The sequence below is a fragment of the Rhodoferax sp. genome (assembly GCF_025354435.1).
Classification (GTDB): domain Bacteria; phylum Pseudomonadota; class Gammaproteobacteria; order Burkholderiales; family Burkholderiaceae_C; genus Rhodoferax_B.
Map to the genome: position 1 here is coordinate 1 of NZ_JANXMU010000032.1, position 55,708 is coordinate 55,708.

Below are 55,708 nucleotides of genomic sequence, written 5' to 3' on the forward strand. Positions count from 1 at the left end.
TTGCGGTGCTGGGCGAATCCCGCTTCTTGGTCGGCGGCCAGGGCCAGGGTGTGTTGCTTCATCTTTGTCGCCTTGTGAGGGATGACAATACCAATGCAAGTCACGCGCCAGGTCGGGACTTATTCAGCGTTGCCTTAAAACGGTACCGGCCGTTGTGGATAAGTTGGAGGCGCTGTAGATGCCAGGTAAAAGCGTGGTGTCGGTGATCATCGTGGTCGACAAGGGGGTACCCAAGCCGAAGGCTTCCAGATAGGCTTGGGCCTGGATCGTCTGTTGCGCGTCATTGGCTTCGGCCTTTTGCAAACCCTCCCGCCATATTGCGTCCAGTGGCGATGATTGCAAAGCACTGGTGGAGCGTGCAGAGCCGCCGTTGTTGCTGATTGTGAGAAGACCAGCCGATGCCACGTTGCGGGCGACCCTGGAATGCGCCCCCACCGTGGTAGCACCACCAGAACGGATGGAGCCACCCACTGTGGCGGAGTCGCCCGTGGTGGTTACGCCGTTGGCCACAATGTTGCCCACCACCCTGGAATGATCGCCAATCATTGCGGCTTCACTGGATGTCAGGTTGCGCCCGACGACTGCTCCGGCACCAGCCGTGGTGACCCCGCCGGACTTGACGTACCCGCCCACCGTAGCCCCGCCTCCGCCCGTGTTGGACGCGTTGACCGACGACATATTTCCAGAGACGTGGGAACTGGCACCAGTGGTGGCCACGTCCCCAGACGAAATATTGCCCCAGACCGCACTGTTGGCACCCATGCTGGTGTAGGTGTGTGCAAAAACCGCCAATTTCGCCAGATCAGACCCCAGCACGGGATCCACTACAGGATCGGCCCATACCTGTGTTGGCGCATACGCAAGCACGAGCAGCCAGTAGAGCATTGGCTTAATATTTTTTATATTCTTATATATTCCAGTTACATATTTTAACAAAAAACTAACCAATAAATCACACGAAAATACAATATCAAAAACCAAGTTTTACTTTATATAAATTTACAAAAAAATATTTATATATTTTTAACAGGGTGCTTTTTCAAAATAAATACTTTTTCTACCGCTTTCTGATTAGACGCTTTAAATTAAAAACATGTTTGTTTGTGTAACTGAAAAACAAATTCAAATAGCCAATAACCGCGATTGCGTCACACATAAGTCGATATCGATCGGGAAAATTCACTCGGCCAGAGGGTTGGAGCCCGAGGCCTTGCTGCGGACCTGGCTGCGCAGCCCAAGCTGGACCTGCGGGCAACACCAAAATCAATCCAAACACACACTGGAATGGAAGTGATGAAGAAGCAAGGCAAAGTGCAACGCTGGGATGCCACGCGCGGCTTTGGATTCATCCGCCGCCCCGAGACCGTGGTGGCGCATTGCGCAGACGTGCGGGGAGGGTTCTTTTGGCTGCAGCCCAAACGCTACTGAATATGTAGCTACCAACGAAGCTTCTGCCTGAGCAACAGGGCCAAATAATACCAAAAATGTACGCATGTCCCTGCGCACCATGCGCCCTCCCTATCTGCGGGACAATCTCTAGCTATGACTATTGCCGTTGAGACCCCCACCGAACTCGATCTGGGCCTGGCCTGGCGCAACCGCTTTGCCACCTTGGGCAGCACCTTCTACACCCACCTCCAACCCACGCCCCTGCCCGCCCCCTACTGGGTGGGCCACAGCCTGGCGGTGGCGCGGGAGCTGGGGCTGGACCCGGCCTGGCTGACGTCCGATGCAGGCGCACAGGCATTCACCGGCAACATGTCCATCCATGGCGCCCAAACCCTGGCCAGCGTCTACAGTGGCCACCAGTTTGGCCAATGGGCTGGGCAACTGGGCGATGGGCGGGCGATTTTGCTGGGCGAAGTGGTGGCGCCCAACGGCCAGGGGCTCGAGGTGCAATTCAAAGGCGCGGGCCGTACGCCCTACTCCCGCATGGGCGACGGCCGTGCGGTGTTGCGCTCCAGCATCCGCGAATTCCTGTGCAGCGAGGCCATGCACGGCCTGGACATTCCGACATCGCGGGCGCTGTGCATCACCGGGTCGGACGCGCCCATCCGCCGCGAAACGGTAGAGACCGCCGCCGTGGTGACCCGCGTGGCCCCCAGCTTCATCCGCTTTGGGCACTTTGAGCACTTCGCAGCGCGCAACCAGATCGAGCCGCTGCGGCAACTGGCTGACTTTGTGATCGACACCTACTACCCCGCCTGTCGGGATGCCAGCAACCCGTATGCCGCCCTGCTGCAAGCCGTGACCGAGCGCACCGCCGAGTTGATCGCCCAGTGGCAGGCCGTGGGCTTTTGCCACGGGGTGATGAACACCGACAACATGAGCATCCTGGGCCTGACACTGGATTACGGTCCGTTCCAGTTTCTAGACGGCTTTGATCCTGGCCACATCTGCAACCACAGCGACGACCGCGGCCGCTACGCCTATGACCAGCAGCCCAACATCGGCAACTGGAACCTGTTTTGCCTGGGCCAGGCGCTACTGCCGCTGATCGGTGCACAAGAGCCCGCCCTGGCCGCACTGGAAACCTACAAGACCGCCTTCCCCGCCGCCCTGGCCCGCCGTATGCGCGCCAAGCTAGGCCTCGTCGACGCGCAGCCGGGCGACCAGGCGCTGGCCGACGGCATCCTGGCCCTGGTGGCGCAGGAGCATGTGGACTTCACGATTTTCTGGCGCGCTTTGAGCCACTGGGTCGCCCAAACGCCTGGTAAGTCACCCAATGCCGTGCGCGACCTGTGGGTAGACCGCGATGCCGCCGACGCGTGGCTACTACAATATTCAGAGCGGCTTGCGCAGGTAGACCGTACGCTAGCGGCCGATTTGATGCTTAAAACCAACCCGAAGTTCGTCCTGCGCAACCACCTGGGCGAAGAAGCCATCCGCCTGGCGAACCAAAAGGACTATTCCGGAGTCCACACCTTGTTGGCACTGCTGGAAACCCCATGTGATGAACATCCGGGGCATGAACACTATGCCGACTTCCCGCCCGACTGGGCTTCTTCTATTGCGATCAGCTGCTCATCATGACCCACAAAATTGAAAAAACCGACGCTGAATGGAAAGCCCTGTTGGCCGAGAAAGGCGCGGAACCCGCCGCCTTCCAGGTCACCCGCCATGCAGCCACCGAACGCCCCCACACTGGCAAATACGACCAGAATTGGGTCGCGGGTGAATACCGCTGCATCTGCTGCGGTGCCAAGCTGTTTGACTCCAGCACCAAGTTCGACGCAGGCTGCGGCTGGCCCAGCTTTTCGCAAGAAGCCGAGCCCGGCGCGATCGAAGAAATCACCGATGTCAGCCACGGCATGCGTCGGGTGGAAACCGTGTGTGCCGACTGCGGCGCGCACCTGGGCCACGTGTTCGACGACGGCCCCTCGCCCACCGGGCTGCGATACTGCATGAATTCCGCATCGTTGGACTTCAAACCCCAGTAACCCTTCCCGTCCATGAAAATCCTGCTCGACTTTTTACCCATCCTGCTGTTTGTCGCCGCGTACAAATTCACCACCATCTACATCGCCACCGGCGTGCTGATGGTGGCCACGGTGCTGCAAATGGCCGTGACCTACGCCATCGACAAAAAGCTCACCGCCATGCACAAGATGACCTTGGGCATGGTGCTGGGCTTTGGCGCGCTGACGCTGGTGCTGCAGGACGAAACCTTCATCAAATGGAAGCCCACCGTGCTCTACATCGCCATGGCGCTGGCCATGTGCGTGGCCATGTGGGTGATGAAAAAGAACTACCTTAAACTCATGCTGGGCAGCCAGTTGGACCTGCCTGACCCGGTATGGGTGCGCCTGAACGTGGCCTGGATGCTGTACTGCCTGTTCATGGCGGCGGTGAATGGCTATGTGGCCGCCTACTACACCACCGACCAGTGGATCAACTTCAAGATCTGGGGCTACGTGTTTCCGCTGGTCTTCATGGGCGGGCAAGGCTGGTACATCTCGCGCTACCTGGGGCCGGATGAACCCGAAGTCGCGACTGTCGAGGCGGCCGAAACCGACAAGACCGTATGAACATTACCGCCGACAACTTGGCGCTGCGCCTGCGTGAAAAGCTGGGCCCCACCCAGCTCGAAGTGCTGGACGAAAGCGCCGACCACGCCGGGCACGCGGGCTCCAACGGCAGCGCGTTTGGCACGCATTTTCGGGTCCGAATCGCTTCACCTTTGTTTACGGGCAAGCCCCGCGTGGCGCGCCATCGCCTTGTGTATGATGCGCTGCAAGAATTCATTGACCAGGGCGTTCACGCCATCGCGATTGAAGTCCTCTAGCCTTTCTCAGAGCTGCCCATTCCGGCAGTTCCCAACCCCCTCCTAGGAAAAGTATGAAAAAAACACTGTTATCCACCATGGTCACTGCTGCTTTGCTGGGTAGCCTGGCTCTGTCGGCTTCCGCACAAAACATCGCCATCGTGAATGGCAAGGCCGTGCCCAAGGCCCGCATGGACGCACTGGTGCAGCAAGTCACCCAGTCCGGCCAGCAAATTACGCCCGACATCGAAGGCAAGATCAAAGAAGAAATCGTCGCCCGCGAAATCTTCATGCAAGAAGCGCAAAAGCGCGGCCTGGATGCCAGCGACGGCTTTAAGTCGCAAATGGAATTGGCCCGCCAGACCCTGCTGATCCGCGAACTGTTTGAAGACTACAAGAAGGCCAACCCCGTGACCGACGAGGAAATGAAGGCCGAGTACGACAAGTTCGTGGCGGCCAACGGCGGCAAGGAATACAAAGCCAGCCACATCCTGGTGGCCACCGAAGCCGAAGCCAAGGCGATCATCGCCCAGCTGAAAAAAGGCGGCAACTTTGCAGCCATTGCCAAGAAGTCCAGCACCGACAAGGGCTCTGGCTCCAAAGGTGGCGACCTGGAATGGGCCAACCCCAGCAGCTACGTGAAGGAATTCACCGAAGCGCTGATTCTGCTGAAAAAGGGCCAGACCACCGACACCCCAGTGAAGAGCCAGTTCGGCTACCACATCATCCGCCTGGACGACGAGCGCCAAGCCCAGTTGCCCAAGTTTGAAGAAGTGAAGCCCGAAATCGCCAAGCAAATGCAGCAACAAAAACTGGTCACGTTCCAACAAGACCTGCGCGCAGCAGCGAAAGTGGAATAAGCCTCTATGCACCCCAAAAAGCGGCTTCGGCCGCTTTTTTTACGCCTTGATCCAGGTGAAGGCAGAGACCAGGCCGATCAGCACAGGCTGGTGCAGCATGTAGTACGGCAAGCTCCAGCGGCCTAGCCAAGACAAGAAGTGCGGTGCCCTGCCTTGCAGCCACCGCGGATGATTCTGGAGCAACCAAAAGCCCGCAGCCATGCCCCACCACAGCACACCCAGCCAGGGGAAGATGGGTACGTAATCTTCGGTGATGGGCTTCTGGGTGATCCAGCCCAGCCAGTTGACGGAATTTTGGTTAAAAAATGTGGCGCTAGTGCTTATATCAATTGCGTAGGCAGCTATGAATTTAGAAGCAATGGCCAGTGCACCCATGGGCCACAGCCACCGACCGCAGCGGGCCGTGAGCCGGGCAATCAGCAGCATTGCGGCGATGCCGTGCAGCACGCCGAAGTAAATCCAGCTGTTCGGGAACATGATGGCCGATCCGGCCGACACCAGCAACGCGCACCCCGCTACCTGCGCCCAGCGCCGCCAAAAGCGCCGCCAGCCCACGGCGTGCTGGGCGGCCACCGCCTGGCCCAGCCCGGCGCAAAACAGGAACAGGCTGACGATGGCCACCCGCTGCCAAGTCCAGAACGGATCGGCGTATAAGTTTTGCCGCCATAGACCCGCGTGGGCCAGGTCGAAGCTGAAGTGGAAGGCCGTCATCCACACCACGGCCAGCCCACGCAGGCCGTCGATGCGGTCGAACCGGGCCTTCAAAGCTGTCATTAGCCTTGCGCCGAGACCCGGTCCGCCTTGCTTTGCAGCTTGTTCAGCGCGCTCAGGTAAGCCTTGGCAGAGGCGACCACGATGTCGGGATCGGAGCCGGTACCGTTGACCACCCGGCCACTGTTTTGCAGCCGCACCGTGACTTCGCCCTGGCTCTCGGTCGAGCCGCTGATGGCGTTGACCGAGTACAGCACCATCTCGGCACCGCTTTGCACATGCATTTCAATGGCTTTGAGGGACGCATCCACCGGGCCGTTGCCGTCGGATTCGCCTTTGACCTCTTTGCCGTTGACGGTAAACACCACGCTCGCCTGTGGACGCTCGCCGGTTTCACTGTGCTGCGACAGCGAAACAAAGCCGTACTGCTCGTTGTCGTGGGCCACGCTCTCGTCGCTGACCAGGGCCAGGATGTCTTCGTCAAAAATCTCGCTTTTGCGGTCGGCCAGCTCCTTGAAGCGGGCGAAGGCGGCGTTGATGTCGGATTCGCTTTCCATGCTCACGCCCAGATCTAACAGGCGCTGCTTGAAAGCGTTGCGACCACTCAGCTTGCCCAGCACGATCTTGTTGTGGCTCCAGCCCACGTCTTCGGCGCGCATGATTTCGTAGGTGTCGCGGGCCTTGAGCACGCCATCCTGGTGGATGCCAGAGGCGTGGGCAAACGCGTTCGCACCCACCACCGCCTTGTTCGGCTGCACCACAAAGCCAGTGGTCTGGCTGACCATGCGGCTGGTGGCCAGAATGTGTTTGGTGTCGATGCCGATGTCCAGCCCGAAGTAGTCGCGCCGGGTTTTGACGGCCATGACGACCTCTTCCAGCGAGCAATTGCCCGCCCGTTCGCCCAAGCCGTTGATGGTGCATTCCACCTGGCGCGCGCCGCCTATCTTCACGCCAGCCAGCGAATTGGCCACGGCCATGCCGAGGTCGTTGTGGCAATGCACGGACCAGATGGCTTTGTCGCTGTTGGGCACGCGTTCGCGCAGGGTCTTAATGAAGTTGCCGTACAGCTCGGGAATGGCGTAGCCCACGGTGTCAGGCACGTTGATGGTGGTGGCCCCCTCGTTAATCACCGCCTCGATGACGCGGCACAGAAAGTCCACATCGCTACGGTAGCCATCTTCGGGGCTGAACTCCACATCCGCCACCAGGTTACGGGCAAAACGCACCGACTGCTTGGCCTGCTCGAACACCTGGTCGGGTGTCATGCGCAGCTTTTTCTCCATGTGCAGCGCCGAGGTGGCGATGAAGGTGTGGATGCGGGCGTTGGCTGCGTCTTTCAGCGCCTCAGCGGCACGGGAAATATCGCGGTCGTTGGCGCGCGACAGGCCACAGACGGTCGCATCCTTGATGGCGCGGGCAATCGCCTGCACGCATTCAAAGTCCCCCACCGAGCTGGCCGGAAACCCTGCCTCGATCACGTCCACCTTGAGGCGCTCCAGCTGGCGGGCGATGCGCAGCTTTTCGTCGCGGGTCATGCTGGCGCCGGGCGACTGCTCGCCGTCACGCAAGGTGGTGTCAAAAATGATGAGTTTGTCGGTCATGGGGTGCTGCTCCAGTGGGGATTTTTCTTAGGCGGATGCCGATGCGGTCAGTTGCGTATTTTCGCGCTGAATCGCATGGTTTTTGGCACGTTGCAAGCCGCTGAGGATGGCTTTCAACGAGGCAGACACGATGTTGGCGTCCATGCCCACGCCAAATACCGTGTGCTGCTCGTCAATGCGCAATTCCAGATAGGCCACGGCCTGGGCATTGGCACCGGCACCCAGCGCGTGCTCGTGGTAGTCCAGCACGCGTACCTGGGTGGCGGACGTGACGTTCCAGTTGTTCACGAAAGCATCGATGGGACCGACACCCTGCCCGCCCACCGGCACTTCCGGCGTGGCGATGCTGGACGTGCCGTATTCGCGCTCAAACAAGGCCCATAAATCCTGTGCGGTGAGCTCTTTGCCCGCGCCGTCCATCACGGCCTGCACGATCTGGCTGAACTCGATCTGCAAACGGCGCGGCAATTCCAGGCCGTATTCGCTCTCCAGCAAATAGGCGATGCCGCCCTTGCCCGACTGGCTATTGACGCGGATCACGGCTTCGTAGCTGCGGCCCAAATCCTTGGGGTCGATGGGCAAATACGGAATATCCCAGGCCGATCCTTCTTGGCGGGCCGAGAACGCCTTGCGGATGGCATCCTGGTGCGAACCCGAGAACGAGGTATAGACCAGATCGCCCGCATACGGGTGGCGCGGGTGCACCGGCAACTGGTTGCAATGCTCCACGGTGCGGCGGATTTCGTCGATTTGCGAGAAGTCCAGGCCGGGCGACACACCCTGGGTGTACAGGTTTAAGGCTACATTGACCAGGTCCAGGTTGCCGGTGCGCTCGCCGTTGCCAAACAAACAGCCTTCGATGCGGTCGGCCCCGGCCATCAAGGCGAATTCGCCTGCCGCCGTGCCCGTGCCCCGGTCGTTATGCGGGTGTACCGACAACACAATGCTGTCGCGGCGCTCCAGGTGACGGTGCATCCACTCGATCATGTCGGCAAAGATGTTGGGCGTGGAATGCTCCACCGTAGACGGTAAATTGACGATGCATTTATGTGCTGGCGTGGGCTGCCACACGCCGGTGACCGCATCCACCACGCGCTTGGAAAACGCCAGCTCGGTGCCCGAAAACATCTCCGGCGAGTACTGGAAGGTCCAGCGGGTGCCGGGCTGCGCGGCGGCGATGTCGCAAAACATCTGCGCATGGCGCACCGCCAAATCCACAATGCCGTCTTCGTCCATGCCCAGCACCACCCGGCGCATCACTGGCGCGGTGGCGTTGTACATGTGGACGATGGCCTGCTTGGCACCCACCAGCGACTCGAAGGTGCGGCGGATCAAGGATTCGCGGGCCTGGGTGAGCGCCTGGATGGTCACGTCATCGGGGATCAGATTCTCGTCGATCAGGCGGCGCACAAAGTCGAATTCGATCTGCGATGCAGACGGGAAGCCGACTTCGATTTCCTTGAATCCAATGGCCACCAGCGTCTCAAACATACGCAGCTTGCGGGCCATGTCCATGGGCTCGATCAGCGCCTGGTTGCCGTCGCGCAGGTCGGTGCTGAGCCAAATGGGGGCCTGGGTCAGCACGGCATCGGGCCAGGTGCGGTCGATCAAGCGGATGGGGGCAAAAGCTGGGTACTTGCTGGCAGGTTGCTTCAACATGGTCGTTTCTCTCAAAGTTTTCAAAACCAGCAACCCAATGAAAAACGGCCCGTTGCTGGTGCATACGGGCCGTTGTGACTGGTGATGACGCTTTTTTTGCGTGCGCTACCGTCTCCGCCCGAAGGGGATCAGTAGTAGTGCTAGCGAGATAAAGTGCACAAGTGTGGATTTTAGCCTTGTTTTTACTTGTGCAGGCCGCGCTCGTCGGGCTCGTCCTTGGAAGTACTGATGACGCTGGTCTGCACACCCTTGAATTTGCGCCAGGCATACACGCCGTAGCCGCTAAACCCGTACACCACAAAGGCCGCAAACAGCACGATAGGCGGGTGGATGGTGATCACGGCCAGGCCCAGGGCGATCAGCACGATCACCACAAACGGCACGCTCTTTTTCATCTGGACGTCTTTGAAGCTATAGAACGGCGCATTGGTCACCATGCTCAAGCCCGCGTACAGCGCCAGCGCAAACATCACCCACGACACATCGGTGGGCGGTACCTCCAGGTCGTTCATGAGCCAGATGAATCCGGCAATCAGCGCGGCAGCGGCGGGAGACGGCAGGCCCTGGAAATAACGCTTGTCGACCACCGTGGTGTTGACATTGAAGCGCGCCAGCCGCAAAGCCGCGCAGGCGCAGTGCACAAATGCGGCGATCCAGCCCCAGCGACCCAGGCCTTTGAGGGTCCACATGTAGGCGATCAGCGCCGGGGCCGCGCCGAACGACACCATGTCGGACAGCGAATCCATCTGCTCGCCAAAGGCGCTCTGGGTGTTCGTCATGCGGGCCACGCGGCCGTCCAGGCTGTCGAGCACCATGGCGCAAAACACGCCGATGGCGGCCTGGTCGAAGCGCCCGTTCACCGCCATCACGATGGCGTAGAAACCGCCAAACAAGGCTGCCAGGGTGAACAGATTGGGCAGGATGTAGATGCCCTTGCGGCGCTTGCGCACCAGCACTTCAGGGTTGGAATTTAGGCGGGGGTCATTGCCGTGTTGCATGGCGGTTGCCTGTCAAAAATAGAAAATTGCGCGGTTTACGCTGGAGAAAATGGGCCTGAGCCCATGAAAGTGAGGCCGGTGTCAAGCAAGTAATGCACGCTGGCCCATGGGCACCAGCGGAATGCGGCCAAGTGTAAGCCAGTCAACCCGCCTTGCCACCCATTTGCGGCTCGTCGCGCGTGAGGCGGAAGGTGTGCACCATCTGCGTGAGTTTGCCCGCCTGGTCTTGCAGGCTGTCGGCGGCCGCCGCCCCCTCTTCCACCAACGCTGCGTTTTGCTGGGTCACGGCATCCAGTTGCTCCATTGAATAGCTCACCAGGCCGATGCGCTGGCTTTGCTCCTCGGTGGCCGCGGTGATCTCGCCCATGATGTCGGACACCCGCTGCACCGACTGCACCAGCTCCTGGATGGTTTGGCCCGCATGGCTGGCCAGGCTGTTGCCCACCTGCACCCGCTCCACGCTGCTACTGATCAAGGCCTTGATTTCACGCGCCGCCGTGGCCGAGCGCACGGCCAGATTGCGCACCTCGCTGGCCACCACCGCAAAGCCCCGCCCCTGCTCGCCCGCCCGTGCCGCTTCTACTGCGGCATTCAGCGCCAGGATGTTGGTCTGGAAGGCAATGCCGTCGATCACGCCGATGATGTCGGCGATCTTTTTCGAACTGGTGCTGATCTCATCCATGGTGCGCACCACCTGCAGCACCACCTCGCCGCCGCGCTTGGCCACTTCCGAGGCCGATGCGGCCAGGGTGTTGGCCTGGCGGGCCGAACCGGCGCTTTGGCTGACGGTGCCAGTCAGGTCCGACAGCGCGGTGGCCGCACCCTGCAGATTGGTGGCGGCCTGCTCGGTGCGCTGGCTCAGGTCCAGGTTGCCGGAAGCCACCTCGGCACTGGCGACCTGGATGGACTCTGCCGTCTGGCTGATCTCGCCCACTACGGAGCGCAACCGGTCTTGCATGGCGGCAATGGCTTCCAGCAGGCGGCCGGTTTCGTCGTGGATGCGCACCTCGACCTGCGATGTCAAATCGCCCCGCGCAATGCGCTCGGCCACCACCACCGCCCGGCCCAGGGGCTGGGTGATGCTGGCAGTGATGCGCCAGGCAATCAAGCCGCCCAGCCCCAGTGCCAGCAGTACCAGCAGGCCGCCGGTGAAGCGCGCGCGGCTTTGGGTCTGCTCGGCCAGGGCCGTGGTGTCCTTATTCAAGGTGTTTTGCAGCTCGATCAACTCGGCCAGCTTGGCGCGCCACAGGGTTTCGCCCGGGTCCACCCGGTTCATCAGGCCGATGGTGGCGGCCACGGTGTCGCCGTCGGTGGCCGATTGGATGGCATTGGCCAGCTCGGGCCGGGTGGTGCGGCCGATGTCGGTAATGTCCTGCAGCAGCTTGCGTTCGGCGGCGGTGGTGTCGGCGGCGGCGAACAGCGTGGTCAGCGCGGCTTCGCGCTCGCCGTACTGCACCAGGGTCTGCTGGAGCTGTTTGACCAGTTCAGCCGACCTTTTAGCGTCAATTTCATTCAGCATGGCCGCCGATCGGCTCTGGATACCCAGGGTGCTGACGCTTTCCAGCATGCTATTGACCAGCCGGGTCTTGGTGGCGTTGGTGCCGGTGATCTGGCGCATCTGATCGTGAACCGTTCCTGCCGATATCTGGCCTACGGCGGCAACGGCAATAACCAGTACCAGCATGCAGCCAAAACCCAGGCCCAGGCGGCTGGAGATAGACAAAGAGGTGGGTCGAGAGGGAGTTTGCATGGGGATTTTGCCCAGGGAGGCTAATTTGTATCAAAAAGTGACAAGCATAAGGGATGTAGGTAAACCCTGAAGAAATAGCGGTGCGAATGTGCGACACACATCTAGATACGAATAAATCGCATTACGAAGCTAGAATCGCCTGCTTTGCAAGCCGACACCCCGCAGGGGCCATGTAGCCAGCGTCTATTTATTTGCCCGCAATGTGTATAGCTGCGGGCCTAGCGCCTGGGCTTCACATGTTGGTTTCGTCTAGTATTTTCCTGAAGGCTCCCCGGCCTGCGGACCCCTGATGGTGTCCGCTGTCGCCCTGCGCCGTTGGTCCTGGGTCCACAAGTGGTCTAGCCTGGTGTGCACCGTGTTTATGCTGCTGCTGTGCCTGACCGGCCTGCCGCTGATTTTTCACCACGATATCGAGCATCTGCTGGGCACTGGTGTGGAAGCGCCCAGCCTACCTATCGACACTCCGCGCGCCAGCCTGGACACGGTGATGCAAACCGCCCAGGCGCGTTACCCGCAACTGGGCGGCATGTTTGCCTCGCAAGAGGCTGACGACGACCGCGTGTGGTTTGTCACCCTGTCCCGCACGCCCACGGCCGAAGAAGGCATGAAGCAGGTGGCGGTGGACGCACGCACCGGCCTGGCGCTGGCCGAGCCCAAGCTGGACGAAGGCTTCATGGTCATCATGTTCAAGCTGCACGTAGACCTGTTTGCCGGGTTGCCGGGCACGCTGTTTCTGGGCTTGATGGGCATTTTGCTGGTGGTGGCCATCGTCTCGGGCGTAGTGCTGTACGCGCCCTTCATGCGCAAGCTGGACTTTGGTACCGTGCGCCGCACCCGCAGCACCCGCACACGCTGGCTGGACCTGCACAACCTGCTGGGCATCGTGACCCTGGTGTGGGCGCTGGTAGTGGGCGCCACCGGCGTGATCAACACCTGGGCCGACCTGGTCATTAAATATTGGCAGAACGACCAGATGGCCCAGATGGTGGCCCCGTACAAGGGCAAGCCGCCGCTGGCGCGGTTGGGCTCGCTGCAAACCGCCGTAGCTGCGGCCCGCGCGCTGGAGCCGGACATGAAGATCAAGTTCATCGCCTTTCCGGGCACCAGCTTCTCCAGCCCGCACCACTACGCCATCTTCATGCGCGGCACCACGCCCTTGACGGCGCGCCTGTTCAAACCGGTACTAGTCGACGCGCAAACCGGCGTGGTCACCGACAGCCGCGCCCTGCCCTGGTACGTCACCGCCCTGCTGGTCTCGCAGCCGCTGCACTTTGGCGACTACGGCGGGCGGCCGATGCAGATTTTGTGGGCGCTGCTGGACGTGGCCACCATCGTGGTCCTGGGCAGTGGCCTGTACTTGTGGCTACAGCGCCGCCAGCCCAAAGCCGTCACGATTCCGGGCCGTACCGCATGAGCGACGGCTTCAAAAAACTGTGGCTCTGGCCCACCGTGATGGGCCTGCTGACCCTGAGCGGCCTGCTCAGCGCCCTGGTGTCTGACGGCTTGGGCGACTGGTGGTCGTGGCTAGGCCTGGGCCTGCCGGTGGCGGCCATGGGCTGGTACGCCCTGCCCTGGCAAAAATTTAAGTAAAAACAGCTTCTAGCGCATATAGCACCTGCGTTAGCAGCTATTTTTTTAATAGCAACTTTAAAACCGAAGGGAAAACCCATGGCACACCGCCGCAACTTCCAACGCGCCTCTATTAGCCCAGTTACCCCGATTGCCACTGCCGTACTGCTGGCCCTGGCCAGCGCCGTGCATGCGCAATCCAGCGCCAACACCGCAGGCACTTTGGCAGCCGTGCAGGTCAACGCCAGCGCCGATGCATCGGCTGAGGGTCTGAGCCCCGCCTACGCCGGCGGCCAGGTGGCACGCGGCGGGCGGGCCGGGATTCTGGGCACCAAAGACAATATGGACACGCCGTTTTCCATCACCAGCTACACCAACGCGCTGATCCAGGACCGCCAGGCCAAGAGCGTGGGCGATGTGCTGCAAAACGACCCCTCGGTGCGCATGGCGCGCGGCTTTGGCAACTTCCAAGAGGCGTATTTCATCCGCGGCTCCATCCTCACGTCGGACGACGTGGCCTACAACGGCATGTACAGCCTGCTACCGCGCCAGTACATCGCCACCGAGCTGTTTGAGCGCGTGGAAGTGCTGCGCGGTGCGTCGGTATTTTTGAACGGTGCCAACCCCAGCAGCGGCGGCGGCATTGGTGGTGCCATCAACCTGCTGCCCAAGCGTGCACCCAACGAGCCCCTGAACCGCATCACCCTGGGCACTGACAGCGGCGGCCAAACCTCGCTGTCCGCCGATATCGCCCGCCGGTTCGGCCCCGACCAGGCCACCGGCATCCGCCTGAACGTATCTACCCGCGGCGGTGGCTCGGCCGTCGATAGCGAAAAATCTGAACTCAACGTATTGGCCCTGGGCCTGGACTGGCGCAGCCGCGATGTGCGCCTGTCGGCCGATATCGGCTGGCAAGACAACCGCCTCAAACGCACCCAGCCCAACGTCACCCTGGTGGGCGTGAGCGCCGTGCCCAGCGCGCCGTCGGGCACCGTCAACACGGCCCAGCCTTGGTCGTATTCGAATGAAAAAGACACCTTCGGCACCGTCCGCGCCGAAGTCGACATCAACCCCAACCTCACCGCCTGGGCCGCCGCCGGGGCCCGCCGTGGCGACGAGGCCAACTCGCTGTCCAACCTGAACGTCACCAACTCCAGCACCGGCGCGGGCAACACCAGCCGCTTCGACAACACCTCCAAAGAAGACATCACCACCGCCGAAGCCGGCCTGCGCGGCAAGCTGCGTACCGGCGACATCGGCCACGAATGGGTGGTCTCGGCCCAGCACTACGCCAAAAAGCGCGCGAACTCGTACGCCTGGGACTTCTTCAACACCCAGGCCACCAACCTCTACAACCCGACTTACCTGGCCACGCAGCCCGCGTTCACCAGCGGCGCGTTTACCGGCGGCACACTGGGCTCGCCCACCGTCACAGCGCGCACCCGGCTGTCCAGCATCGCGGTGGCCGACACCATGGCTTTCCTGAACGACAAGCTGCTGCTCACGCTGGGCCTGCGCAACCAGACCCTGAAGTCCGAAGGCTTTGCCTATAGCACCGGTGTGCAGACCGACAGCTACAGCAAAAGCCATGTCAGCCCACTGGCCGCCGTGGTCTTCAAGCTGGACAAGCAGGTATCGCTGTACGCCAACACCATCGAGGGCCTGGTCAGCAATGCCGCGCCCACCGGCGGCTACAACCGCAGCGGCGCGTATGTCACCGTGGCCAACGGCGGGCAGCAGTTGTCACCCCAGGTGTCCAAGCAAAAAGAAATCGGCGTGAAATACGACGGCGGGCATTTTGGCGGTTCGCTGGCCCTGTTCACCGTCAACAAGCCGCACTACGTGATCAGCAACGCCAACAGCTACTCGGCCGAAGGCGAAGACTAGCACCGGGGCATGGAATTGAACACCCAGGGCGAGCTCACCAAAGGCCTGCGCCTGCTGGGTGGCCTGACCTGGCTGGATGCCAAGCAAAAAAGCGCCTACCTGGCCGCCGCCGACGGCAAGCGCGTGATCGGCGTGCCCAAGGTCCAGGCCACCCTGGGCACCGAATGGGACGTACCCGGCGTGCCCGGCCTGGCGCTGGACGGCCGCGTGGCCTACACCGGCTCCAGCTACGCCGATGCCACCAACACCCTGAAAGTCCCCGGCTGGACCCGCCTGGATGCCGGTGCCCGCTACCTGACCGAAGTGCAAGGCAAGCTGCTGACCCTGCGCCTGCGCGTGGACAACGTGGCCAACAAAAAGTACTGGGCTTCGTCCGGCGGCTACCCCGACAACGGCTACCTGATGGTGGGTGCGCCGCGCAGTTTCAATCTGAGTGCCAGTATTGATTTTTAAGGGTTAAATAGGCTTCCAGCGCATATGCGATATACGCTAGTAGCTATTATTTTAATAGTAACAAGGTTAGACGCCACGCGTCTCGCCCATGGACAGACCCCACTTCAGCCCACCTTGGGCAACGGCTCGCCGCGCACAAAGGCCACCACGGTGGACAATACCGGGGCCAGCCAGTCCAGGGGCCGGGCCAGGGCAGCTACGGTCGTCACATGGCCGATGTTGTCAAAAATGCGCACGTCCACCTCGGTGCCCGCAGCCCGCAGCCGGTTCGCCAGGCCGACGGTATTGCGCTGCTCATCTACCACCGTGTCATTGCGCGCGGCCAGCAGCAAGGTCCGGGGGGCTTTGGCGGAGGCGTAAAACAGGGGTTGGGAATTGGCCGGGGTCTGCGGCCAGCCGAAGGCGACCTGCACCTCGGGGTCGCCGATCGGTAAAAAGTCGTACGGCCCGGCCAGGCCAATCCAGCCCGCCAGGCGCTTGGGTGCCAGACCCAGAGGGAGCAGCCAGCGCGGGTCCAGGGCCAGCATGGCGGCGTTGTAGGCACCGGCGGAATGGCCCATCACCATCACGCGGGCCGGGTCGCCGCCCAGGCTGGCGGCATGCGAAAGAGTCCATTGCAGGGCCAGCGCGCAATCGCCCAGCAGACCGTCGTAGTGCACCTGTGGGCTCAGGCGGTAGTCGGCCACCACGGCAATGATGCCGTTGGCCGCCAGGGCTTCGCCTACAAAGCGGTAGTCGGCACGCTCACCGCGCGTCCAGTTGCCGCCGTAAAAAAACAGCACTACCGGCGCACCGCCAGGGAACATGCCGGTGGCGGGCTGGTACACGTCCAGCAGATGCCGTGGGTCGGGGCCGTAGGGCACGCCGGTGGGGCCGTGGTAGGTGTCGTGGGCTACCAGGCGGTCCAGTATCTGGGCACCAGAACAACCCGACACCAGCGCAGCGATGGCCGAGCCGATGCCCAAAAGACCCAGGCGACGGGAAACGGAATGAGAAGGATGAGAAGGCTGGAAAAAGATAGACATCCAGGTAGTACGCCGCGAATCGCCTTTTGGATTCACCGGCCCGCCGCCGTCCGCCGCTGGTGCCACAGCCGAAACACCAGATAGCCGGTCAGCAGCACATTGCTGGCCAGCACCAGGGCGGCGATGGCCGTGGGACGGTGCCACAAATGGCTGATTTCAAACGGGATGTACAAGCCGCCCGACACCGCCGCCAGCACCTCGCCCCAGGTTTTGTCAAACCACAGCCCGTAGGCTTCCACCAGCCGCACCGCTACGTAGCACACCCCCAGCAGCACCAGAGACTGCAGGTGCGCACCCGGCAACAAATCGGCGTAGTGCAGCAACAGGGACGGATAGCGCGCGTCCGGGTTCAGGCCGAAGCGGCCAATCAGCTCGATGGCCAGGTGCCGCACGTCGTGGTGCACCAGGTCCAGCAGGCCCAGCAAGGCAGCCAGGGCGGCAAAGCCCTTGAGGGCCTCAAAGGCCGCGATGGCGTGCAGGGCCTTACGGCCGCTGGGCTGGGCGGGCATCAGGCCAGGGCTTGTGCGAAGTCGGCCAGCAGGTCGGCGGCATCTTCCAGGCCCACCGACAGACGGATCAGGCCGTCGGCAATGCCCATTTGCGCGCGCACCTCGGCACCGGCTTCCCAGAAGATGGTGGGGGCCACGGGAATGATCAGCGTGCGGGTGTCGGCCAGGCCGGTGGCCTTGATGGGGATGTGCAGGCGGTTGATGAAGGCCAGGCAGGCATCGGCATCGGCCAGCTCAAATGACAGCAACCACGATCCGGCGCTGAAATGCGCCTTCGCCTGTGCGTGCTGCGGGTGCGATTCGAGCATCGGGTAATGCACCTTGACGACCGCCGGATGGGCTTCCAGAAACTGCGCCAATGCCATCGCGGTAGCGCTGCTATGCCCCACACGCAGAGCCAGGGTTTCGGCACCCAGAGCGATCTGGTGGGCGTGCTCGCTCATCAGGGACGCACCCATGTCGCGCAGGCCTTTTTTGCGGATTTGCTGCAGGCCCCATTGGCGCGGGTCGCCCTTGCGGTAGTTGGCAAAAATAGCGGGGTAGTTGCTCCAGTCGAACAGGCCGGTGTCGGTTACCGCGCCGCCCATCGCGCTGCCGTGGCCCGCAATGGTCTTGGTCAGCGCGTTGACCACCAGGCTGGCACCCACGCTCTTGGGCTTGAACAGCACCGGCGAGGTGATGGTGTTGTCGACCACGTAGACCAGACCGTGCGCTTTGCACACCGCATCAATACCCACAAAGTCGGGAATCTGCGTGCCGGGGTTGGCGATGGTTTCCACGAACACCATGCGGGTGTTGGGCTGCACGGCTGCGGCCACGGCGGCGGCGTCGGTGGCATCCACCGTAGTCACTTCGATACCCAGGCCGCGCAGCGTGCCGAAGATGCTGTTGGTGTTGCCAAACACGTAACGGCTGGCCACCAGGTGGTCGCCCGCACGCAGCAGGGTCAAAAAGATGCCGCAGATCGCGCCCATGCCGGTGGCAAAACAGATGCTGCCCAGGCCGTCTTCCATCTTGGTGATCTTGGCTTCCAGCGCCGCGGTGGTGGGCGTGCCTTGGCGGGCGTAGTTGTAGGCGCCTTTGAGCGTGCCCTGGAACACGCCGATCAAGTCTTCGACCTTGTCAAAACCGTACTGCACCGAGGTGTGCACGGGCATGTGCACCGCACCGTTCTCGACCCCAAAGGCCTTGTCGCCGTGCACGATGGTGGTGGTAAATCCTTGCGTAGCCATGCTCTTCCCTAAAGTGACTTTGGCCCCAATTAGAGCATCCCCTAGCCGGAAATCCGTCTGCAGGCGTGTGATCCACCGGATGCACAACAGGATGTTACGATTTAGTGCTACTTCCAACCTAAATCGGCTCGGCTCCCTTTCCTCTACCAACCTGAAACACTTCCATGCTGCAATCTATCGAAGCCCGTACTGGCACCGCCGTCGGCGCGCAATGGTCCGAATCCACCCAGGCCGACATTAACCAGACCGTGGCCGCCGCCGCTGCAGTGGCCGATGCCTTTGCCGCCACCTCGGCCGCCCAGCGCGCCAGCCTGCTGCGCGCCCTGTCCACCGCCCTGGAGGCCGAGCGTGCCACCCTGGTCGCCCTGGCCGACCGCGAAACCGGCCTGGGCCTGGGCCGTCTGAACGGCGAACTCGACCGCACCACCTTCCAACTGCGCGGCTTTGCCGATGTGCTGGATGCGGGCACGGTACATGCCTACGTGGACGACGCGGCCGTGGCCGGCCCGCCCCCCGCAGGCCGCCCGCACCTGGCCCGCATGCGCGTGCCGGTAGGTCCGGTGGCAATGTTCTCGGCCAGCAACTTCCCGTTTGCCTTCTCGGTGCTCGGCGGCGATACCGCTGCGGCGCTGGCCGCCGGTTGCCCGGTGGTCGTCAAAGGCCACCCCGCACACCCTGAACTGTCGCGCCAAACCGCCGCATTGGCACAACGCGTGGTGGCAGAACAGAACCTGCCCGCAGGCGTGTTCGGCTTTGTGCAAGGCGGCTCCATAGAAGTGGGCGTGCAACTGGTGCAGGCCCCGGCCATCGCCGCTGTAGCCTTTACCGGTTCGTTCAAAGGCGGCACCGCTCTGGCCAAGATCGCAGGCGACCGCCCCCGCCCCATCCCTTTCTACGGCGAACTCGGCTCGGTCAACCCGCTGGTGGTGCTGCCCGCCGCTGCCGCTAAAAACGGCACCGAACTAGCCGCCACGTTGGCCGGTTCCATCTGTGTCGGCGCAGGCCAGTTCTGCACCAGCCCCGGCATCATCCTGGTGCAAAAAGATGCCGCCTCCGATGCGTTCATCACCGCCTTTGCCGCGGCCCTGCAGGCCTTGCAGCCGCACGCCATGCTGTCATCCGCCATCCGCTCCACCTTCGACAAGGGCGTGGCCCGCTGGCGCGCCGACCCGGCCCTGACCCCGCTGGTAGCCGATGTGTCGGAAGCCGTCACGCCCCGCCCCTTCCTGGCCGAAGTGCAGGCCGCCGACTTCATCGCCAGCCACGCGCTGCACGAAGAAGTGTTTGGCTCCGCCGCCCTGGTGGTGCGCGTGGCATCCGTCGATGAAACCATTGCCGTGCTGCGCGCCATCGGCGGCACGCTGACCGTCACGCTGTGGGGTGCCGAGACCGAAGACGCGTCCACCCGCAACCTGGTCCGCGCCGCCACCCAGGTCGCCGGCCGCGTGCTGTTTGCGGGCGTGCCCACCGGCGTGGCCGTCACCGGCGCGCAGCACCACGGCGGCCCCTTCCCGGCCTCCACCCAGCCCTTCACCACCTCGGTGGGCTATGCGGCGGTAGACCGCTTCCTGCGCCCCGTAGCCTTGCAAGACGCACCCGCCTGGCTGGTGGAACGCAAGGGTGTGCCCTGCTGAGGATGTGACTCACCCCCAGGCTGCGGTGCTTTGCATCTTTCGCCACGCCCCCTCGTATCTGTTGGAAAAACAGATACGAGGGGGGGTAATACCAGCAGACTAGCAAAGCCAGTTCTGCGGTATCTCTGGAAGGGGTGTCGTTACCTTCAGCGGGTGTTTTTCAGGCGCTTGCCCCCCAAAGTCGTCCCAGCCGCTGGTAAATCAGCTTGCTATCTAATGTATAGCTTCTCGTGCTGATGAAATAAGCGCTAGCGGCCTAAAAAGCTTGTAAACGGAAGATGTAAACAAACTGCCTGTTGTTCCTACCCGGGGCAAGATATTTGCTGCCCCCGGCCTGCCGGGTGGCATCCATCGCCACGGGGAACGTCATGGCCGACATCTTCCTGAGCTACAACGAAAAAGACCGCCCACGGGTGCGCCAACTGGCGCAGGCCCTGGAGCGCGCGGGCTGGTCCGTCTGGTGGGACCGCCGCGTGCCTGCGGGCCTGACCTGGCGCAGCCTCTTGGAGCAGGAGCTGCAAAACATGCGCTGCATGCTGGTGCTGTGGTCGAATAACTCCGTCAAAAGCGAATGGGTCTGCGAAGAAGCCACCGAAGGGCGGCTGCTGGGGCGGCTCATCCCCGTGTTCCTGGAGCGCGTGCGCCCGCCCGCCGGGTTCCGTGAAGTGCAGGCCGCCGACCTGGTCGACTGGGACGGCACTAACGACACCATCGGCCTGCAGCAACTGCTGGACGACATTGCCCACAAACTGGGCGCACCGCCGGTAATACCGCAAGACCCAGCCGTCCCTGTGGAGCCACCACAACCACCCCATCCATCATCCGCCCCTTGGAAACCTTGGGTGGTGACCACGGCGCTGCTGCTGGTGGCCGTGGGCATCTACCTGGGCGTGGGCGCCGTCGCACGCCGCGAGGCAGTGGTGCCCCTGGCGACCCCACCGGCTACCAGCACCCCCAGTGCCGCGGTGATTGCCGAACCGCCTAGCCTCACGGCCTCTACAGCCCCAACGCCCGTGGTCATCGCCGCCACGCCCACCGTCAAGCTACCGCCTGTAACGCCCGCCACTCCAGCCAAACGTCCGCTGCCCGCCCGCTGTAACGCCATCCACGAGCGCCAGGGGCTGGGCGAGGCCCCGTCGGCGGCAGACCAGACCTTTCTGAACAAGGAGTGCTAGCCATGCAACGCCTCTCCCTTTTCGCCCTGGCCCTATTGGCCGCTTGCACGAACATGCCGCCACCCGGCCCCGCGACGGCTCCAGTGCCCGTGGCTGCCGCCCCTGCACCACCGCCCCCCACCCTCCCCTATGACGAGGCCGTCACCAGCGCCGCCACCGCACTGCTGAACAACGCCAAGCTGCCCGGCCCGCCGCGCTACACCGTGGTGATCGACCCGCTGGTGGACGGCATGACCGGGGCGCAGTCCAACGCCACCCGTTCCATGGGCCAGCGGCTGGAGGCCATGATCCGCGCGCAGTACCCGCAGTTCGACCTGCAGCCGTTTACCGCCGCCAATGTGGCGCGCAGCCCGCTGGTGCTGATAGGCACCTTCACCGGCGTGAACGCGGCGCGGCAAAGTGCGGGCGTGCGCGAGGCCTACCGCATCTGCTTTGCGCTGGCCGACCTGAAGACCGGCAAACTGGTCAGCAAGGGCCTGGCGTTTTCCAAACCCGAGGGCGTGGACAGCACCCCGCTGGCCAGCTTTCGCGACGCGCCCGCCTGGACCGAAGACCCTGCCACGCTGGGCTACATCCGCACCTGCCTGGGCACGCGGGCGGGCGACCCCATCAACGCCCTGTACACCGAGCGCATCGTCGCCGCCGCCCAGGTAGCCGAAGCCATGGAGGCCTACGACGCGGGCCGCTACCAGGAGGCGCTGGACTTGTACACCAGCGCCCAGCACACGGCGGCAGGCGATCAGTTCCGGGTCTACAACGGCATCTACCTGGCCCAGTGGAAGCTGGGGCGACGCGACCGGGCCGAGGCCGCCTTCGGCAAGATCGTGGACTTTGGCCTGGCGCAAAAACGCCTGGCGGTGAAGTTCTTGTTCCGCCCAGGGTCCACCGCTTTCGGTACAGACAACCGCCAGACCGAGGCCTACCCGCTGTGGCTCAAGTCCATCGCCACCCAAACTGCCACCAGCCCCGCCTGCCTGGAAATCACCGGCCACACCAGCGCCACCGGTCCCGAACCGCTGAACGAGCGCCTGTCGCAACTGCGCGCCGAATACGTCAAAACCCGGTTGGAGGCCACCAACCCCGCTCTCGCCAAGCGCAGCATCGCCAACGGCATGGGCTCGCGCCAGACCCTGGTGGGCAACGGGCGGGATGATGCATCCGACGCGCTGGACCGCCGGGTGGAGTTCAAAGTGATTGGGTGCTAGATGGCTACCGCCGCGCTGGATCTGCTGCGCCAGGCCAAAGCCGCTTACGGGCCCGAGTACGAAAAGCACCTGTTCGAGCAGTACAAACTGTACGTCGACATGGCCGACCGCATCAGCGCCCGGCGCATGCTGGCCAATTCGTTTTTTGTGGGCGTGCACACCGCGCTGATCACCGCCTTCACCGTGATGCTGAAGGAAAAGGTGCTGCAGCCCACACTCACCGGGCTGGCCCCGTTTCTGGCCGTGGTGCTGCTGTGCTTCATCTGGTGGCGGGTGGTGCACTCCTACCGCCAGCTCAATTCGGCCAAGTTCAAGGTGGTCCACGCCCTGGAGCAAATGCTGCCCGTCGCCCCCTATGACGCCGAATGGACCGCCCTGGGCCGCGGCAGCAATGCCCGCCTCTACCTGCCGCTGACCCACGTGGAGAACTGGGTGCCGGTGTGCTTTGGCGTGCTGTATGTGCTGCTGGCGGTGACGCTGTATACCGGCTGAGGTTTATTTGACGCTCACCGCATCCACCATCCGGTAATACAGCCCGTACTGGTCATCGTTCAGCACCGCAAACGTGCCCTCCACGATGACCGGCTCCAGGCTGTACTTCACCGGGGTTTTGGTCTTGACCTCGACCATGCTCTCCGGCCCGCCGGGCAGACAGAACGAGCAGGTCAGGGGTACCGAGGTGAGCAGGAAATGCTTTTGCTTTTCGCCCGCATCCAGCGGCACCATGAAGCCCTGCACGCGCTGGGTTTTCTGGTGCAGTGCGAGCTGCGGCAGGCCAAAATTGGGCAGGATGCGGTTCTTGATGGCCTTGGTCTTGACCGCCGTGAGCACCGACCACGGCACCACGTCGGCCCGCTCGGACAGCGGCGCGAACGGGCTGTTCGGGCTATGGAAACCGGGGCCGGAGCCTGCGGGCAAATCAATGGGCTGGGCGCAAACGCTGCCCGCGGCGACAACACAGGCTGCGAGAACGGATGCAAATTTCATACTGTGCTCCACGGGCCTAGTGTTCATGCTTCATTCCGCAGTATTTGCCAATCGCAATGCCCTTGCAAGCCGCTTGCAGGGCTTTCAGGCACAACTCTTCGTCTTTACCCGCTTCTCGGCATTTGGCGGCGTCTTCGTGGGCGGCGGCGATGGCGCGGTGGCGGGCGACGTCTTCTTTGGTGTCCTGGGCGCTCTCGGCAGCGATGGCGCTGACGGCGAACAGGCTGGAGAGGAGCAAGGCGGCGAGGGTTTTGGTCATGGAATTTCCGGTTAACGGTGGTTGAGCAAGGTGGTTACGTCCAGACGGTAGGCCTCCCAGGCGGGCAGCGCGGCGGCCAGGGTGGCGACCACTGCGCCCAGCAGCAGCACCCACCACTCACTGGGCAACCAGATCCAGCCGGTCAGCGGCAGCGAGCGTTCGGCCTGCAGCCAGGTGCCCACCAGGCCTGCCAGCAGATGCCCGCCCAACAGCCCCAGGGCGGTGGCCATGGCGGCCAGCAGCAAGGCCTCACAGAGCACCAGTCCAGCCACTTTGAAAGGGGACGCGCCCAGCATGCGCAGCATGGCCAGGTCGGCGCGGCGCTCACGCACGGCGTTCCACAGGGCGATGAAGACGCTCAGGCCCGCCGTCAGCAGCAGCACCGCGCCAAAGCCGCGCAGCACGTCGGTGCCCACGCCCACCATGCGCAGCAGGCGGGTGATTTCCACGGCGGGCGCAGCGGCCTGCATCTCGGTGGTGGTGTTGATGAAGCGCGGAAAGGTCACGGCGGCCAGCGGGCTTTTATAGGTGATCAGCGCCAGGGTGATTTCACGCTCCTGCTCCAGGATTTTCTGGTCTTCGTCGTCCAGTGCGGTGGCCTTTTCGTGCACTTTCCAGACCGATTCGGTGGCGGTCAGCACCAGCCGGTCCAACACGCAGCCGCAGGGGGCCAGCACGCCGGTGACGGTGTAGGGAAAGTCGCCGTGGATGTGGCCGGTGCCGCCCAGGCCGTGCGATCCGTAGAAAGTGTTGCCGACAGCCAAGCCGGTGTTTTTGGCGACCTGCGCGCCCACCAGGGTCTGCATAGACTGGGTCCACAGTGTGCCCTGGGCCAGGGTGGCACCGTAATGCGCAGCGTAGGCCGGGCTGGTGCCGACGATGCGAAAACCCCGGAAGGTATCGCCCAGGCTGATGGGGATGAGCTGGGCCACGCGCGGATCTTTTTCGATCTGCTGCACAGCCTCCAAAGGGATGTTGCCCGGCGGTACGTCGATGTGGAACACGCCGGCCAGAATCAACTGCATGGGGCTGCCTTTGGCACCCACCACCGCGTCGATCCCGGCCAGATCACGCTCAAAAGCCCGGTCCATCTGCTCGCTGGTGATCCACACAAAGGTGATGCTGGCCAGGCCCAGCGCCAGCAGCAGCAAATTCAGCGCGGCAGACAGGGGGCGTGACCACAGGTAGCGAAAGGCAATTGCTATTATTTTCATAGCTACTTGTGTATATAGTGCATGCGCTACAGGCCAATTTGGCATGTAAACACGCCAGGCAGGGCTGCTCCCACCCGTGCATCGTGGGTGGCGATGACCAGCGTGGCGTTGCAGCGCTGGGCACAGGCTTGAAGCAAGGCCAAGGCGGATTGGGCGGCCTCGTCGTCCAGGCTGGCGGTGGGCTCGTCGGCCAGGATCACTTTGGGTTGTAGCAGCACGGCCCGGGCCAGGGCGACGCGCTGGGCCTGGCCGCCAGACAGCTGGTGCGGCTTGCGGCCGGCCAGGTCTGCCAGACTCAGGGCTTCCAATGTGCGGCGCACGGCTTGCGGGTCGTCGGGCACGCCAGCGGCCCACTGCGCCATGGCCAGATTCCCGGCTACGGTGAGCGCTTCGCTCAAATAGAGTTTTTGGGGCAAAAAGCCGATGGCGCTTGCCCGCCATGCATCGGTAGCTATTTTTTGGATAGCAGTCAGGTCTTGGTCCGCCACTGTGATCTGCCCGCTGGCGGGGCGCAGCAAACCCGCAGCCAGCGCCAGCCAGGTGGATTTACCCGCGCCCGACGGGCCGCGCAGCAGCAGCACGCCGCCTTGGGGGATATCGGTATCGGGGAATTCCAGCTTTGCTGCGCCGGGGTAGCGGTAAACGAGTTGCGTGGTGCGGATCAACGCTGGAATCCCTTGGCGGGGGCGCAATCGCCGCAGATGCCGCGCAGCGCCAGGTCCACGCTGACGTTTTGCTGGCCCAGGGTTTTGAGGGCCTGGATGGCAGCAATGGCGGCTTGGGCCAGCTCGGCGTTGGTTTTGTCCATCTGGCCTTCCAGCGGTAGGTCGCGGTGGCAGTTGTTGCATTCGAAATGCGGTGCAGCAGGCACGTCTTCCAGAATGGCCTGGTAGTGGCGCACGCGCTCGGCATCCACCTTGCAGCGCAGCAGGCCGACCTCGGACAGGCGGTCCAGCAGGCGGTAAAGCGTGACGCGGTCCAGGGTAATACTGGATTCACGGGCCAGCGCCTCTTGCAGCTGCGCGTGGGTCCAGCGGGTGTCGGCGTGGGCGCGCAGCCAGTCCACCACCAAGCGGGCGGCATTGGTACGGCGCAGACCGTGGGCGACCAGCAGGTCGTCTGAAGAAGTGGAAGGTAAAGATGCAGCCATAAGGTTCTCGCAGCCATTTATCGCAACACTGTTGCGATATAATTCGATGCAATTGGGTTGCATTATCGCGCTAAACCGGCGGCGTACCCACACTTTACCCAGCCTCTATGACAACACCTTCACGCTCCAGATCCCGTCCTCGCTTCTTGGCCTTGTCCGCATCGGCCCGCCTGCTGCGCGTCGTCCCCGCCCTGGTGGTGTTGTGGCTGGCCGTGGCCTGGGCATCTGGGCCATGGTGACGTTGGACGGCCTGACCGTCACCTACCGCGACCGCCCCACCCTGCACGGGGTCAGCGGCAGCTTTGCGCCCGGCTCACTCACGGCGGTGGTGGGGCCCAACGGCGCGGGCAAAAGCACGCTGCTGAAAAGCATCTTGTCGCTGCTACCCATCGCCCAGGGCAGCCTGCAGGTGCACACCCCGCGTTCGCGCATCGCCTATTTGCCACAGCAGTCGGCCATTGACCGCAGCTTTCCCATCACCGTGCACGACTGCGTATTGCTGGGGGCCTGGCAGGCGGCAGGCGCGCTGGGTGGCCTGAGCAATGCGGTGCTGGACGAGGCAGATGCAGCCTTGCACACCGTGGGCCTGTGCGGGTTTGCGCAACGGCCCATCAGCGCCTTGTCGGCCGGGCAGTTCCAGCGGGTGCTGTTTGCGCGGCTGCTGCTGCAGGACGCAGATTTGATCCTGTTGGACGAACCCTTCAACGCCATCGACAGCAAAACCACCGCCGAGCTGCTGGCCCTGGTGGCCGACTGGCACGCCCGCCAGCGCACGGTGATTGCGGTGCTGCACGACCACAGCCAGGTGCACCAACACTTTCCGCAGACCCTGCTGCTGGCGCGCGGCGTGGTGGCCTGGGGCGACACCGCCGAAGTCTTGACTCCGCAACACTTGGGACAAGCCCGGTTGCTGGGCGAAAGCTGGGACGACCATCTCCATGCAGCTTGAACCCATGCAACATTTTTACGACCTGGCGATTGCCCCGTTTGCCGACTTCCTGTTCATGCGCCGCGCACTCGTCTCCGCCTTGGCGCTGGCCCTGGGCGCGGCTCCGTTGGGGGTGCTGTTGACGCTGCGCCGCATGAGCCTGTTTGGCGAGGCACTCAGCCACGCCATCCTGCCCGGCGTGGCGCTGGGCTTCATGTTCTTTGGCCTGTCTGCCATCGCCATGACAGTGGGCGGGCTGCTGGCGGGCATGCTGGTGGCGGCGGTGTCGGGTCTGGTCAGCCGCGCCACGGTGCTGCGCGAAGACGCGAGTCTGGCCGCGCTGTACCTGGTGTCGCTGGCGTTGGGCGTGATGCTGGTGTCGCGCCGCGGCTCGCAGCTGGATTTGCTGCACATTTTGTTTGGTAGCGCGCTGGGCGTGGATGCCAGCGGGCTGACGCTGGTGGCCGGTGTGGCCACCATCACCGTGGGCGCGCTGGCGCTGTTTTACCGGGCATTTTTGCTGGAGAGTTTCGATCCGGCCTACCTGCAAAGCGCCAGTGGCCGCAAGGCCGCCGTGGTGCAGCAGGGCTTTTTGCTGCTCGTCGTTTTGAACCTGGTCGCGGGCTTCCAGACCTTGGGCACGCTGATGGCCGTGGGCATCATGATGCTGCCCGCCGTGTCGGCCCGCCTGTGGCACGACACCCTGCCCGCGCAGATGCTCAACGCCGTAGCCCAGGCCGCCCTGGCCAGCTATGTCGGCCTGCTGCTGTCTTACCACCTGGACACCGCCAGCGGCCCCACCGTGATCGTTTGCGCCGGGAGTTTGTACGCCCTGTCGCTGCTGTGCGCGCCAAGGGGCTGGCTGCCCAGCCTGCGCAAAACCCGATTTTCTTAAAGGAGTATTTCCATGTTGTTCAAACGCCTATCCGTCGTATTAGCGGCGCTGGCCGCGGCCGCGTCGTTCGGAGCTTCGGCCCAGACACCCATCCCCGTCACCACCAGTTTCAGCATCCTGGGCGACCTGGTGAAGGTGGTGGGCGGCGACCGGGTGGCCGTGACGGCCCTGGTCGGCCCCAACGAAGATGCCCATGTGTTCGAGCCCAAGCCGGCCGATGCCAAGGCCATCCTGCAGTCCAAACTGGTGGTGACCAATGGCCTGGGATTTGAGCCCTGGATGGGCAAACTGGTGAAATCCGCCGGCTACAAGGGTGCCAGCGTGATCGCCTCCACCGGCGTGCAGCCGCGCAAGATGGAAGACGATGGCCGCGTCATCACCGACCCGCATGCCTGGCAAAACCCGACCAACGTGGTCTTCTACGTCAACAACATCCGCAAGGCGCTAGAGCAGCTCGACCCCGCCGGAGCCGCCACCTACCAGGCCAACACCAGCGCCTATGTGGCCGAACTGCAAGCGCTGGACACCTGGGCCGTGACCCAGTTTGCCGCCGTGCCCGCCGACAAGCGCAAAGTAATCACCTCGCACGACGCGTTCGGCTATTTCGCAGCCCACTACCAGCTGAAATTTCTGGCCCCGCAAGGCGTGTCTACCGACGGTGAAGCCAGCGCCAAGCAGGTCGCCAGCCTGATCCGCCAGATCCAGCGCGAGAAGATCAAGGCGGTGTTTCTAGAGAATATGGCCAACCCCAAGTTGCTGGCGCAGTTGTCCAAAGAAGCCAACGTAGTCCCCGGTGACACCTTGTACGCCGACGCGTTATCGGCCCCCGACCAGCCCGGTGCTAGCTATTTGAAGATGGCGCGCCACAACATCACCGCACTGGTGGCGGGTTTGCAGAAGAACTAAAGACCAGCAGCAGGTTGTTGGCGGGCATGGCCACCCGCTCCCGCATCGCCAAGCCCACCAGCGCCGCCTGCTGCACCACGTCATCTAGCTGGCGGATGCTCCAGGCAGGGTCGCGCTGGCGAAGGTCGGCATCAAAGTCCAAGTTGCCCGGCGACGTGGGCACACCGCGCTCCAGGTAGGGGCCATAGGTAATGAGCACGCCCTGCGGTGCCAAATGCTGGGCGGCACCTTGCATCAACGCCGCGCAGGTAGCCCAGGGTGAGATGTGCAGCATGTTGGCGCAGTAGATGGCATCAAATTTGCCCACCGGCGGCCACTGGGCCAGCACATCCAGCCGCACAGGCGGCAGCACATTCGCCACCGCAGCTTGCGCACACCAATAGGCAATGGAACCAAAGGCATCGTCCTGCGCATCGCTGGGCTGCCAGGTCCAGCCGGGCAGGCCCTGGGCAAAACCGGCGACGTGCTGGCCGGTGCCGCTGGCGATTTCCAACGCTGTGCCATGGGCGGGCAAGACGCGCTGCAGAACGGTCAGGATGGGCGCCAGGTTGCGCTCGGCGGCGGGGCTGTGTTGGGGAATGTTCATTTCTCTATTTTTCAAGCAGGCATCCAGGCCGCACAGTGCCAGCACTGTTCAAACCCACCCTCCACCAGCTCACCGCAGGCGCACAGCCAGCGGTGCTGGGGCACGTTTTGCAGATGGTGCAAGAGGGTACGGGCACGGGCTTCCTGGGTGGGGTGGTGGATCCAGACCTCGGGCAGGCACTGGTCGGGTGGTAAATCTCCGGCAATGCCGGCCAGGTACTGGCGCTGCACGCTGGCGGCAATACCTTCAAACTGCAACGCATCGACCCACAGCGTGGCGATGGCGAGATTCGGGGCTTGGGTTAGGCGCAGCATGCGGCAGAGCATACGCCGCCGAATGTAGAAAAACTACATTTTTTATAGCAGCTTGTGCAGGTAGTACCTACGCCAGAGGCTTAAAAGATGGTCAATGTTTGACCAGATTGGCGAAGGTCTTGCGAAACTTTTCCACCTTGGGCGCAGCCACCATCAGGCAGTAGCCTTGGTGCGGGTGGTTCTCGAAGTAATCCTGGTGGTAGGCCTCGGCGGGCCAGTAGTTGGTCAGCGGCTGCACCTCGGTGACGACCGGCTTGCGGTAGGTACCGCTGACCGCTATCTCGGCCAGCACGGTGTTTATCACCTCCAATTGCTCGGGCGTGCTGGTGTAGATGCCACTGCGGTACTGCGTGCCCACGTCGTGGCCCTGCTGGTTCAGCGTGGTCGGGTCGTGTATGACAAAAAAGACTTCCAGAATCTCGCGCAGGCTGATCTGCTGCGGGTCAAACTCCAGCCGCACGACTTCGTTATGGCCGGTTTCGCCGCTGCATACTTCTTCGTAGCTGGGGTTCTTGGCCTGGCCATTGCAGTAGCCGCTTTCTACATCGGTGATGCCCTGCACCTTCACAAACACCGCCTCCGTACACCAAAAACATCCGCCTCCTAGGGTAATCACTTGGCGAGGGCTGGGTGCAGAGGTAGTAGAGAAGGACGTGTTTTGCATAGGCTGCCTTGTACTCCTTTTTTAGGAGTACGGACTTGTACACTCATATTGTCTTCAACTTTACCTAAATACACTTACCTCCAGGCTGTGTGCAAACACTTTGCGCCACTCCCCGTCTTGGCGTAAAAAGCCAATACAACAGCCTGGCCGAGCCAGTTCTGCGGTGTTTGCGCAGAGGATCGTTCCAACTGCACGGGTTTGGTTGATAGCAACAAGTTTTAAACAAAAACCGGCTTTAGCGCATATACCCTCTACGCAAGCAGTTATCAAAAAGTGAGTATATGGAATTAGGCGAATTCAAACCCCTGTTGACCGCACTGGTCTTGCCACCTGCAGCCCCGCTGCTGCTGGCGTTGCTGGGACTGCTGCTGGTTTGGCGTAAAAAAGTACTGGGTGGCGTGCTCTGTGTGGTGGCGCTGGGCGGGTTGTGGCTGCTGGGCTGCAACGCGGTAGCTGTGTGGCTGGCGCTGCACATCCTGCCGCAGGTGTCCGCCCTGCCCCCGGCCACGGCCGTTGCGGCGCTGCAGGCGCGCCAGGTGCAGGCGGTGGTAGTGCTGGGCGGCGGCGTGCAGGCGTTTGCGCCCGAGTACGGGGCGGCCCAGCCCACGGCGGACACGGCGATGCGCCTGCGCTACGGCGTGTGGCTGGCCCGCCAGTCGCAGTTGCCGCTGGCCTTTGCCGGGGGCGTGGGCTGGGCCAACAGCGGCACGGCCACAGCATCTGAAGGGGCGGCAGCCCGCGCCACCGTGGCTCAAGACTACGGCCTAGCGTTGCGCTGGGTGGACGACCAGTCGCGCGACACGGCAGAAAACGCGGTCCAACTGCACACCCTGCTGGCACGTGACGGCGTGCAGCGCATCGCCCTGGTGACCCAGGCCTGGCACATGCCGCGTGCGCAGTTGGCTTTTGAGCGGGCCGGGTTTACCGTGACCCCCGCGCCCACCGGCTTTACCTTGCCGCAGCAGCGCAGCCTGTTGGAATGGCTACCCACCGCCCACGGCCTGCAGTCGTCCCGCGAGGTGCTGCGCGAGTGGCTAGGGTTGCTGGTGGCCAGACCGTGATGGGCTAATGCCCCCCCGTATTGACGGGAGCCCAACGCACGGGCTATATTAATAACCCGTCAGTCAGTAACACCATGCCCATCCAGACACATCCACCCACAGCGGAACCCCAGGCCAAGCGTGCGCGCCGCAAGGAAGCGCGGCCGGGGGAATTGCTGGCAGCGGCGCTGGACCTGTTTGTGGAAAAAGGCTTTGCCGCCACCCGGGTGGAAGAAGTAGCCCAGCGCGCCGGGGTGTCCAAGGGCACGTTGTTCCTGTACTTTCCCAGCAAGGAAGAGCTGTTCAAAGCCGTGGTGCGGCAAAGCCTGTCGGCCCGGTTTTTTGAGTGGAGCGCCGAGGTAGACGATTTCACCGGCAGCAGCGCCGACCTGCTGCGCCACGGCATGCTGAGCTGGTGGGAGCGCGTGGGCGACACCCAGGCATCGGGCATGACCAAGCTGATGCTGACCGAGGCGCACAACTTTCCCGAAATGGCCGCGTTCTACCAAACCGAGGTCGCCCTGCCCTACCAGGGGCTGATACAGCGCATTCTGCAGCGCGGCATCGACAGCGGCGAATTCGCCCCAATCAACACGGAACTGGCCACCTACAGCGTCACCGCACCACTAATTTTTCTGGCCATGTGGAAACACTCCCCGGTCAACCATCCGTGCGCGCCCGCAGCGCTGGACCCGCAGGCGTACCTGGCCTCGCAGCTCCACATCCTTCTCAATGGGCTGCGCCCACGGACCTCGCCACTATGACGACCTGGAAGCAGTGGGCGGCCGTGGCCGTGGTCACCGTGTTGTTGGCCGGCGGTGTTGCCCGCGCCGTACATACCCGCCAGCAGCAACAGGCCACGGTCGCCGCCGCCGCGCAAGCCAAACCCGCCAATGCCGTCGAGCTGGCCCACAGCGACGTGGTGCTGGCACAAACCCGCAATCTGGCCCAGGGCCTGCCGATCTCCGGGGCGCTGAAGGCCGCCAATTCCGCCGTGGTCAAGGCCCGCGTAGCCGGGGAACTGCAAGGCCTGAGGGTACGCGAGGGCGACAGCGTGCAAGCCGGGCAGGTGCTGGCCCGCATCGCGCCCACCGAAGTACAAGCCCGCCTGCAGCAGGCCCTGGAACAAGCCGGTGCAGCCAAGGCGCAGATCGACATTGCCCAGCGCCAATTTGCCAACAACCAGGCGCTGGTAGACCAAGGCTTCATCTCCAAAACCGCGCTGGATGCCTCGCAGGCCACGCTGAATGCCGCCCAGTCCACTCACCGTGCAGCCCTGGCCGCGGCTGCCGTGGCGCGCCAAACCGTAGACGACGCGGTGCTGCGCGCACCCATCTCGGGGCTGATCGCGCAGCGCCTAGCCCAGCCCGGTGAACGCGTGGCCCTGGACACCCGGGTGCTGGAGATTGTGGACATCCGCCGCATGGAGCTGGAGGCCTCGGTCAGTGCGGCCGACGCGGTGGCCTTGCGGGTCGGCCAGAAGGCGCAATTGCACATCGAGGGCAGCGCCTCCGATACCCAGATTGCCGCCACCGTGGTGCGCATCAACCCCAGCACCCAGGCGGGCAGCCGCAGCGTGCTGGTGTACCTGGCCGTGGACGCAGTGCCCGGCCTGCGCCAGGGCCTGTTTGCCGAGGGCACGCTGGGTACGGGGCAAACCTCGGCGCTGGCCATGCCGGTGAGTGCGCTGCGCACCGACAAACCCTTGCCCTACGTGCAGGTGGTGGAAAACCACCGGGTGGTGCACAAGACTGTGGTGCCCGGCCTGCGTGGCCAGGTTGGCACGGAAACCATGGTGGCGGTGACCGGGCTGGCCGATGGCGCGCAGGTCATCCAGGGGAGCCTGGGCAGTTTGGCCGAAGGCACGGCCGTCACCTTTACCGCTGCGCACTAAACCGCCATGTGGTTCACCCAGGTCAGCCTGAAAAACCCGGTTTTTGCCACCATGGTGATGCTGGCCCTGGTGGTGCTGGGCGCGTTCTCGTACCAGCGTCTGCAGGTGGACCAGTTTCCCAACATCGACTTTCCGGTGGTGGTAGTCACAGCGGACTACCCCGGTGCCTCGCCCGACATTGTGGAAAGCGAAGTCACCAAAAAGCTCGAGGAAGGCGTGAACGCCATTGCCGGTATCAGCGCCCTCACCTCGCGCAGCTACGAGGGCCAGGCGGTCGTCATCATCGAGTTCCAGCTCTACGTGGATGGCCGCAAGGCTGCCGAAGATGTGCGCGAAAAAGTGGCCGCCGTGCGCCCGCTGTTGCGCGACGAGGTGAAGGAACCTCGGGTGCTGCGCTTTGACCCGAGCAGCCGCGCCGTCTGGTCTTTGGCGGTGATACCCGATGCCAGCAAAGGCAAGGCCTTGAGCGCTATCGAGCTCACCAACTGGGCCGACCAGGTATTGAAGAAGCGTCTGCAAAACGTGCGTGGCGCGGGCTCGGTCACGCTGGTGGGCGGTACCCAGCGCCAGGTCAACATCTACCTGCAACCCCGCGCCATGGAAGCCCTGGGCGTGACGGCCGACCAGGTGGTCAACGCGGTGAAGAGCGAAAACCAGAACCTGCCGCTGGGGGCCATCCGCAGCCTGGCGCAAGAGCGGGTGGTGCAGATCGACGCACGCATGCAGCGCCCCGAGGACTTTGGCCAAATCATCGTAGCCCGCAAAAACGGCTCCATCCGCGTGGACCAGGTGGCCAGCGTGGTGGACGGGGCACAAGAGATCGACTCCCTGGCGCTCTACAACGGCCAGCGCACCCTGCTGCTGAGCGTGCAAAAGTCGCAAGACGAAAACACCATCGAGGTTGTCGATGGACTGAACAAGGCGATTACTGAGCTCACCCCCCAGCTACCGCCCGGCCTGCGGCTGGAACGCATCACCGACGCGGCCCGGCCCATCCGCGTGGCGGTAGACAACGTGCGCGAATCGCTGTTTGAGGGGGCGGCGCTGACCATCCTGATCGTGTTTTTGTTCCTCAACTCCTGGCGCTCCACCGTGATCACCGGGCTGACGCTGCCGATTGCGCTGATTGGCACTTTTTTGTTCATGAACATCTTTGGCTTCACCATCAACATGATCACGCTGATGGCGCTGAGTCTGTGCGTGGGCCTGCTGATCGACGATGCCATCGTGGTGCGCGAGAACATCGTGCGCCACGTACAAATGGGCAAAACACCCTACCAGGCGGCGCTGGAGGGCACGCAAGAGATCGGCCTGGCGGTGCTGGCCACCACGTTCTCTATCGTGGCGGTGTTTTTGCCGATTGGCTTCATGGGCGGCATCATCGGCAAGTTCTTCCATGAATTTGGCATCACCATCGTGGCCGCGGTGCTGATTTCGATGTTTGTCAGCTTCACGCTGGACCCGATGCTGTCCAGCATCTGGCACGACCCGGCCATCGAAACGCACGGCCAACACCATGCGCCGGTGGGCTTTTACGACAAGACCATCGGCCGCGTGACACAGTGGTTCGAGCGCGCTACCGACCGGCTGGCCGATGGCTACCAAAACATCTTGCGCTGGGCGCTGGCGCACAAGCCCACCACGCTGGCCTGCGCCCTGGCCATCTTTGTCACCAGCCTGTTCATGGTGCCGCTGTTGGGCACCGAATTTGTACCCAAAGCCGACTTTTCGGAAACTACGCTGAATTTCTACACCCCGGTGGGCTCATCGCTGGAGGTAACCGAGGCCAAGGCCCGGCAGGTCGAGGCCATCGTGCGCGAATTTCCCGAGGTACGCTACACCTTGGCCACCATCAACACCGGCAATGCCGCAGGCAAGATGTACGCCTCGCTGTATATCCGGCTGGTGGACCGAAAGGCCCGCAGCCGCAGCGTGGACGACATGGCCAACATCCTGCGCGAGCGCCTGCGCACCGTGCCGGGCATCACCGTCACCCACGTGGGCCTGCTGGACTCGGTGGGCGGCAACAAGCAGGTCGAGTTCTCGCTACAAGGGCCCGATTTGCAGGAGCTGGAACGCCTGTCGCGCCAGGTCAGCGCCAAGATACGCCACCTCCCCGGCCTGGTTGATCTGGACTCCAGCGTCAAACCCGACAAGCCCACCGTCCACGTGGAAGTGCGCGCCGAGGCCGCCAGCGACCTGGGCCTGGGCGTGGCCAGCATTGGCAGCCAGCTGCGCACCCTGATTGCCGGGGAAACCGTAGGCAACTGGCGCGCACCCGACGACCAGACTTACGATGTCAACGTGCGCCTGGCCCCCAGCGCCCGCAACGTGGCCGAAGACCTGCAGCGCCTGCCCTTCATCACCGCCACCAACGCCGACGGCAGCCCGCGCGTGGTGCGCCTGAACCAGGTCGCCCGCATCACCGATGCCACCGGCCCGAACCAGATCAACCGCCGCGATATGGCGCGCGAAGTGGCCGTTAACGCCAACGTCTACCTGCGCTCGGCGGGCGAGGTGTCCAACGACATCCGCGCTGTGCTGGACGGCATGGCTTTTCCGCCGGGCTACCGCTACCAGTTCAGCGGCTCCACCAAGAACATGGCCGAGGCCTTTGGCTACGCCATCTCGGCCCTGGTGCTGGCGGTATTGTTCATCTACATGATTCTGGCCAGCCAGTTCAAAAGCTTTTTGCAGCCGCTGGCCCTGATGACCGCCCTGCCCCTGACGCTGATCGGTGTGGTGCTGGCGCTGCTGCTGTTCCAGTCCACGCTGTCGATGTTCTCGGTGATTGGCGTGGTGATGCTGATGGGCCTGGTGACCAAGAACGCCATTTTGCTGGTGGACTTCGCCATCCGCGCAAGAGACGACGGCATGGAGCGCTCCGCAGCCTTGCTGCTGGCTGCCAAGGTGCGCCTGCGACCCATCCTGATGACCACGCTGGCGATGATTTTTGGCATGGTGCCGCTGGCCTTTGCGCTCAGCGAAGGCTCCGAGCAGCGCGCCCCCATGGGCCAGGCGGTGATTGGCGGTGTCATCACCTCGTCGCTGCTGACGCTGGTGGTGGTGCCGGTGGTGTATTGCTATATGGATGACCTCGCAACATGGTTGCAAGGTAAATGGACACCTAAACGCCCGGTCATGCCACTTTCCCCCCCTAAAATCTAACGTTAACCTCGCACTTGAACCCAAAGACCCACCATGACCACCACCGCCCAGCTTGAACAGACCCGCTTCAACATGATCGAACAGCAAATCCGCCCCTGGGATGTGCTGGAGCCGGCGGTGCTGGCGCTGCTGAACACCGTCAAACGCGAGAAGTTTTTGCCTGCCGCGAGCCAGGCCTTTGCCTTTGTGGACATGGAAGCCCCGCTGCCCGGTGGCCAGTGCATGCTGTCGCCCAAGGTGGAAGCCCGCGCCCTGCAAGACCTGAAGATCCAGAAACATGAAAAGGTGCTGGAAATCGGCACCGGCTCCGGCTACATGGCCGCACTGCTGGCCGCCAGCGCGCACAGCGTGCTGTCGCTCGAAATATTGCCCGAACTGGCCACCCTGGCGCGCAACAACCTGCGCAATGCTGGTGTGCGCAACGTCGAAGTCCGCCAGGCGGACGGTGCCCTGGGTGCTGCGGCCGACGGCCCATTTGATGTCATCGTGCTCAGCGGCTCGGTGGCGGCAGTGCCTGAAGCCATCAAGGCCCAGCTCAAGGTCGGTGGCCGCCTGTTTGCGGTGGTCGGCCAAGAGCCCATGATGTGCGCCAACTTCGTCACCCGCACCGGCGAAACCACCTACGCCACCACCAATCCCTGGGACACCGTGGCTCCGCGCCTGGTGCACTTCGCCGAGCCTTCCAAGTTCTCGTTCTAATCCAGATTTATTCCATGTCTCATCCATGATTTCCCAAATCACCCCGACCGATCTGCCCCAGTGGCTGCAAAGCCAGACCGCCCCCGTGGTGCTGGATGTGCGCGAACCCGGTGAATGGCAGGCCGCCAGCGTGCAGCCCGAGGGCTTTACCCTGGTCCAGCTCTCCATGGGCGACATCCCCGCCCGCCTGGCCGAGCTAGACCCGCACCAGCCGATTGCCTGTCTGTGCCACCACGGTGCCCGCAGCCAGCGCGTGGCGCAGTTTCTGGTGCAAAACGGTTTTGAGAATGTGGTCAACATCGCCGGTGGCATCGATGCCTGGTCGCTGCAACGCGATGCCAGCGTGCCCCGGTACTGAACCGAATTTGAACCGCCACACACCGTTCCTGAACCGCGACTGACCGCCCGTGAAATGACAAGGATGACCATGCACCGCTTCCCGCTTGCCTCCCCCGCTTTGGCTTTGGCTTTTGCGGCCGCTTTCACCGGCGCTGCCCATGCGCAAAGCCTGGTAGAGCTGTTTGATGCGGCACGGGCCACCGACTCAACCTACCAGTCGGCCAAAGCGCAATATGACGCGAATCTGGCCAAGGCCGATCAAGCCAAGGCCTACATCCTGCCCACCGTTGGTGCCTCCGCCGGACTCACCCGCAGCATGGTGGATGGCAGCAATCCCAGCCTGGACAGCCACTACACCACCCAGACCGCTACCCTCAGCGCCTCCCAGCCCCTGTACCGCCCGGCCAACCGTATCAGCTACCAGCAAGGTCTGAAGCTGGTTGATGTAGCCCAGGCCCAGCTTGCCGCCGCCGAGCAAGACCTGGTGGTGCGCGTGGCCCAGTCCTATTTCGACGTACTGGGCGCGGGCGACAGCCTGGCTTTTGTGCGGGCCCAAAAAACCGCCGTGGCCGAGCAACTGGCTTCGGCCAAGCGCAACTTTGAAGTCGGTACCGCCACCATCACCGACACCCGCGAAGCCCAGGCCCAGTTCGACCTGGTACGGGCCCAGGAAATTGCCGCCGAAAACGACCTGCTGGTAAAAAAACTGGCGCTGGACACCCTGGTCAGCAAGGTCAACGCCCAACCGACCCCACTGGCCTTGCCGGTGGTGTTGCCGTCCGTCCAAGCAGCCGACATCAGCACCTGGGTGCAGCAAGCCGAAAGCCTGCAACCCAACGTCGTGCAAGCCGTGGTGGCCCTGGATGTGGCCCGGCTGGAAACCCAAAAAGCCAAGGCCGGCAACCTGCCCACGCTGGACCTGACCGCGGGCTACAACGTCAACCGCTACCCCAACGGCACCACCAGCCTGCCCAACAATTCGCGCAACAACGGTGCCAGCGTTGGCCTGAGCCTGAACATCCCGCTGTTTGCAGGCTTCTCCATCCAGAACCGCATCCGCGAAACGCTGTCGCTGGAAGACAAAGCACAGGCCGACCTGGATGCCGCCCGCCGCGCCGTTACCCAGGCCACCCGTGCCGCCTTCTACGGCGTGCTGTCGGGCGTGGGCCAGGTCAGCGCCCTGGAAGCAGCCGAAGCCTCCAGCCAGATCGCGCTGGATGCCAACAAGCTGGGCTACCAGGTCGGCGTGCGCATCAATATCGACGTGCTGAATTCACAAAGCCAGTTGTTCCAGACCAAGCGTGACCTGGCCCAGGCCCGCTACAACGTGCTGCTGGGTGGGCTGAAGCTGCGCCAAGCCAGCGGCAGTTTGAAGCCGGATGATCTGCAGGCGGTGAACGCGCTGCTGGTACGCTGATTGCTATTTAAATAATAGCTACTCACGTAGATAGGACATACGCTAGAGGCTGTTTTTATCTAAAAACTAACTCCATACCTGCTGCGCCACCCGCAGCATGTTGCCGCCCATGGCCAACGCAGCATCGTCGGCGGTCATCCCTACATCCTGCAAAGCCTGGCCCAGCACCTGCCAAGTCTCCACCGGGGTGTAGCGGGCGCGGCTGATGGCCCGGTCGTAGCCTGCGGATTTGGGCCACCAGTAGCTGGGGTCGTAACCGCCGGGCGGGTCGTCGTTGAGTTCCGGCTGCGCAAAGCTGATGTCCAGCCCAATGCCCACATGCTGCACACCCACCAGCTCGGCCACATAAGCCGCGTGGCGGGCTACATCGGCAGCGGTAGGGGCATCGTTCCCCAAAAAGAACGACACCCCCGACACGCACACCACCCCGCCGGTGGCGGCGCAGGCGCGGATTTGCGCATCGGTAATGTTGCGGCCATGCTCCACCAGCGCCAGCGGATTGGCGTGGCTGAAGATCACCGGGGCGCTGGAGGCGGCCATGATGTCCAGGCTGCATGCGCGCCCGGTGTGCGAGCAGTCCATCAGCATGCCTGCCGCGTTCACCGCTTGCACCATGCGCACGCCTAGCGGGGTCAGGCCGCGCTCGGTGTCGTGGCAGCCGTCGGCCACGCTGTTGTTGCGGTTGTAGGCAAAGTGGATCTGGCGCACGCCCAATGCCGCGTACAGCGCCACCATCTCGGGCTGCTCCAGCAGCGGGATCGCACCTTCCAGGTCAAACCCAATGGCGATCTGGCCACCTGCTTTAGCCAGCGCAATGTCGGCCACGCTATAGACCAGCCGGTAGCGCTCCGGGTAGGCGGCAATGGTGGTGCGAAACCCGGCAATCACGGCCATCACCTGCGGCACCGGGTTCATGTCCATGCCGACGTTAATCGACACGTAGTCCACCCCGGCGGCGTGCAGCCGGGCTATCGGTGCAAAACTGGCCTGCGGGTGCAGCGGCAGGCAGGCGTGGGATTCCCAATGGATCATGGTGAGACTTCTTTTCTACGGAAGCCCACAGCGGCTTCCATCAATTGGCGGGTGTAAGGCTGGGCGACACGGCTGGCGGCCAGGTCGGCGGAGGCCAGCATCTCCACCGTCTGGTCACGCTGCATCACCATCAGGCGTTGGCATAGGTGCGTGACCACGGCCAGGTCGTGGCTGACCATGATGAAGGTCAGGCCGCGGCGGGCGCGCAGGGTTTCCAGCAGGTTCAATACCTCGGCCTGCACCGACGCATCCAGGGCCGAGGTGGGCTCGTCCAACAGCAGAATCTGCGGCTCCAGAATGAGGGCACGCGCGATGGCGATGCGCTGGCGCTGCCCGCCCGAGAGCTGGTGCGGGTAGCGGAAACGAAAGCCCTGCCCCAGGCCCACCTCGTCCAGCGCGCGCTCAATCCGCGCCTGCTCGTCGCCCATCCCATGGATGGCCAGCGGCTCGGCCAGCAGGCGGTCTACTGTGTGGCGCGGGTGCAGCGAGCCGTAGGGGTCCTGGAACACCATTTGTACCAAGCGGCGGAACGGTTTGCTGCCTGGCAAGGGCTGGGGAGCTGGCCCCAGCAGTTGCACGGTGCCGGTTTCGCGTTTCGCCAACCCGCAGATGGCCCGCAGCACAGTGGATTTGCCCGAACCCGATTCGCCCACAATGCCAAAGCTCTCGCCCGCCCGCACGGTGAACGCGGTGTCGGCCACGGCCACAAAGCTGTCGAAGCTGACGCGCAGGTTTTTGACCTCCAAGCCCACAGACGCGCTCATAGTGCCCACTCCGGCTGGCGGTCCAGCGTGGGCAGCGGATGCCGGTCATCGCCCAATTGCGGCAGGCAGTTCAGCAGGCCCAGGGTGTAGGGGTGCTTGGCCTGCGCCAGCCCGCCCGCAGGCAGTTCCTCGACCACCCGCCCGGCGTACATCACCAGAATGCGGTCGCAAAAGGTGGAGACCAGGCGCAGGTCGTGCGACACAAAAATCAGGCCCATGCCGCGCTGCACCACCAGCGCGTCCAGAATCGCCAGCACCTGGAGCTGCACGGTCACGTCCAGGGCCGAGGTGGGCTCGTCGGCAATCAGCAAATCGGGGTTGGCAATCAGCATCATGGCGATCATGGCGCGCTGGCCCATGCCGCCCGACACCTCGTGCGGATAGAGCTTGTACACGCGGGCCGGGTCGTCGATCTGCACCTGCTCCAGCGCCGCCAGGGCCTGCTTTTTGGCCTGGGCGTTGGATACCTTGCTGTGCGCCTGCAGCGTCTCGACGATCTGGTCGCCGATGCGCATCACCGGATTCAGCGAAAACTTGGGGTCTTGCAGCACCATAGCAATGCGACCACCACGCAAGGTACGGCGCTCTTGGGCACTGCAGTGCAGCAAATCCGTGCCTTTGAATGCCAGGCGTTTAGCGGTAACCCGGCCTTCGGGGGCCGTGAGGCCCAGAATCGCGCGGCCCGTCTGCGACTTGCCCGAACCCGATTCGCCCACGATGCCCAGGCGCTCCTTGCCCAGCGTGAACGACACGCCCCGCACCACCTCGACCCAGCCACCATCGCGGTTGGGAAAGGCGACCCGCAGGTCATCGACCACCAACAGGGGTTCTGTCATTTGATTCCCTTGGGGTCGAGCGCGTCACGCAAGCCATCGCCGACCAGATTGAAGGCCAGGCTGACCAGAAAGATTGCCGCCCCCGGTGCCGCCGCCACCCACCACTGGTCGAGCACGTACTGGCGGCCATTGGCGATCATCGCGCCCCATTCGGGCGTGGGCGGCTGCGCGCCTAGGCCCAGAAAGCCCAGCCCGGCGGCCGTCAAGATAATGCCAGCCATGTCCAGCGTAACCCGCACGATCACCGACGACAGGCACAGCGGCATGATGTGGTGCAGCACGATGCGCCAGGGCGACGCGCCGATAAGCTGCACGGCGGCAATGTAATCGGTCTGGCGGATGGTCAGCGTCTCGGCCCGGGCCATGCGCGCATACGGCGGCCAGGCCGTGATGGCGATGGCGATGACCGCGTTTTCAATACCCGGGCCCAGGGCGGCCACAAAAGCCAGCGCCAGAATCAGCCGGGGAAAGGCCAGAAAAATATCGGTGATGCGCATCAGCGCCGCATCCACCATGCCACCCGCATAACCCGCCACCGTGCCCACCAGCAGCCCGATGGGCGCGGCCAGCACAGCCACCAGCACGACGACCATCAAGGTGATGCGCGAGCCATGGATGAGGCGCGACAAAATGTCCCGCCCCTGGTCGTCCGTGCCCAGCCAGAACAGGTGCGAGGGCGGCAGCAGGCGGGTGGTGCGCAAATCGCCCACGGTGGGTGAATACGGCGCGATCCACGGGGCCAGCAGGGCCACCAGCACCAGCGCCAGCACGATGCCCAGGCCCAGCACCGCCAGCCGGTTGCGCAGAAAGATGCACCACGCGCCATAGGCCCGGCCCCAGGCGGCCTGGCGGCGCGAGGCGGGCCGGTCGCTCATCAGCCAGTCGTGCAAACTTAGGGTGCTCATCGTGTTCGGGTACGGGGGTCTAGGGTTTTGTAGAGCAGGTCCGACAGCAGGTTCAGGCCAATGAAGATCGAGCCCACCACGATGGTGCCGCCCAGCACCGCGTTCATGTCGGCGTTTTGCAGCGAATTGGTGATGTACAGGCCAAGGCCCGGCCAAGCGAACACGGTCTCAGTCAGCACCGAGCCCTCCAACAGGCCGGCATACGACAGGCTGATCACAGTGACCAGTGGCACCATGGCGTTGCGCAGCGCATGCCGCCAAATGATGCGTGACTCGCTCAGGCCCTTGGCGCGGGCGGCCACGATGTATTCCTGCGCCAGTTCATTGAGCATGAAAGAGCGCGTCATGCGGCTGATGTAGGCCAGTGAAAAATAGCCCAGCAGAGACCCGGGCAGGATCAGGTGCGACAGCACATTGCCAAACGCATCCCACTGCCCGGCCATGGCCGCGTCCAGCAGCAGCAGGCCCGAAACATTGACCAGGGTGTACTCGTACGTCACGTCCACCCTGCCCGGCCCGCCTACCCAGCCCAGCTTGGCGTAAAACAGCACCAGCCCCATCAGCCCGAGCCAAAAAATCGGCACTGAATAACCTACCAGGCCCATCACCCGAACAGCCTGGTCCACCACACCACCCCGGCGCACGGCAGCCCACACGCCCAGTGGCACGCCCAAACCCACGCCAATGATGATGCCCAGCGTGGCCAGCTCCAGCGTAGCGGGAAAGGCGCGGCGGATGTCGTCCATCACCGGGTGCGCGCTCAACACCGAAGTGCCAAAGTCTCCGTGCAACACCTTGCTGACGTAGATATAAAACTGCTCCCACAGCGGCTTGTTGAAGCCCATTTCTTCGCGCACCCTGGCCACCAGTTCGCCCGAAGCCCGGTCGCCCACGATGGCTAGCACCGGGTCGATCGGCATGACCCGGCCAATGAAGAAAGTAACGGCCAGCAGGCCCAGGTAGGTCAGGACAATGACCCCCAGGAAGCTGGCCGCAGTATGGAGGGCGCGCCGCCCACGGGCGGACTTGCGGCCCCCCGTAGACATCTGGCTGGACGTGCTCAAACGGCAGTGCCGGTCAGCGCTTGCTGATCTTGAACATGTAGTCGGTATCCGATGTAGGACCGATCTTTACGCCGTCCACATTGCTGCGCACTGCGGCAACCTCGGTCTGCTGGTAGAGCATGATGAAGGGGCTGGTTTTGCGGAACTCGGCTTGCATCTCTTCGTACATTTTTTTACGCTTGCCGGTGTCGCGCTCCAGTACGGCGGCATCGGCCATTTTGTTCAGCTCGGGCACCATCCAGGCGTTGCGCCAGGCCAAAGGTTTGGCTTTGGCATCGTCGCTGTTGTCGGTGTTTTGCACAAAAGTGGCGTTGGTGTTGGGATCCCAGTAGTCGGCGCCCCATTGGCCAATGTACATGTCGTGGGTGCGGGCGCGGTACTTGGTCAGCACCTGTTTGCCGTCGCCAGGAATGATCTCGATATCAATGCCCGCACGCTTGGCGGTTTGCTGGAAGGCCTCGGTAATGCCCTGCACCGGCTGCACCGTGCGCATGTCGATGGTGACCTTGAAGCCATTGGGCAAACCGGCCTTGACCAGCAGCGCTTTGGCCTTGTCTACGTCCAGCTTGTAGGGGCTGGTATTACTGGCACCCAACAGGCCTTGCGCCATGAAGTTTTGGTCGATGATGCCGATATTTTTGATCAGCGTGTCGCCAATGGCGGCGTAGTCCACCAGCCATTTCAGGGCTTCGCGCACCTCGGGCTTGGCCAGGTTGGGGTTCTTTTGGTTCAGGCTGATGTAGTAGACCGTGCCCTTGGGGGCGGACACCATCTTGATATCTTTGTTGCCCGCCAAAGCAGCCAGATCTTGGGGCGAGAGGTTGCGCGCAATGTCGGCATCGCCTTTTTCCAGCAGCAGGCGCTGGGTGGCAGATTCCTTGACGTGGCGGTAGATGACACGGGCCATTGGCGGCTTATCGCCGTAGTAGTTTTCGTTGCGCTCCAGGGCCACCACTTCATTGGCCCGCCATTCGCGCAATTTCATGGGGCCGGAGCCCGCGTAGTTGGTTTTGAGCCAGGCATAGCCCAGATCGCCCGCCACCACTTTGGACAACAATAGCTTCTTGTCAACCACCGCTGCTACGTTGGCGGTTAAACAGTTGAAGAAAAAGGATGGCGCGTAGGCTTTGTCCGTCTCCAGGGTCAGGCTCAGCGGTCCGGTCTGCTTGATTTTTTCTTTGACGTTGTCTTTGCTGAAACCAAACTGGGTCAGGATGAAGGCCGGGCCTTTGTCCAGAAGCACCGCACGCTGCAGGCTGAAGGCCACGTCTTCTGCCGTCAGCGGATTACCCGACGCAAATTTCAAACCCGGTTTGAGCTCAAAGTTGTAGGTTTTTCCATCGGCCGACACTGTCCAGCTCTTGGCAATGTCCCCCAGCAGCTTGGTCGGGTCGCTCAGGTCCAGACGCAGCAAGCGGTCATAGGTATTACCCATCACCTCGCCGGCCGAAATCTCAAAAGCCTCGGCCGGGTCCATGGTGATGATATCGTCAAACGCAAATGCCACCACCAGCGTGTCCTTCGGCGTGGCGGCCAGGGCGGGTGCCATGCCGTAGCCCAGGACCAGGGTAGAAGCCACCGCCGCCGCCATCGCGCGGCGCGAAAATACAGGTGTCGAAAAACGCATCAGGAAATCCTTAGAGTTAAATAGACAAAGCAGAAACAGCATACCAAGCGGTTCACATTGCAAGATCCATGCTAACCCTCCTGTCTAGGCAGGTGCGGTATGCGCTTATGACTTTTCCAGCCGATGCCCGCTTCGTCTCTGCTGCGCCCTACCCACCTATACAGCTGGACGCATCGGGCTCAGATCGCCCAGCACAGCGCTGTCGATCAGGCCATAGTGGCCGGGCAGCGCGTAGTGCCACCATTCGTGGGGCAAGTGTTCAAAACCGGCATCCTCCATTACCTGCAGCAGCAGCAGGCGGTTGGCCTGCGCTGGGGCCGACACCTGTTCACTGAAATGGTGCGATGCGTCGGTCATATCGTCAAAACCCGTGCCCATGTCCAGCTCGGCGCCCTGCGCGTCGACCAGGGTCAAGTCCACCGCCGTGCCGCGCGTGTGGTTGGAGCCGATGGCGGGGTCGGCCACATAGGCCTGGTCTGGGGCGGTTTCCCACAGCAGTACCTGCGCCTCATGGGGGCGGAAAGCATCAAAAATCTTTAGCCGCAACCCCGACTTCGCCGCCAGCAGCACGGCCTTGCGCAGGCAAGCCTCGGCATCGCGGTGCAACAGGCAGTGGGCACGGTCGTAAATCGGGCGGCCTGCAACGTTGTTGGCGGTGGCGTAGGCCAAGTCAAGCACGATGCCATGGGTTTCCGGATGGACTTGTACAAGAGGGTGGGGCATGGAGAGTTAGGGTTAAAAAGAGGTTCTTGCGTAATTTCTGCCTGCACTTATAGCTACTTATTTTATAGCAAATAGCCTAAGGCGTACCCAATAAAAATTCGGATTAAATTGAGCGCATAAAAAAATATAAAGAATTTTGTATGCAAAATACCCGGTGGCCAATAAAGCCGCTCACCTATAAGGATATCCGTGAAGCGCTTTGTATTCTCCCTGGCCCTGGGGATGTGCACCACCGTGCACTGCCAGGCCGCAACCGATGCCGGATTGATCCGCCTGGCCACCCTGGAGTGGCCGCCCTACAACGGCCAGCTACTGCCCCATGGCGGCTTGTCGGGCTACATCACCTCGGTGGTAGCCAAGGCAGCCGGTTACCGCCTGCTGACCACGTCGTTCGAATGGGGCACCACGGTTCGCAAGGGCAAGCAAGACCCCTTTTTTGATGGCTATTTTCCCGAGTACTACAGCAAGGAACGGGCGCTGGCCTGCTACCTGTCGCAATCCATCGGCAACAGCGTTCTGGGGCTGGCCACCCTGCGGACCGCGCCCATTTACTGGACCGCCATCACCGACCTGGCACCCTACCGGCTGGGGGTTGTCGATGGCTACCTCAACGGCGAGGTCTTGGACCAGGCCATCCAGGACAGACGCCAGGCGGTGGAAACCGGGGCCAGCGATGCCGTGAATATCCAGAAGCTGCGCACGGGCAAGCTCCGCGGCATCGTGGTGGATAAAAACGTGTTCAGGTACACCTTGCAGCATGCAGGTGGCTCCGGGACCATGGTGCTCAATACCCGGCCGATTGCGCAGCTGAGCCTGCATGTGTGCTTTAGGCGCACCGCCACCGGTTTGCTGATGCGCAATACCTTTGACACCGCCCTCCAACAGCAGAATCTGGTGCAGCTGGAAAACACCTATTTCAAGATGTTCCCGGCGCTTCGCTGAACGCCGCCCAGCTACTGCGCCGCCGGGGCGGAGGTCGCGGCCATCGGTGCGGGTAGAGCCGTCTGTAGCAAGACGGGCTGGACCACCGGTTCCGCAAAGCGCTGCCCCGCAGGCAATGGCAGGTAGGCCGAGGCATCCGCTGACCCCATGCCCCAGGTGAATGCGGCCGGGCCCTGCTCGGTGGCACCCGATCCAAAGCCACGCATCGCCTCTGTGGCGGTAAACGCCATACGCAATTGCACGCCGCCATCGCAATGCAGACTGAGGCGGCCTGCTGCCGTAGCGGTGTAGCGCAGGTCACCCACGCAGGTCAGGGCTGGCTGGCTGGCCGTGAGCTTCAAGGTGCCGCCGGAGCGGTCGTTGAAAATGGTGGCCCGGCCTTCCAGTAGTACGCCGTTGACCACGGCGTAGGCCGGCACGCTGCTGGCCATCCAGCCCTGCATGTGGGCATCCATCTTGGCGCAGCCCAGCAAGGCCAGGGTGGCCGCAAGCGCAGGAAAAATTGCTTTCATCGCGCGATGGTAGCCCCGCGGGCCAGGGACTTAAGCTCGGGCAAGCGGGTGCAAACCCGGCTATTTGTGCGCTTAGTGCTGGTTCAAATGCTCAATCGTCATCCGCCAGGCCCAGCGCGGGGAACAGCACCTCGGTGTAACCCAGTTGCGTCAGGTCCCGCATGCGCGTGGGGTACAGCCTGCCGATCAGGTGGTCGCACTCGTGCTGCACCACGCGGGCATGGAAGCCGTCCACCGTGCGGTCTATCAGGTCACCATATTGGTCAAAACCGGTGTAACGGATGCGCGACCAGCGCGGCACCAGACCCCGCAGGCCGGGTACCGACAGGCAGCCCTCCCAATCGTCCTCTTCCGCATCGCCCAGGGGCGTGATCACCGGGTTGATCAGCACCGTGGGCGGCACGACGGGCCGGTCCGGATAGCGCGGATTCACCTCCGCCGTGCCAAACACCACCAGCTGTAAATCCACCCCGATCTGCGGCGCCGCCAGCCCCGCGCCGTTGACCGAGCGCATGGTGTCCAGCATGTCGGAGATCAACAGGTGGAGTTCGTCGGTGTCGAATTCGGTCACCGGCTGGGCCGTGCGCAGCAGGCGCGGGTCGCCCATTTTGAGGATGGTGTGGAGGGTCATGTGTCTGCTTCCGGTGATAACAATGCCAACATCCCCGCCTCGTCCAGCACGGTGATGCCCAGCGCCTGCGCCTTGTCCAGCTTGCTGCCGGCCTCTACGCCCGCGACCACGTAGCTGGTTTTCTTGCTCACCGAACCGGCCACTTTGGCACCGGCGGCTTCGAGCAAATCCTTGGCTTCGTCGCGGCTCAGGGTGGGGAAGGTGCCGGTGAGGACGAAGGTCTGGCCTGCCAGGGGTTTGGGGGTTTGCTGGGCGGGTTCGCCCTCCTCCCAGTGGATGCCACAGGCGCGGAGTTGCTCGACCACTTCGCGGTTGTGCGGTTGGTCGAAGAAGGTGCGGATGGCCAGGGCGACGATGGGGCCGACATCGGCGACTTCCAGCAGTTGCTCGGGCGTGGCATCCATCACGGAGTCGAGCTTGCCGAAATGCCGGGCCAGCGCCTTGGCGGTGGCCTCGCCCACGTGGCGAATCCCCAAGCCGAACAGAAAGCGCGGCAAGGTGGTGTTCTTGGACTTTTCCAGGGCGTCCAGGATGTTCTGCGCCGACTTGTCGGCCATGCGGTCCAGCGCAGACAAGGCGGTAAAGCCGAGCTTGTACAGATCGGGCAAGGTACGGATCACCCCCGTGTCCACCAACTGCTCCACCAGCTTGTCGCCCAGGCCTTCGACCTCCACGGCGCGGCGGTGGGCGAAATGCAATATCGCCTCTTTGCGCTGCGCGGGGCAAAACAGGCCGCCACTGCATCGGTGGTTCATCTCGGTTTTTTCGCGCACTACCTTACTGCCGCAAATGGGGCAGGCACGCGGCATGCGGAAGTTGGGCACGTACTGGGCGCGCGGCTTGCCGATGATGCCCACCACTTCGGGAATCACATCGCCCGCCCGCCGCACGATGGCGGTGTCGCCCACCCGCACGCGCTTGCGGCGCAGCTCGAACAGGTTGTGCAGCGTGGCGTTAGTTACCGTGACACCGCCCACAAAGATCGGGGCCAGCCGCGCCACGGGCGTGAGCTTGCCGGTGCGGCCCACCTGCACGTCAATGGCGGTGATGGTGGTGAGTTGCTCTTGCGCCGGGTATTTGTGCGCCACGGCCCAGCGCGGCTCACGCGACACAAAGCCGAGCTGGCGTTGCAGGGCCAGGGCATTGAGCTTGTAGACCACGCCGTCGATGTCATACGCCAGGCTGTCGCGGGCGGCACCGATTCTTTGGTGGTACGCTACCAATTCCGTAGCGCCGTGTGCAATCGCCACCTGCGCTGCGACCGGAAAACCCCATTTTTTTAAGGTTTGCAGCAGCCCATAGTGCGTCTCGAACACCGGGCCGCCCTGCTCCGGCGCGGTCACCTCGCCCAGGCCGTAGGCGAAGAAGCTCAAGGGGCGCTGGGCTGCGATGCCGGGGTCGAGCTGGCGGACAGCTCCGGCGGCGGCATTGCGCGGGTTGACGAAGGTTTTGTCGCCCTTTTCGCGCTGGCGCTCGTTGAGCGCGTCGAAGTCGGCCAGGCGCATGTAGACCTCGCCGCGCACTTCCAGCACCGGCGGGGCATCGCCGATCAGACGCAGCGGAATCTGCCGCATGGTGCGGATGTTTTGCGTCACGTCTTCGCCGTATTCGCCATCGCCCCGGGTGGCGGCTTGCACCAGCACGCCATTTTCATAGCGCAGGCTCATGGCCAGGCCGTCGAACTTGGGCTCGGCCACGTATTCCACGGGCGGGTCGGTCTCGGTCAGCGCCAGCTCCTTGCGGATGCGGGTGTCGAAATTTTGCGCACCGCTGGGTTCGGTGTCGGTCTCGGTTCGGATGCTGAGCATGGGCACAGCGTGGCGCACCGAGGTGAACTCTGGCAGCGGCTTGCCGCCCACGCGCTGGGTGGGCGAATCTGCCGTCAGCAGTGCGGGGTGGGCGGTTTCCAGCGCCTGCAGGGTGCGGAACACGCGGTCGTACTCGGCATCCGGCACGGTGGGCGCGTCCAGCACGTAGTAGCTGTGGCCCCAGGCATTCAGTTGGGTGCGCAGCGCTTCTATTTCTATAGCTTCTGGCGTAGGCGGAATCTGCGCTAGAGAGCTAAAAAGGTCTGAATTTTCCATCACAATCAACTGAACAACCTTCGCGCCAAAACCGAGCCCGCAGCCAACTCCCGCGAGTCCAGCGTGTCGTACAGCTGCTCCAGCGAGGCACCGATGCCGTCCAGCGCGTCACGCTGCAGCGGGTAGCCGCGGTCGTCGGTCAGGCTGCCGTCCATGGCTTCGGCCAAAACGGCGGCGGTGTCGCGCAGGCGCACAAAGGGTTGCTCGGCGCGGTCTACCTGCGGCACATCCAAGCTCAGGGTGACTTCCCGCAAGGCCGACTGGTCTAGGTCTTCGGCCAGGGCGGCTTGCGCGTCGAACGCCAGTCCCAGGATGGGCGGCATACCAGGCGTGCTGCTGGGCAGCAGCATGCGGCCAGGAATCAGGCTCGGCACGAAACCCAGGCGGGCGGCGTGCTGCTGCACGTAGCCGGGACTCCAGGCGGCGTGCACGGCGCGCAGGGTGAAGCCGAGCTGGGCATCGTGGTCGTTGGCAAACTGGTCCAGCTCGCGGCCGCGGGCCACTTCTTCGCGCATCTCGGGGAATTCGGGCAGGCCGCTCACCGTGTCAGCGTAGGCCTGGGTTTTGATGACGAATTCAGAATATTCGATCTCGTTGAGCGCACCGGTGCGGTTGGCCAGTTGCACACCGGCCTGCAGCTGGCTGTAGCGCTGGCCGGCCACCGGGGTTTCCCACTGCTGGCTGGCCACGTTCAGACCCTCGATGGCAAAGGGTTTGCTGCCGACGCGGCGGGTCGGTGGCATCGCCGCCAGGGCCGCATCGCCAGACACCGGGTGCTCCAGCGCGATAGGTGCCAGCACGTCGATCAGCGCGTCCATGCCGGGCTTGCGCTCAGGCGTGGGCAGCGGCGGCAGTTCTTCGCCGTCAAAGGCCGGGTCGCGGCGTTCCGCATCCGGCGCGCTGGGCTCTACGGGGGTGGGTACGGGGTCGGGCTGCTTGGGGGCATTTTTACGTGCCGACCAGGTGTTGTAGGCCACGACGGTGACGAGCACAAGCCCGCCGCCGATGGCCAAACCGAGTTGTAGAGTGGTGGTCATGTTGTTTCGGCCATGGATAAGGCCGACTCCATATCGACTGCCACGATGCGTGAAACGCCCTGCTCCTGCATGGTCACACCAATCAGTTGCTGGGCCATTTCCATGGCGATCTTGTTGTGGCTGATGAAAAGAAACTGGGTTTCGCGGCTCATGCTGGCAACCAGTTTGGCATAGCGTTCGGTGTTGGCGTCGTCCAGCGGCGCGTCCACTTCGTCCAGCAGGCAAAACGGTGCCGGGTTCAGCATGAAAATTGCGAACACCAGGGCGATGGCGGTCAGGGCTTTTTCTCCGCCCGACAGCAGGTGGATAGTCTGGTTCTTTTTGCCCGGCGGTTGGGCGATCACCTGCACACCGGAGTCCAGAATTTCGTCCCCGGTAATAACCAGGCGCGCATTGCCGCCGCCAAACAGCTCGGGGAACATCTTGCCGAAGTGGCCGTTGACGACGTTGAAGGTGCCCGACAACAGCTCGCGGGTTTCGCCGTCGATCTTCTTGATGGCGTCTTCCAGCGTGGTCATGGCTTCGACCAGATCGGCGGTCTGGGCATCCAGGAATTGCTTGCGCTCACGGGCCACGTTCAGCTCGTCCAGCGCGGCCAGATTCACGGCACCCAGCGCGGTGATTTCGCGGTTCAGGCGGTCGATTTCGCTTTGCATGCCCGGGATGCGTACATTGCCCTGGACTATGGACGTAGCGATGGCTTCCAGATCGGCGTTGGCTTCCGTCAACAACTGGCTGAACTGCTCAGAACCCAGGCGCGCGGCCTGCTCTTTCAGCTGGAATTCGGTGATGCGCTGACGCAGCGGGTCCAGGGCGCGCTCGTTCTGCATGCGGGCCTCGTCGCTGGCGCGCAGGCGGGCGGTCAGGTCGTCGTACTGGCTGCGCTGGGCGGCCATTTCGGCCTCGCGCTCCAGCTTCTGCGCCAAGGCGGTTTGCAGGCCACCCTGGGCGGCAGCGTCGTTCAGGCGGGCCAACTCGTCTACCGCGCGCTGCTGCTCATCCATCAGGGCCACGGTTTGCTGCTGCGCCATGTCCAGCGAACGGGTCAGTTCTGCCCGGCGGGCGCCCAGGCTGCGCTGGGCGAAAGTGGCTTCTTGCGCTTGCCGCTCCAGGCTGCGCTGCTGCTCGCGGCATTCGGCCAGCTTGCGCTGCACTTCGATAACGCGCTCGTCCAGCTGGGCGTGGCGCTCCTGGCTGTCGGCGAGCTGCATGTCGAGTTCTTCAAACCGGCCTTCCGCGTTGACGCGGCGCTCTTGCAGCTCGTCCAGCTGGGCTTCGACCTCGGCCAGATCGCCTTCCAGCTGCTGGCTGCGCACCCGGGCCTGCTCGGCCAGCTGGCCCAGTCTCAGGGTTTCGACCTGCAGGGCGTGGGCCTGGGTTTGCGCCTCGGTGGCTTCGCGCCGGGCGCTGACCAAGCGGCTGGAGGACTCGTTGTAGGCGGCTTCGGCCCGCACCAGGGCGTAGCGGGTTTCCTCATTGATGAGGGTCTGGGCGCGCAGTTGTTTTTCTAAATTCTCAATCTCTTGCGCCCGCGCCAGCAGCCCGGCCTGCTCGGAATCAGGCGCGTAGAACGACACGCTGTGCAGGCCCACGGCGTGGCCGCTTTGCACGTAAATCACCTCGCCCGGCCGCAACTGGCTGCGCTGGAGCAGGGCATCTTCAAAACTGGGCGCGGTGTAGCAACCGTGCAGCCAGTCGGCCAGCAAGGCGGCCAGACCGGCATCGTTAAGGCGCAGCAGATCCGCCAGGCGCGGCAGGCTGTTCGAGGGGAGCGCGGGGCTAGCGGGCGGCGGGCTGTAGAAGGCCAGCTTGGCGGGCGGCACATCGCGGCCATCCAGCCCGGCAAACGCCCGCACCATCTCTAGCCGGGACACGGCCAGCGCGCCCATGCGCTCACGCAGCGCGCCTTCCAACGCGTTTTCCCAGCCCTGCTCAATGTGGAGCTGGGTCCAGATGCCTTGCAAGCCGTCCAGGCCGTGGCGGGTCAGCCAGGGCTTGAGCTTGCCATCGGTTTTAACTTTTTCTTGCAGGGCCTTGAGGGCTTCCATGCGGGCCGACACATCGGCCTGGCGGGCGGATTCGGTGTTGACGGCGGCCTGTTTGGCGCGGCGGTCTTCGTCGAGTTGGGGCAGAAATTCTTGCAGGTCGTGCAGTCGCGCATCGGCGACGCTGGCGGCCTCGGTGGCTTCCTCCAACTGGGCTTGTAGTTGCGATAAGCGGGCTTCGTCGGGGGCCGCCAGGGCTTTTTTGTCGGCTAGCAGACGTTCACGGCGCTGATCGAACTGGCGGCTTTGCTCTTCGATGCTGCGCTGATCGGCTGCCAGCACCTGGATCTGCTGCTGCACCTGCACCACGCCCGTGCGCTGTTCGTTGGCGGCGCGGCTGGCGCTTTGCAGGGCATCTTCCAGGTCGGGGATTTGCCCGGCCTGCTCTTCCACCTGGGCGGCCAGCAGCTCGGCTTTCTCCTCGGCTTCGATGCCGGTGGCTTCCAAGTTTTCCAATTCGTACTGGGCATCTTCTTGCCGCGTGGCCCATTGCTGGATCTGCTCTTTCAGGGTGGCCATGCGCAGCTCGACGCGCTGGCGGCCTTCCACCACAAAGCGGATTTCGCCCTCCAGCCGCCCTACTTCGGCGCTGGCCTCGTACAGCTTGCCCTGGGCGCGGTTGACGGCATCGCCCGCGTCGTAGTGCGCCTGGCGGATGGTTTCCAGCTCGGCTTCGACATGGCGCAGGTCGGCGATGCGCGACTCCAGGTCGTTCACCGCCTGGGCGGCATCGGCTTGGACCTTGCTTTGGTCGGATTCGCTATCGACCTTCTTCAAGAACCAGAGCTGGTGTTGCTTCAGCGTGGCGCTGGCGTGCAGGGTGTTGTACTTGTGCGCCACCTCGGCCTGCTTTTCCAGCCGCTCCAGGTTCGCGTTGAGCTCGCGCAGGATGTCTTCCACGCGGATCAGGTTTTCGCGGGTGTCGCTAAGGCGGTTTTCGGTTTCGCGGCGGCGCTCTTTGTATTTGGAGACCCCGGCGGCTTCTTCGAGGAACAGGCGCAGCTCTTCAGGGCGCGACTCGATGATGCGGCTGATGGTGCCCTGGCCAATGATGGCGTAGGCGCGCGGGCCCAGGCCGGTGCCCAAAAACACATCCTGCACGTCGCGGCGGCGCACCGACTGGTTGTTGATGTAGTAGCTGCTGGTGCCGTCGCGGGTGAGCACGCGCTTGACGGCGATTTCGGCAAACTGGCCCCACTGGCCACCTGCGCGGTGGTCGTTGTTCTCGAACACCAGCTCCACACTGGCGCGGCTGGCCGGTTTGCGGGTGGTGGTGCCGTTGAAGATCACGTCCTGCATGGACTCGCCGCGCAACTCGCTGGCCTTGCTTTCGCCCAGCACCCAGCGCACCGCGTCCATGATGTTGGATTTGCCGCAGCCGTTCGGCCCCACCACGCCGACCAACTGCCCGGGCAGGTGGAAGGTGGTGGGTTCGGCGAAGGACTTGAAGCCCGCGAGCTTGATGGATTGGAGGCGCACCGGTAAGTGGGGCTTTTGGCGTGGTCTGGAAGTGGGTTTACGTGCGCCCGCAGACGGCACAGAGAAAAGTCAGTTTACCCGAGGCCTCCAAGGCACTGGCGCAGACCTGGGGAAAACAGCTATATTTTACGTAGCTGCTCGCGTTCGCTGCATAAGCACAGAATGCCTATTTTATGCGCCATCGTGACCCCCAACTCTACCCGGCGGTTACGGCTTTTATGGTTTTATTATTTTGACAGGCATAAAATTACCCCATCACGAATAATTTGACCCTAAAACCTGGGAGCCCCATGGCTGACATCTTTACCTACCGCCGTACCGCCCTGGCCGCCAGCTACTGTGATGCGCTGGAAGGCCGCGGCATTCTGGACGCGACCTCGGGCCTGTTTCTGGCCGCACCCCGGCGCACCGGCAAATCCACCTTCCTGCGCGAAGACATGGTTCCCGAAATGCGCGCGCGCGGCTGGCAAACCCTGTATGTCGATTTGTGGTCCGACCGCAGCCGCGATCCGGCGGAGCTGATCATCGCCGTGGTGCGCGACACCCTGGCCCAGCTGGACGGCCCGGTGCTCAAGGCCGCCAAAAGCGTGGGCCTGGACAAGCTCAACGTGCTGGGGGCGCTGAGCCTGGATCTGAGCAAGATCGGCCAGCCCGGCGGGGCCACCCTGTCCGACGCGTTGGAGCGGCTGCACGCCAAAAGCGGCAAACCCCTGGTTTTGCTGGTGGACGAAGCCCAGCACGCCCTGTCCACCGAGGCCGGCACGCGGGCCATGTTTGCGCTGAAGGCGGCCCGCGACCGGCTCAACCAGGGCCGGGCCGTGCGCGGCCTGCACCTGGTGATGACCGGATCGAACCGCGACAAGCTCACCCACCTGGTGCTGCGCCGCAGCGAACCGTTTTACGGTGCCGGGGTGACGCGCTTTCCGCTGCTGGACCGCGGTTTCGTGGAGGCCTATGCCGAATGGCTCAAACCCCAGTTTGCCGACGGCAAAGCCTTCAGCGCCGACACGCTAGAGCGGGCCTTCACCCTGGTGG

Annotated in this window: 54 protein-coding genes and 1 pseudogene (1 of these 55 cut by a window edge); 26 read left to right on the forward strand and 29 right to left on the reverse strand. The window is 63.4% G+C overall.

The window, feature by feature from the left end; translation table 11 throughout:
* Positions 1-123: 123 nt before the first annotated feature.
* A complete protein-coding gene (locus tag Q0T48_RS07705) occupies positions 124-981 on the reverse strand; it encodes a hypothetical protein (protein WP_295954677.1) in 858 nt (285 codons plus the stop codon).
* 312 nt (positions 982-1,293) lie between these two features.
* Between Q0T48_RS07705 and Q0T48_RS07710 the strand changes: the two genes are divergently transcribed.
* The 6 genes from Q0T48_RS07710 (at position 1,294) to Q0T48_RS07735 (ending at position 5,124) form a co-directional block, all read left to right on the forward strand.
* On the forward strand, positions 1,294-1,428 hold the full coding sequence (locus Q0T48_RS07710; protein ID WP_295954680.1) for a hypothetical protein: 135 nt from the start codon (positions 1,294-1,296) through the stop codon (positions 1,426-1,428).
* A 114-nt stretch (positions 1,429-1,542) separates the two neighbouring features.
* Complete coding sequence (locus tag Q0T48_RS07715) at positions 1,543-3,033, forward strand: protein adenylyltransferase SelO (RefSeq protein WP_295954681.1); 1,491 nt, start codon at positions 1,543-1,545, stop codon at positions 3,031-3,033.
* Positions 3,030-3,440 carry a peptide-methionine (R)-S-oxide reductase MsrB gene (gene msrB / locus Q0T48_RS07720; RefSeq protein WP_295954683.1) on the forward strand — a complete coding sequence of 137 codons (411 nt, stop codon included), beginning with the start codon at positions 3,030-3,032 and terminating at the stop codon, positions 3,438-3,440. The genes Q0T48_RS07715 and msrB overlap by 4 nt, the downstream gene beginning before the upstream one ends.
* Before the next feature lie 12 nt (positions 3,441-3,452).
* Positions 3,453-4,028, forward strand: a complete 576-nt coding sequence (locus Q0T48_RS07725; protein ID WP_295954685.1) for a septation protein A — start codon at positions 3,453-3,455, stop codon at positions 4,026-4,028.
* Positions 4,025-4,285, forward strand: a complete 261-nt coding sequence (locus tag Q0T48_RS07730) for a BolA family protein (RefSeq protein ID WP_295954687.1) — start codon at positions 4,025-4,027, stop codon at positions 4,283-4,285. Before Q0T48_RS07725 ends, Q0T48_RS07730 begins: the two co-directional genes overlap by 4 nt.
* Positions 4,286-4,338: 53 nt before the next feature.
* Positions 4,339-5,124 carry a peptidylprolyl isomerase gene (locus Q0T48_RS07735; RefSeq protein WP_295954688.1) on the forward strand — a complete coding sequence of 262 codons (786 nt, stop codon included), beginning with the start codon at positions 4,339-4,341 and terminating at the stop codon, positions 5,122-5,124.
* A gap of 39 nt (positions 5,125-5,163) precedes the next feature.
* Here the strand turns inward: Q0T48_RS07735 and Q0T48_RS07740 are convergent, their stop codons facing one another.
* From Q0T48_RS07740 to Q0T48_RS07760, 5 genes are all read right to left on the reverse strand, one after another.
* A complete protein-coding gene (locus Q0T48_RS07740) occupies positions 5,164-5,898 on the reverse strand; it encodes a heparan-alpha-glucosaminide N-acetyltransferase (protein WP_295954690.1) in 735 nt (244 codons plus the stop codon).
* Positions 5,898-7,436 (reverse strand): 2-isopropylmalate synthase, encoded by a 1,539-nt coding sequence (locus Q0T48_RS07745; protein WP_295954693.1) that lies wholly within the window; start codon positions 7,434-7,436, stop codon positions 5,898-5,900. Before Q0T48_RS07745 ends, Q0T48_RS07740 begins: the two co-directional genes overlap by 1 nt.
* A gap of 27 nt (positions 7,437-7,463) precedes the next feature.
* Positions 7,464-9,095 carry a 2-isopropylmalate synthase gene (locus tag Q0T48_RS07750; RefSeq protein ID WP_295954696.1) on the reverse strand — a complete coding sequence of 544 codons (1,632 nt, stop codon included), beginning with the start codon at positions 9,093-9,095 and terminating at the stop codon, positions 7,464-7,466.
* Between the two features lie 182 nt (positions 9,096-9,277).
* Entirely contained in the window at positions 9,278-10,093 is an 816-nt protein-coding gene (gene pssA, locus Q0T48_RS07755; protein ID WP_295954699.1) for a CDP-diacylglycerol--serine O-phosphatidyltransferase, read from the reverse strand.
* A 142-nt stretch (positions 10,094-10,235) separates the two neighbouring features.
* Positions 10,236-11,843, reverse strand: a complete 1,608-nt coding sequence (locus Q0T48_RS07760; RefSeq protein WP_295954701.1) for a methyl-accepting chemotaxis protein — start codon at positions 11,841-11,843, stop codon at positions 10,236-10,238.
* Between the two features lie 289 nt (positions 11,844-12,132).
* Here Q0T48_RS07760 and Q0T48_RS07765 point away from each other — a divergent pair, with 289 nt between their 5' ends.
* The 3 genes and pseudogenes from Q0T48_RS07765 to Q0T48_RS07775 all read left to right on the forward strand — a co-directional run bounded on the left by Q0T48_RS07765 (position 12,133) and on the right by Q0T48_RS07775 (position 15,752).
* On the forward strand, positions 12,133-13,257 hold the full coding sequence (locus Q0T48_RS07765) for a PepSY domain-containing protein (RefSeq protein WP_295954703.1): 1,125 nt from the start codon (positions 12,133-12,135) through the stop codon (positions 13,255-13,257).
* Positions 13,254-13,433, forward strand: coding sequence for a hypothetical protein (locus Q0T48_RS07770; protein WP_295954706.1), 180 nt, complete (start codon positions 13,254-13,256; stop codon positions 13,431-13,433). The genes Q0T48_RS07765 and Q0T48_RS07770 overlap by 4 nt, the downstream gene beginning before the upstream one ends.
* A 78-nt stretch (positions 13,434-13,511) precedes the next feature.
* Positions 13,512-15,752: pseudogene (locus tag Q0T48_RS07775) on the forward strand (TonB-dependent receptor).
* A 104-nt stretch (positions 15,753-15,856) separates the two neighbouring features.
* On the opposite strand, the gene Q0T48_RS07780 reads toward Q0T48_RS07775, so the two are convergent.
* The 3 genes from Q0T48_RS07780 to Q0T48_RS07790 are packed head-to-tail and all read right to left on the reverse strand — an operon-like array spanning position 15,857 to position 18,518.
* A complete protein-coding gene (locus Q0T48_RS07780; protein ID WP_295954709.1) occupies positions 15,857-16,777 on the reverse strand; it encodes an alpha/beta hydrolase in 921 nt (306 codons plus the stop codon).
* Positions 16,778-16,809: 32 nt separating this feature from the next.
* The gene (locus Q0T48_RS07785) at positions 16,810-17,286 is read right to left on the reverse strand and encodes a DUF2127 domain-containing protein (RefSeq protein ID WP_295954711.1); all 477 of its coding nucleotides are present in this window, start codon (positions 17,284-17,286) and stop codon (positions 16,810-16,812) included.
* On the reverse strand, positions 17,286-18,518 hold the full coding sequence (locus Q0T48_RS07790) for a cystathionine gamma-synthase family protein (RefSeq protein ID WP_295954714.1): 1,233 nt from the start codon (positions 18,516-18,518) through the stop codon (positions 17,286-17,288). The genes Q0T48_RS07785 and Q0T48_RS07790 overlap by 1 nt, the downstream gene beginning before the upstream one ends.
* 164 nt (positions 18,519-18,682) lie before the next feature.
* Here Q0T48_RS07790 and Q0T48_RS07795 point away from each other — a divergent pair, with 164 nt between their 5' ends.
* From Q0T48_RS07795 to Q0T48_RS07810, 4 genes are all read left to right on the forward strand, one after another.
* Positions 18,683-20,152 carry an aldehyde dehydrogenase (NADP(+)) gene (locus Q0T48_RS07795; protein WP_295954717.1) on the forward strand — a complete coding sequence of 490 codons (1,470 nt, stop codon included), beginning with the start codon at positions 18,683-18,685 and terminating at the stop codon, positions 20,150-20,152.
* 320 nt (positions 20,153-20,472) lie between these two features.
* The gene (locus Q0T48_RS07800) at positions 20,473-21,327 is read left to right on the forward strand and encodes a TIR domain-containing protein (protein WP_295954722.1); all 855 of its coding nucleotides are present in this window, start codon (positions 20,473-20,475) and stop codon (positions 21,325-21,327) included.
* A 2-nt stretch (positions 21,328-21,329) separates the two neighbouring features.
* Positions 21,330-22,532: an OmpA family protein gene (locus Q0T48_RS07805; protein WP_295954725.1), complete on the forward strand. Its 1,203-nt coding sequence runs from the start codon at positions 21,330-21,332 to the stop codon at positions 22,530-22,532.
* A complete protein-coding gene (locus tag Q0T48_RS07810) occupies positions 22,533-23,024 on the forward strand; it encodes a hypothetical protein (protein WP_295954728.1) in 492 nt (163 codons plus the stop codon).
* A gap of 3 nt (positions 23,025-23,027) precedes the next feature.
* Here Q0T48_RS07810 and Q0T48_RS07815 read toward each other — a convergent pair whose 3' ends face one another.
* Genes Q0T48_RS07815 through Q0T48_RS07835 form a run of 5 tightly spaced genes read right to left on the reverse strand, consistent with a single transcriptional unit; the run spans position 23,028 to position 26,142 of the window.
* On the reverse strand, positions 23,028-23,519 hold the full coding sequence (locus Q0T48_RS07815; protein ID WP_295954731.1) for a DUF3299 domain-containing protein: 492 nt from the start codon (positions 23,517-23,519) through the stop codon (positions 23,028-23,030).
* 16 nt (positions 23,520-23,535) lie between these two features.
* Positions 23,536-23,778 carry a hypothetical protein gene (locus tag Q0T48_RS07820; RefSeq protein WP_295954733.1) on the reverse strand — a complete coding sequence of 81 codons (243 nt, stop codon included), beginning with the start codon at positions 23,776-23,778 and terminating at the stop codon, positions 23,536-23,538.
* A gap of 11 nt (positions 23,779-23,789) precedes the next feature.
* Positions 23,790-24,992, reverse strand: a complete 1,203-nt coding sequence (locus Q0T48_RS07825) for an FtsX-like permease family protein (RefSeq protein ID WP_295954735.1) — start codon at positions 24,990-24,992, stop codon at positions 23,790-23,792.
* Between the two features lie 26 nt (positions 24,993-25,018).
* Entirely contained in the window at positions 25,019-25,657 is a 639-nt protein-coding gene (locus Q0T48_RS07830; protein ID WP_295954737.1) for an ATP-binding cassette domain-containing protein, read from the reverse strand.
* Entirely contained in the window at positions 25,654-26,142 is a 489-nt protein-coding gene (locus Q0T48_RS07835) for a Fur family transcriptional regulator (RefSeq protein ID WP_295954740.1), read from the reverse strand. The genes Q0T48_RS07830 and Q0T48_RS07835 overlap by 4 nt, the downstream gene beginning before the upstream one ends.
* Before the next feature lie 107 nt (positions 26,143-26,249).
* Between Q0T48_RS07835 and Q0T48_RS07840 the strand changes: the two genes are divergently transcribed.
* From Q0T48_RS07840 to Q0T48_RS07855, 4 genes are read left to right on the forward strand one after another with little or no spacing between them, the layout of a single operon-like run.
* A complete protein-coding gene (locus tag Q0T48_RS07840) occupies positions 26,250-26,381 on the forward strand; it encodes a hypothetical protein (protein ID WP_295954743.1) in 132 nt (43 codons plus the stop codon).
* Positions 26,366-27,091, forward strand: a complete 726-nt coding sequence (locus Q0T48_RS07845) for a metal ABC transporter ATP-binding protein (RefSeq protein ID WP_295955202.1) — start codon at positions 26,366-26,368, stop codon at positions 27,089-27,091. Before Q0T48_RS07840 ends, Q0T48_RS07845 begins: the two co-directional genes overlap by 16 nt.
* Positions 27,081-27,965 carry a metal ABC transporter permease gene (locus Q0T48_RS07850; RefSeq protein WP_295954745.1) on the forward strand — a complete coding sequence of 295 codons (885 nt, stop codon included), beginning with the start codon at positions 27,081-27,083 and terminating at the stop codon, positions 27,963-27,965. The genes Q0T48_RS07845 and Q0T48_RS07850 overlap by 11 nt, the downstream gene beginning before the upstream one ends.
* Positions 27,966-27,977: 12 nt before the next feature.
* Complete coding sequence (locus Q0T48_RS07855) at positions 27,978-28,871, forward strand: metal ABC transporter substrate-binding protein (RefSeq protein WP_295954747.1); 894 nt, start codon at positions 27,978-27,980, stop codon at positions 28,869-28,871.
* Here the strand turns inward: Q0T48_RS07855 and Q0T48_RS07860 are convergent.
* The 3 genes from Q0T48_RS07860 to msrA all read right to left on the reverse strand — a co-directional run bounded on the left by Q0T48_RS07860 (position 28,837) and on the right by msrA (position 30,435).
* The gene (locus Q0T48_RS07860; RefSeq protein WP_295954749.1) at positions 28,837-29,457 is read right to left on the reverse strand and encodes a DUF938 domain-containing protein; all 621 of its coding nucleotides are present in this window, start codon (positions 29,455-29,457) and stop codon (positions 28,837-28,839) included. The two genes, Q0T48_RS07855 and Q0T48_RS07860, sit on opposite strands and share 35 nt — an antisense overlap.
* An 11-nt stretch (positions 29,458-29,468) precedes the next feature.
* Entirely contained in the window at positions 29,469-29,771 is a 303-nt protein-coding gene (locus Q0T48_RS07865; RefSeq protein ID WP_295954751.1) for a DUF2007 domain-containing protein, read from the reverse strand.
* A gap of 91 nt (positions 29,772-29,862) precedes the next feature.
* Entirely contained in the window at positions 29,863-30,435 is a 573-nt protein-coding gene (msrA, locus tag Q0T48_RS07870) for a peptide-methionine (S)-S-oxide reductase MsrA (protein WP_295954754.1), read from the reverse strand.
* Positions 30,436-30,716: 281 nt separating this feature from the next.
* Here msrA and Q0T48_RS07875 point away from each other — a divergent pair, with 281 nt between their 5' ends.
* From Q0T48_RS07875 to Q0T48_RS07905, 7 genes are all read left to right on the forward strand, one after another.
* A complete protein-coding gene (locus tag Q0T48_RS07875) occupies positions 30,717-31,496 on the forward strand; it encodes a YdcF family protein (RefSeq protein WP_295954756.1) in 780 nt (259 codons plus the stop codon).
* A gap of 74 nt (positions 31,497-31,570) precedes the next feature.
* Complete coding sequence (locus tag Q0T48_RS07880) at positions 31,571-32,239, forward strand: TetR/AcrR family transcriptional regulator (RefSeq protein ID WP_295954761.1); 669 nt, start codon at positions 31,571-31,573, stop codon at positions 32,237-32,239.
* On the forward strand, positions 32,236-33,369 hold the full coding sequence (locus Q0T48_RS07885; protein WP_295954763.1) for an efflux RND transporter periplasmic adaptor subunit: 1,134 nt from the start codon (positions 32,236-32,238) through the stop codon (positions 33,367-33,369). The genes Q0T48_RS07880 and Q0T48_RS07885 overlap by 4 nt, the downstream gene beginning before the upstream one ends.
* Positions 33,370-33,375: 6 nt before the next feature.
* Positions 33,376-36,537, forward strand: a complete 3,162-nt coding sequence (locus tag Q0T48_RS07890; protein WP_295954765.1) for an efflux RND transporter permease subunit — start codon at positions 33,376-33,378, stop codon at positions 36,535-36,537.
* Positions 36,538-36,570: 33 nt separating this feature from the next.
* A complete protein-coding gene (locus tag Q0T48_RS07895) occupies positions 36,571-37,236 on the forward strand; it encodes a protein-L-isoaspartate O-methyltransferase (RefSeq protein ID WP_295954768.1) in 666 nt (221 codons plus the stop codon).
* Between the two features lie 25 nt (positions 37,237-37,261).
* Positions 37,262-37,594 carry a rhodanese-like domain-containing protein gene (locus Q0T48_RS07900; protein WP_295954771.1) on the forward strand — a complete coding sequence of 111 codons (333 nt, stop codon included), beginning with the start codon at positions 37,262-37,264 and terminating at the stop codon, positions 37,592-37,594.
* Between the two features lie 63 nt (positions 37,595-37,657).
* Positions 37,658-38,992 (forward strand): TolC family outer membrane protein, encoded by a 1,335-nt coding sequence (locus tag Q0T48_RS07905; protein ID WP_295955205.1) that lies wholly within the window; start codon positions 37,658-37,660, stop codon positions 38,990-38,992.
* 66 nt (positions 38,993-39,058) lie between these two features.
* Here the strand turns inward: Q0T48_RS07905 and Q0T48_RS07910 are convergent, their stop codons facing one another.
* The 7 genes from Q0T48_RS07910 to ddpX all read right to left on the reverse strand — a co-directional run bounded on the left by Q0T48_RS07910 (position 39,059) and on the right by ddpX (position 45,943).
* Positions 39,059-40,024 (reverse strand): membrane dipeptidase, encoded by a 966-nt coding sequence (locus Q0T48_RS07910; protein WP_295954773.1) that lies wholly within the window; start codon positions 40,022-40,024, stop codon positions 39,059-39,061.
* Positions 40,021-40,788: an ABC transporter ATP-binding protein gene (locus tag Q0T48_RS07915; RefSeq protein WP_295954777.1), complete on the reverse strand. Its 768-nt coding sequence runs from the start codon at positions 40,786-40,788 to the stop codon at positions 40,021-40,023. The genes Q0T48_RS07910 and Q0T48_RS07915 overlap by 4 nt, the downstream gene beginning before the upstream one ends.
* The gene (locus Q0T48_RS07920) at positions 40,785-41,624 is read right to left on the reverse strand and encodes an ABC transporter ATP-binding protein (RefSeq protein WP_295954780.1); all 840 of its coding nucleotides are present in this window, start codon (positions 41,622-41,624) and stop codon (positions 40,785-40,787) included. The genes Q0T48_RS07915 and Q0T48_RS07920 overlap by 4 nt, the downstream gene beginning before the upstream one ends.
* Complete coding sequence (locus Q0T48_RS07925) at positions 41,621-42,529, reverse strand: ABC transporter permease (RefSeq protein WP_295954783.1); 909 nt, start codon at positions 42,527-42,529, stop codon at positions 41,621-41,623. Before Q0T48_RS07925 ends, Q0T48_RS07920 begins: the two co-directional genes overlap by 4 nt.
* The gene (locus Q0T48_RS07930) at positions 42,526-43,575 is read right to left on the reverse strand and encodes an ABC transporter permease (RefSeq protein WP_295955208.1); all 1,050 of its coding nucleotides are present in this window, start codon (positions 43,573-43,575) and stop codon (positions 42,526-42,528) included. Before Q0T48_RS07930 ends, Q0T48_RS07925 begins: the two co-directional genes overlap by 4 nt.
* Positions 43,576-43,606: 31 nt before the next feature.
* The gene (locus Q0T48_RS07935) at positions 43,607-45,220 is read right to left on the reverse strand and encodes an ABC transporter substrate-binding protein (RefSeq protein WP_295954784.1); all 1,614 of its coding nucleotides are present in this window, start codon (positions 45,218-45,220) and stop codon (positions 43,607-43,609) included.
* Positions 45,221-45,376: 156 nt separating this feature from the next.
* Entirely contained in the window at positions 45,377-45,943 is a 567-nt protein-coding gene (gene ddpX, locus Q0T48_RS07940; RefSeq protein ID WP_295954788.1) for a D-alanyl-D-alanine dipeptidase, read from the reverse strand.
* A 189-nt stretch (positions 45,944-46,132) separates the two neighbouring features.
* Between ddpX and Q0T48_RS07945 the strand changes: the two genes are divergently transcribed.
* The gene (locus Q0T48_RS07945) at positions 46,133-46,885 is read left to right on the forward strand and encodes a transporter substrate-binding domain-containing protein (protein WP_295954790.1); all 753 of its coding nucleotides are present in this window, start codon (positions 46,133-46,135) and stop codon (positions 46,883-46,885) included.
* 11 nt (positions 46,886-46,896) lie between these two features.
* Here the strand turns inward: Q0T48_RS07945 and Q0T48_RS07950 are convergent, their stop codons facing one another.
* From Q0T48_RS07950 to smc, 5 genes are all read right to left on the reverse strand, one after another.
* Positions 46,897-47,397 carry a hypothetical protein gene (locus tag Q0T48_RS07950; protein WP_295954792.1) on the reverse strand — a complete coding sequence of 167 codons (501 nt, stop codon included), beginning with the start codon at positions 47,395-47,397 and terminating at the stop codon, positions 46,897-46,899.
* A 91-nt stretch (positions 47,398-47,488) separates the two neighbouring features.
* Positions 47,489-48,028 (reverse strand): peptide deformylase, encoded by a 540-nt coding sequence (gene def, locus Q0T48_RS07955; protein ID WP_295954795.1) that lies wholly within the window; start codon positions 48,026-48,028, stop codon positions 47,489-47,491.
* A complete protein-coding gene (gene ligA, locus Q0T48_RS07960; RefSeq protein WP_295954797.1) occupies positions 48,025-50,112 on the reverse strand; it encodes an NAD-dependent DNA ligase LigA in 2,088 nt (695 codons plus the stop codon). Before ligA ends, def begins: the two co-directional genes overlap by 4 nt.
* Positions 50,113-50,117: 5 nt before the next feature.
* Entirely contained in the window at positions 50,118-51,149 is a 1,032-nt protein-coding gene (locus Q0T48_RS07965; protein ID WP_295954800.1) for a cell division protein ZipA C-terminal FtsZ-binding domain-containing protein, read from the reverse strand.
* Positions 51,146-54,673, reverse strand: a complete 3,528-nt coding sequence (smc, locus tag Q0T48_RS07970; protein WP_295954803.1) for a chromosome segregation protein SMC — start codon at positions 54,671-54,673, stop codon at positions 51,146-51,148. The genes Q0T48_RS07965 and smc overlap by 4 nt, the downstream gene beginning before the upstream one ends.
* A 290-nt stretch (positions 54,674-54,963) precedes the next feature.
* Between smc and Q0T48_RS07975 the strand changes: the two genes are divergently transcribed.
* Positions 54,964-55,708: the 5' portion of a hypothetical protein gene (locus Q0T48_RS07975; protein WP_295954805.1), read on the forward strand. 410 nt of this gene lie beyond the right edge of the window; only the first 745 of its 1,155 coding nucleotides appear in the window; its start codon is at positions 54,964-54,966; the stop codon falls past the right edge of the window.

Excerpts from the sequence above, each read along its gene's own strand:
- Q0T48_RS07710 (WP_295954680.1), top strand. The coding sequence starts at position 1,294 with ATGAAGAAGCAAGGCAAAGTGCAACGCTGGGATGCCACGCGCGGCTTT.
- Q0T48_RS07715 (WP_295954681.1), top strand. The coding sequence starts at position 1,543 with ATGACTATTGCCGTTGAGACCCCCACCGAACTCGATCTGGGCCTGGCC.
- msrB (WP_295954683.1), top strand. The coding sequence starts at position 3,030 with ATGACCCACAAAATTGAAAAAACCGACGCTGAATGGAAAGCCCTGTTG.
- Q0T48_RS07725 (WP_295954685.1), top strand. The coding sequence starts at position 3,453 with ATGAAAATCCTGCTCGACTTTTTACCCATCCTGCTGTTTGTCGCCGCG.
- Q0T48_RS07730 (WP_295954687.1), top strand. The coding sequence starts at position 4,025 with ATGAACATTACCGCCGACAACTTGGCGCTGCGCCTGCGTGAAAAGCTG.
- Q0T48_RS07735 (WP_295954688.1), top strand. The coding sequence starts at position 4,339 with ATGAAAAAAACACTGTTATCCACCATGGTCACTGCTGCTTTGCTGGGT.
- Q0T48_RS07740 (WP_295954690.1), bottom strand. The coding sequence starts at position 5,898 with ATGACAGCTTTGAAGGCCCGGTTCGACCGCATCGACGGCCTGCGTGGG.
- Q0T48_RS07745 (WP_295954693.1), bottom strand. The coding sequence starts at position 7,436 with ATGACCGACAAACTCATCATTTTTGACACCACCTTGCGTGACGGCGAG.
- Q0T48_RS07750 (WP_295954696.1), bottom strand. The coding sequence starts at position 9,095 with ATGTTGAAGCAACCTGCCAGCAAGTACCCAGCTTTTGCCCCCATCCGC.
- pssA (WP_295954699.1), bottom strand. The coding sequence starts at position 10,093 with ATGCAACACGGCAATGACCCCCGCCTAAATTCCAACCCTGAAGTGCTG.
- Q0T48_RS07760 (WP_295954701.1), bottom strand. The coding sequence starts at position 11,843 with ATGCAAACTCCCTCTCGACCCACCTCTTTGTCTATCTCCAGCCGCCTG.
- Q0T48_RS07765 (WP_295954703.1), top strand. The coding sequence starts at position 12,133 with ATGGTGTCCGCTGTCGCCCTGCGCCGTTGGTCCTGGGTCCACAAGTGG.
- Q0T48_RS07770 (WP_295954706.1), top strand. The coding sequence starts at position 13,254 with ATGAGCGACGGCTTCAAAAAACTGTGGCTCTGGCCCACCGTGATGGGC.
- Q0T48_RS07780 (WP_295954709.1), bottom strand. The coding sequence starts at position 16,777 with ATGTCTATCTTTTTCCAGCCTTCTCATCCTTCTCATTCCGTTTCCCGT.
- Q0T48_RS07785 (WP_295954711.1), bottom strand. The coding sequence starts at position 17,286 with ATGCCCGCCCAGCCCAGCGGCCGTAAGGCCCTGCACGCCATCGCGGCC.
- Q0T48_RS07790 (WP_295954714.1), bottom strand. The coding sequence starts at position 18,518 with ATGGCTACGCAAGGATTTACCACCACCATCGTGCACGGCGACAAGGCC.
- Q0T48_RS07795 (WP_295954717.1), top strand. The coding sequence starts at position 18,683 with ATGCTGCAATCTATCGAAGCCCGTACTGGCACCGCCGTCGGCGCGCAA.
- Q0T48_RS07805 (WP_295954725.1), top strand. The coding sequence starts at position 21,330 with ATGCAACGCCTCTCCCTTTTCGCCCTGGCCCTATTGGCCGCTTGCACG.
- Q0T48_RS07810 (WP_295954728.1), top strand. The coding sequence starts at position 22,533 with ATGGCTACCGCCGCGCTGGATCTGCTGCGCCAGGCCAAAGCCGCTTAC.
- Q0T48_RS07815 (WP_295954731.1), bottom strand. The coding sequence starts at position 23,519 with ATGAAATTTGCATCCGTTCTCGCAGCCTGTGTTGTCGCCGCGGGCAGC.
- Q0T48_RS07820 (WP_295954733.1), bottom strand. The coding sequence starts at position 23,778 with ATGACCAAAACCCTCGCCGCCTTGCTCCTCTCCAGCCTGTTCGCCGTC.
- Q0T48_RS07825 (WP_295954735.1), bottom strand. The coding sequence starts at position 24,992 with ATGAAAATAATAGCAATTGCCTTTCGCTACCTGTGGTCACGCCCCCTG.
- Q0T48_RS07835 (WP_295954740.1), bottom strand. The coding sequence starts at position 26,142 with ATGGCTGCATCTTTACCTTCCACTTCTTCAGACGACCTGCTGGTCGCC.
- Q0T48_RS07840 (WP_295954743.1), top strand. The coding sequence starts at position 26,250 with ATGACAACACCTTCACGCTCCAGATCCCGTCCTCGCTTCTTGGCCTTG.
- Q0T48_RS07850 (WP_295954745.1), top strand. The coding sequence starts at position 27,081 with ATGCAGCTTGAACCCATGCAACATTTTTACGACCTGGCGATTGCCCCG.
- Q0T48_RS07855 (WP_295954747.1), top strand. The coding sequence starts at position 27,978 with ATGTTGTTCAAACGCCTATCCGTCGTATTAGCGGCGCTGGCCGCGGCC.
- Q0T48_RS07860 (WP_295954749.1), bottom strand. The coding sequence starts at position 29,457 with ATGAACATTCCCCAACACAGCCCCGCCGCCGAGCGCAACCTGGCGCCC.
- Q0T48_RS07865 (WP_295954751.1), bottom strand. The coding sequence starts at position 29,771 with ATGCTGCGCCTAACCCAAGCCCCGAATCTCGCCATCGCCACGCTGTGG.
- msrA (WP_295954754.1), bottom strand. The coding sequence starts at position 30,435 with ATGCAAAACACGTCCTTCTCTACTACCTCTGCACCCAGCCCTCGCCAA.
- Q0T48_RS07875 (WP_295954756.1), top strand. The coding sequence starts at position 30,717 with ATGGAATTAGGCGAATTCAAACCCCTGTTGACCGCACTGGTCTTGCCA.
- Q0T48_RS07880 (WP_295954761.1), top strand. The coding sequence starts at position 31,571 with ATGCCCATCCAGACACATCCACCCACAGCGGAACCCCAGGCCAAGCGT.
- Q0T48_RS07885 (WP_295954763.1), top strand. The coding sequence starts at position 32,236 with ATGACGACCTGGAAGCAGTGGGCGGCCGTGGCCGTGGTCACCGTGTTG.
- Q0T48_RS07890 (WP_295954765.1), top strand. The coding sequence starts at position 33,376 with ATGTGGTTCACCCAGGTCAGCCTGAAAAACCCGGTTTTTGCCACCATG.
- Q0T48_RS07895 (WP_295954768.1), top strand. The coding sequence starts at position 36,571 with ATGACCACCACCGCCCAGCTTGAACAGACCCGCTTCAACATGATCGAA.
- Q0T48_RS07900 (WP_295954771.1), top strand. The coding sequence starts at position 37,262 with ATGATTTCCCAAATCACCCCGACCGATCTGCCCCAGTGGCTGCAAAGC.
- Q0T48_RS07905 (WP_295955205.1), top strand. The coding sequence starts at position 37,658 with ATGACCATGCACCGCTTCCCGCTTGCCTCCCCCGCTTTGGCTTTGGCT.
- Q0T48_RS07910 (WP_295954773.1), bottom strand. The coding sequence starts at position 40,024 with ATGATCCATTGGGAATCCCACGCCTGCCTGCCGCTGCACCCGCAGGCC.
- Q0T48_RS07915 (WP_295954777.1), bottom strand. The coding sequence starts at position 40,788 with ATGAGCGCGTCTGTGGGCTTGGAGGTCAAAAACCTGCGCGTCAGCTTC.
- Q0T48_RS07920 (WP_295954780.1), bottom strand. The coding sequence starts at position 41,624 with ATGACAGAACCCCTGTTGGTGGTCGATGACCTGCGGGTCGCCTTTCCC.
- Q0T48_RS07925 (WP_295954783.1), bottom strand. The coding sequence starts at position 42,529 with ATGAGCACCCTAAGTTTGCACGACTGGCTGATGAGCGACCGGCCCGCC.
- Q0T48_RS07930 (WP_295955208.1), bottom strand. The coding sequence starts at position 43,575 with ATGTCTACGGGGGGCCGCAAGTCCGCCCGTGGGCGGCGCGCCCTCCAT.
- Q0T48_RS07935 (WP_295954784.1), bottom strand. The coding sequence starts at position 45,220 with ATGCGTTTTTCGACACCTGTATTTTCGCGCCGCGCGATGGCGGCGGCG.
- ddpX (WP_295954788.1), bottom strand. The coding sequence starts at position 45,943 with ATGCCCCACCCTCTTGTACAAGTCCATCCGGAAACCCATGGCATCGTG.
- Q0T48_RS07950 (WP_295954792.1), bottom strand. The coding sequence starts at position 47,397 with ATGAAAGCAATTTTTCCTGCGCTTGCGGCCACCCTGGCCTTGCTGGGC.
- def (WP_295954795.1), bottom strand. The coding sequence starts at position 48,028 with ATGACCCTCCACACCATCCTCAAAATGGGCGACCCGCGCCTGCTGCGC.
- ligA (WP_295954797.1), bottom strand. The coding sequence starts at position 50,112 with ATGGAAAATTCAGACCTTTTTAGCTCTCTAGCGCAGATTCCGCCTACG.
- Q0T48_RS07965 (WP_295954800.1), bottom strand. The coding sequence starts at position 51,149 with ATGACCACCACTCTACAACTCGGTTTGGCCATCGGCGGCGGGCTTGTG.